This window comes from Paenibacillus sp. EB106-06-01-XG199 (assembly GCF_058791575.1).
In genome coordinates this window covers 57,672-115,342 of the sequence record NZ_JBYTDQ010000001.1, presented here as the reverse complement: position 1 = coordinate 115,342, position 57,671 = coordinate 57,672, and the positions used below count along the sequence as shown (strand labels likewise).

General features: G+C 43.3%; 57 protein-coding genes and 4 pseudogenes (2 of these 61 cut by a window edge). 11 read left to right on the top strand and 50 right to left on the bottom strand.

Translation table 11 applies throughout. The features are described 5' to 3' along the window. Positions 1 to 243: the 3' portion of a GreA/GreB family elongation factor gene (locus AC3WT9_RS00600; protein ID WP_341094102.1), read on the top strand. It extends 213 nt beyond the left edge of the window; the window shows 243 of its 456 coding nt (coding positions 214-456); the start codon falls outside the window, past its left edge; it ends in the stop codon at positions 241 to 243. A 45-nt stretch (positions 244 to 288) separates the two neighbouring features. Here the strand turns inward: AC3WT9_RS00600 and AC3WT9_RS00595 are convergent, their stop codons facing one another. The 3 genes from AC3WT9_RS00595 to AC3WT9_RS00585 all read right to left on the bottom strand — a co-directional run bounded on the left by AC3WT9_RS00595 (position 289) and on the right by AC3WT9_RS00585 (position 2,856). Then, positions 289 to 1,305 carry a S66 family peptidase gene (locus AC3WT9_RS00595; protein WP_341378966.1) on the bottom strand — a complete coding sequence of 339 codons (1,017 nt, stop codon included), beginning with the start codon at positions 1,303 to 1,305 and terminating at the stop codon, positions 289 to 291. Positions 1,306 to 1,477: 172 nt separating this feature from the next. Beyond that, entirely contained in the window at positions 1,478 to 1,837 is a 360-nt protein-coding gene (locus AC3WT9_RS00590) for an acetyl-CoA acetyltransferase (protein ID WP_341094105.1), read from the bottom strand. Positions 1,838 to 2,016: 179 nt separating this feature from the next. After that, entirely contained in the window at positions 2,017 to 2,856 is an 840-nt protein-coding gene (locus AC3WT9_RS00585) for a DegV family protein (RefSeq protein WP_341378967.1), read from the bottom strand. 238 nt (positions 2,857 to 3,094) lie between these two features. On the opposite strand from AC3WT9_RS00585, the gene AC3WT9_RS00580 reads away from it, so the two are divergent. Beyond that, entirely contained in the window at positions 3,095 to 3,307 is a 213-nt protein-coding gene (locus tag AC3WT9_RS00580) for a hypothetical protein (RefSeq protein ID WP_038593656.1), read from the top strand. Positions 3,308 to 3,410: 103 nt separating this feature from the next. Here the strand turns inward: AC3WT9_RS00580 and AC3WT9_RS00575 are convergent, their stop codons facing one another. Further along, positions 3,411 to 3,941, bottom strand: a complete 531-nt coding sequence (locus AC3WT9_RS00575; RefSeq protein WP_341378968.1) for a P-loop nucleotide/nucleoside kinase family protein — start codon at positions 3,939 to 3,941, stop codon at positions 3,411 to 3,413. Positions 3,942 to 4,117: 176 nt separating this feature from the next. On the opposite strand from AC3WT9_RS00575, the gene AC3WT9_RS00570 reads away from it, so the two are divergent. Together AC3WT9_RS00570 and AC3WT9_RS00565 are read left to right on the top strand one after the other, a co-directional pair. Next, positions 4,118 to 5,290, top strand: a complete 1,173-nt coding sequence (locus AC3WT9_RS00570) for a pectin acetylesterase-family hydrolase (RefSeq protein WP_341378969.1) — start codon at positions 4,118 to 4,120, stop codon at positions 5,288 to 5,290. Between the two features lie 75 nt (positions 5,291 to 5,365). Beyond that, positions 5,366 to 6,001, top strand: a complete 636-nt coding sequence (locus tag AC3WT9_RS00565; protein ID WP_341378970.1) for a TetR/AcrR family transcriptional regulator — start codon at positions 5,366 to 5,368, stop codon at positions 5,999 to 6,001. Positions 6,002 to 6,060: 59 nt separating this feature from the next. Here the strand turns inward: AC3WT9_RS00565 and AC3WT9_RS00560 are convergent, their stop codons facing one another. The 13 genes from AC3WT9_RS00560 to AC3WT9_RS00500 all read right to left on the bottom strand — a co-directional run bounded on the left by AC3WT9_RS00560 (position 6,061) and on the right by AC3WT9_RS00500 (position 22,307). Then, the gene (locus tag AC3WT9_RS00560; RefSeq protein WP_341378971.1) at positions 6,061 to 7,464 is read right to left on the bottom strand and encodes a HAMP domain-containing sensor histidine kinase; all 1,404 of its coding nucleotides are present in this window, start codon (positions 7,462 to 7,464) and stop codon (positions 6,061 to 6,063) included. Further along, positions 7,461 to 8,138 carry a response regulator transcription factor gene (locus AC3WT9_RS00555; protein WP_341094110.1) on the bottom strand — a complete coding sequence of 226 codons (678 nt, stop codon included), beginning with the start codon at positions 8,136 to 8,138 and terminating at the stop codon, positions 7,461 to 7,463. The genes AC3WT9_RS00560 and AC3WT9_RS00555 overlap by 4 nt, the downstream gene beginning before the upstream one ends. Before the next feature lie 59 nt (positions 8,139 to 8,197). After that, positions 8,198 to 10,159, bottom strand: coding sequence for a serine hydrolase domain-containing protein (locus AC3WT9_RS00550; RefSeq protein ID WP_341378972.1), 1,962 nt, complete (start codon positions 10,157 to 10,159; stop codon positions 8,198 to 8,200). Positions 10,160 to 10,391: 232 nt separating this feature from the next. Continuing rightward, a complete protein-coding gene (locus AC3WT9_RS00545) occupies positions 10,392 to 11,696 on the bottom strand; it encodes a 6-phospho-beta-glucosidase (protein WP_341094114.1) in 1,305 nt (434 codons plus the stop codon). After that, positions 11,681 to 12,667 carry an N-acetylglucosamine kinase gene (locus tag AC3WT9_RS00540; protein ID WP_341094115.1) on the bottom strand — a complete coding sequence of 329 codons (987 nt, stop codon included), beginning with the start codon at positions 12,665 to 12,667 and terminating at the stop codon, positions 11,681 to 11,683. The genes AC3WT9_RS00545 and AC3WT9_RS00540 overlap by 16 nt, the downstream gene beginning before the upstream one ends. A 7-nt stretch (positions 12,668 to 12,674) precedes the next feature. Continuing rightward, a complete protein-coding gene (locus AC3WT9_RS00535) occupies positions 12,675 to 13,694 on the bottom strand; it encodes a LacI family DNA-binding transcriptional regulator (protein WP_341094116.1) in 1,020 nt (339 codons plus the stop codon). 78 nt (positions 13,695 to 13,772) lie between these two features. Further along, positions 13,773 to 15,419: an extracellular solute-binding protein gene (locus tag AC3WT9_RS00530; RefSeq protein ID WP_341378975.1), complete on the bottom strand. Its 1,647-nt coding sequence runs from the start codon at positions 15,417 to 15,419 to the stop codon at positions 13,773 to 13,775. A gap of 89 nt (positions 15,420 to 15,508) precedes the next feature. Then, positions 15,509 to 16,405, bottom strand: a complete 897-nt coding sequence (locus AC3WT9_RS00525; protein WP_341094118.1) for a carbohydrate ABC transporter permease — start codon at positions 16,403 to 16,405, stop codon at positions 15,509 to 15,511. A gap of 34 nt (positions 16,406 to 16,439) precedes the next feature. Then, complete coding sequence (locus AC3WT9_RS00520; protein ID WP_341094119.1) at positions 16,440 to 17,390, bottom strand: ABC transporter permease; 951 nt, start codon at positions 17,388 to 17,390, stop codon at positions 16,440 to 16,442. Positions 17,391 to 18,049: 659 nt separating this feature from the next. Then, positions 18,050 to 18,841, bottom strand: coding sequence for a PHP domain-containing protein (locus tag AC3WT9_RS00515; RefSeq protein ID WP_341094120.1), 792 nt, complete (start codon positions 18,839 to 18,841; stop codon positions 18,050 to 18,052). Between the two features lie 35 nt (positions 18,842 to 18,876). Further along, positions 18,877 to 19,713: an energy-coupling factor transporter transmembrane component T family protein gene (locus AC3WT9_RS00510; protein ID WP_341378976.1), complete on the bottom strand. Its 837-nt coding sequence runs from the start codon at positions 19,711 to 19,713 to the stop codon at positions 18,877 to 18,879. Then, on the bottom strand, positions 19,685 to 21,436 hold the full coding sequence (locus tag AC3WT9_RS00505; protein ID WP_341378977.1) for an ABC transporter ATP-binding protein: 1,752 nt from the start codon (positions 21,434 to 21,436) through the stop codon (positions 19,685 to 19,687). Before AC3WT9_RS00505 ends, AC3WT9_RS00510 begins: the two co-directional genes overlap by 29 nt. After that, positions 21,429 to 22,307, bottom strand: coding sequence for a DUF8171 family membrane protein (locus AC3WT9_RS00500; RefSeq protein WP_341378978.1), 879 nt, complete (start codon positions 22,305 to 22,307; stop codon positions 21,429 to 21,431). The genes AC3WT9_RS00505 and AC3WT9_RS00500 overlap by 8 nt, the downstream gene beginning before the upstream one ends. A 181-nt stretch (positions 22,308 to 22,488) precedes the next feature. Between AC3WT9_RS00500 and AC3WT9_RS00495 the strand changes: the two genes are divergently transcribed. Continuing rightward, positions 22,489 to 23,322 carry a MurR/RpiR family transcriptional regulator gene (locus AC3WT9_RS00495; protein ID WP_341094125.1) on the top strand — a complete coding sequence of 278 codons (834 nt, stop codon included), beginning with the start codon at positions 22,489 to 22,491 and terminating at the stop codon, positions 23,320 to 23,322. Between the two features lie 468 nt (positions 23,323 to 23,790). Here AC3WT9_RS00495 and AC3WT9_RS00490 read toward each other — a convergent pair whose 3' ends face one another. Then, on the bottom strand, positions 23,791 to 25,713 hold the full coding sequence (locus AC3WT9_RS00490; protein ID WP_341378979.1) for a thioredoxin domain-containing protein: 1,923 nt from the start codon (positions 25,711 to 25,713) through the stop codon (positions 23,791 to 23,793). 37 nt (positions 25,714 to 25,750) lie between these two features. Further along, entirely contained in the window at positions 25,751 to 25,912 is a 162-nt protein-coding gene (locus AC3WT9_RS00485; RefSeq protein WP_020431545.1) for a DUF255 domain-containing protein, read from the bottom strand. Positions 25,913 to 26,772: 860 nt separating this feature from the next. Here AC3WT9_RS00485 and AC3WT9_RS00480 point away from each other — a divergent pair. Then, positions 26,773 to 27,732 (top strand): restriction endonuclease, encoded by a 960-nt coding sequence (locus tag AC3WT9_RS00480; RefSeq protein ID WP_341378980.1) that lies wholly within the window; start codon positions 26,773 to 26,775, stop codon positions 27,730 to 27,732. Between the two features lie 238 nt (positions 27,733 to 27,970). Here the strand turns inward: AC3WT9_RS00480 and AC3WT9_RS00475 are convergent, their stop codons facing one another. From AC3WT9_RS00475 to AC3WT9_RS00455, 5 genes are all read right to left on the bottom strand, one after another. Beyond that, positions 27,971 to 28,843 (bottom strand): hypothetical protein, encoded by an 873-nt coding sequence (locus AC3WT9_RS00475; protein ID WP_341378981.1) that lies wholly within the window; start codon positions 28,841 to 28,843, stop codon positions 27,971 to 27,973. 73 nt (positions 28,844 to 28,916) lie between these two features. After that, complete coding sequence (locus AC3WT9_RS00470; protein ID WP_341378982.1) at positions 28,917 to 29,840, bottom strand: hypothetical protein; 924 nt, start codon at positions 29,838 to 29,840, stop codon at positions 28,917 to 28,919. Between the two features lie 145 nt (positions 29,841 to 29,985). Then, a complete protein-coding gene (locus tag AC3WT9_RS00465) occupies positions 29,986 to 31,470 on the bottom strand; it encodes a DUF8370 family protein (protein WP_341378984.1) in 1,485 nt (494 codons plus the stop codon). 385 nt (positions 31,471 to 31,855) lie between these two features. Then, positions 31,856 to 32,071, bottom strand: a complete 216-nt coding sequence (locus AC3WT9_RS00460) for a hypothetical protein (protein ID WP_492407153.1) — start codon at positions 32,069 to 32,071, stop codon at positions 31,856 to 31,858. Between the two features lie 156 nt (positions 32,072 to 32,227). Continuing rightward, a complete protein-coding gene (locus AC3WT9_RS00455) occupies positions 32,228 to 33,364 on the bottom strand; it encodes a recombinase family protein (RefSeq protein ID WP_341378987.1) in 1,137 nt (378 codons plus the stop codon). A gap of 108 nt (positions 33,365 to 33,472) precedes the next feature. Here AC3WT9_RS00455 and AC3WT9_RS00450 point away from each other — a divergent pair, with 108 nt between their 5' ends. Further along, positions 33,473 to 33,649, top strand: a complete 177-nt coding sequence (locus AC3WT9_RS00450) for a hypothetical protein (protein ID WP_341378988.1) — start codon at positions 33,473 to 33,475, stop codon at positions 33,647 to 33,649. Between the two features lie 313 nt (positions 33,650 to 33,962). On the opposite strand, the gene AC3WT9_RS00445 is transcribed toward AC3WT9_RS00450, so the two are convergent. The 16 genes and pseudogenes from AC3WT9_RS00445 to AC3WT9_RS00370 all read right to left on the bottom strand — a co-directional run. After that, positions 33,963 to 34,124 (bottom strand): hypothetical protein, encoded by a 162-nt coding sequence (locus AC3WT9_RS00445; RefSeq protein ID WP_341378989.1) that lies wholly within the window; start codon positions 34,122 to 34,124, stop codon positions 33,963 to 33,965. 305 nt (positions 34,125 to 34,429) lie between these two features. Further along, positions 34,430 to 35,233: a hypothetical protein gene (locus AC3WT9_RS00440; protein ID WP_341378991.1), complete on the bottom strand. Its 804-nt coding sequence runs from the start codon at positions 35,231 to 35,233 to the stop codon at positions 34,430 to 34,432. A gap of 157 nt (positions 35,234 to 35,390) precedes the next feature. Next, positions 35,391 to 37,172, bottom strand: a complete 1,782-nt coding sequence (locus AC3WT9_RS00435; RefSeq protein WP_341378992.1) for an ATP-dependent nuclease — start codon at positions 37,170 to 37,172, stop codon at positions 35,391 to 35,393. Between the two features lie 230 nt (positions 37,173 to 37,402). Then, positions 37,403 to 37,594 (bottom strand): annotated as a pseudogene (locus AC3WT9_RS00430) (DUF255 domain-containing protein); the annotation flags it as partial. A 190-nt stretch (positions 37,595 to 37,784) separates the two neighbouring features. Continuing rightward, the gene (locus AC3WT9_RS00425) at positions 37,785 to 38,432 is read right to left on the bottom strand and encodes a hypothetical protein (RefSeq protein ID WP_341378993.1); all 648 of its coding nucleotides are present in this window, start codon (positions 38,430 to 38,432) and stop codon (positions 37,785 to 37,787) included. 634 nt (positions 38,433 to 39,066) lie between these two features. Continuing rightward, positions 39,067 to 39,183 (bottom strand): annotated as a pseudogene (locus tag AC3WT9_RS00420) (winged helix-turn-helix domain-containing protein); the annotation flags it as partial. A gap of 109 nt (positions 39,184 to 39,292) precedes the next feature. Next, the gene (locus tag AC3WT9_RS00415) at positions 39,293 to 40,360 is read right to left on the bottom strand and encodes an alpha/beta hydrolase family protein (RefSeq protein WP_341094138.1); all 1,068 of its coding nucleotides are present in this window, start codon (positions 40,358 to 40,360) and stop codon (positions 39,293 to 39,295) included. A 48-nt stretch (positions 40,361 to 40,408) separates the two neighbouring features. After that, a complete protein-coding gene (locus AC3WT9_RS00410) occupies positions 40,409 to 41,530 on the bottom strand; it encodes an alpha/beta hydrolase family protein (RefSeq protein WP_341378994.1) in 1,122 nt (373 codons plus the stop codon). A gap of 68 nt (positions 41,531 to 41,598) precedes the next feature. Next, positions 41,599 to 42,036 (bottom strand): MarR family winged helix-turn-helix transcriptional regulator, encoded by a 438-nt coding sequence (locus AC3WT9_RS00405; protein WP_341094140.1) that lies wholly within the window; start codon positions 42,034 to 42,036, stop codon positions 41,599 to 41,601. 496 nt (positions 42,037 to 42,532) lie between these two features. Beyond that, on the bottom strand, positions 42,533 to 42,970 hold the full coding sequence (locus AC3WT9_RS00400; protein WP_341094141.1) for a DUF1259 domain-containing protein: 438 nt from the start codon (positions 42,968 to 42,970) through the stop codon (positions 42,533 to 42,535). Positions 42,971 to 43,542: 572 nt separating this feature from the next. Next, complete coding sequence (locus AC3WT9_RS00395; protein ID WP_341378995.1) at positions 43,543 to 43,662, bottom strand: DUF6809 family protein; 120 nt, start codon at positions 43,660 to 43,662, stop codon at positions 43,543 to 43,545. A 152-nt stretch (positions 43,663 to 43,814) separates the two neighbouring features. After that, positions 43,815 to 43,955: a hypothetical protein gene (locus AC3WT9_RS00390; RefSeq protein WP_341378996.1), complete on the bottom strand. Its 141-nt coding sequence runs from the start codon at positions 43,953 to 43,955 to the stop codon at positions 43,815 to 43,817. A gap of 110 nt (positions 43,956 to 44,065) precedes the next feature. After that, positions 44,066 to 44,175, bottom strand: a pseudogene (locus AC3WT9_RS00385) (DUF255 domain-containing protein); the annotation flags it as partial. 303 nt (positions 44,176 to 44,478) lie between these two features. Beyond that, the gene (locus AC3WT9_RS00380) at positions 44,479 to 45,441 is read right to left on the bottom strand and encodes an alpha/beta hydrolase (RefSeq protein ID WP_341378997.1); all 963 of its coding nucleotides are present in this window, start codon (positions 45,439 to 45,441) and stop codon (positions 44,479 to 44,481) included. Beyond that, positions 45,438 to 46,067 carry a TetR/AcrR family transcriptional regulator gene (locus tag AC3WT9_RS00375; RefSeq protein ID WP_341094146.1) on the bottom strand — a complete coding sequence of 210 codons (630 nt, stop codon included), beginning with the start codon at positions 46,065 to 46,067 and terminating at the stop codon, positions 45,438 to 45,440. Before AC3WT9_RS00375 ends, AC3WT9_RS00380 begins: the two co-directional genes overlap by 4 nt. A gap of 282 nt (positions 46,068 to 46,349) precedes the next feature. Next, positions 46,350 to 46,497, bottom strand: a pseudogene (locus tag AC3WT9_RS00370) (DUF255 domain-containing protein); the annotation flags it as partial. Positions 46,498 to 46,733: 236 nt separating this feature from the next. On the opposite strand from AC3WT9_RS00370, the gene AC3WT9_RS00365 reads away from it, so the two are divergent. Next, entirely contained in the window at positions 46,734 to 46,958 is a 225-nt protein-coding gene (locus AC3WT9_RS00365; protein ID WP_341097714.1) for a helix-turn-helix domain-containing protein, read from the top strand. Positions 46,959 to 47,065: 107 nt separating this feature from the next. On the opposite strand, the gene AC3WT9_RS00360 is transcribed toward AC3WT9_RS00365, so the two are convergent. From AC3WT9_RS00360 to AC3WT9_RS00340, 5 genes are all read right to left on the bottom strand, one after another. Beyond that, positions 47,066 to 47,710, bottom strand: coding sequence for a hypothetical protein (locus tag AC3WT9_RS00360; RefSeq protein WP_341378998.1), 645 nt, complete (start codon positions 47,708 to 47,710; stop codon positions 47,066 to 47,068). Positions 47,711 to 48,198: 488 nt separating this feature from the next. Next, positions 48,199 to 48,756, bottom strand: coding sequence for a DUF4240 domain-containing protein (locus tag AC3WT9_RS00355; protein ID WP_341379000.1), 558 nt, complete (start codon positions 48,754 to 48,756; stop codon positions 48,199 to 48,201). Between the two features lie 36 nt (positions 48,757 to 48,792). Then, entirely contained in the window at positions 48,793 to 49,689 is an 897-nt protein-coding gene (locus AC3WT9_RS00350; protein ID WP_341379002.1) for a P-loop NTPase family protein, read from the bottom strand. 355 nt (positions 49,690 to 50,044) lie between these two features. Further along, on the bottom strand, positions 50,045 to 51,253 hold the full coding sequence (locus AC3WT9_RS00345) for an MFS transporter (RefSeq protein WP_341379003.1): 1,209 nt from the start codon (positions 51,251 to 51,253) through the stop codon (positions 50,045 to 50,047). Positions 51,254 to 51,381: 128 nt separating this feature from the next. Further along, complete coding sequence (locus AC3WT9_RS00340; RefSeq protein WP_341379004.1) at positions 51,382 to 51,936, bottom strand: MarR family winged helix-turn-helix transcriptional regulator; 555 nt, start codon at positions 51,934 to 51,936, stop codon at positions 51,382 to 51,384. Between the two features lie 292 nt (positions 51,937 to 52,228). On the opposite strand from AC3WT9_RS00340, the gene AC3WT9_RS00335 reads away from it, so the two are divergent. The 3 genes from AC3WT9_RS00335 (at position 52,229) to AC3WT9_RS00325 (ending at position 53,703) form a co-directional block, all read left to right on the top strand. Continuing rightward, complete coding sequence (locus tag AC3WT9_RS00335; RefSeq protein ID WP_341094153.1) at positions 52,229 to 52,600, top strand: hypothetical protein; 372 nt, start codon at positions 52,229 to 52,231, stop codon at positions 52,598 to 52,600. A gap of 25 nt (positions 52,601 to 52,625) precedes the next feature. After that, entirely contained in the window at positions 52,626 to 53,165 is a 540-nt protein-coding gene (locus AC3WT9_RS00330; RefSeq protein ID WP_492407472.1) for a carcinine hydrolase/isopenicillin-N N-acyltransferase family protein, read from the top strand. Positions 53,166 to 53,262: 97 nt separating this feature from the next. Further along, complete coding sequence (locus AC3WT9_RS00325; protein WP_341379007.1) at positions 53,263 to 53,703, top strand: DUF6376 family protein; 441 nt, start codon at positions 53,263 to 53,265, stop codon at positions 53,701 to 53,703. Between the two features lie 124 nt (positions 53,704 to 53,827). Here the strand turns inward: AC3WT9_RS00325 and AC3WT9_RS00320 are convergent, their stop codons facing one another. The 5 genes from AC3WT9_RS00320 to AC3WT9_RS00300 all read right to left on the bottom strand — a co-directional run. Next, positions 53,828 to 54,733 (bottom strand): hypothetical protein, encoded by a 906-nt coding sequence (locus AC3WT9_RS00320; protein ID WP_341379008.1) that lies wholly within the window; start codon positions 54,731 to 54,733, stop codon positions 53,828 to 53,830. Between the two features lie 291 nt (positions 54,734 to 55,024). Then, entirely contained in the window at positions 55,025 to 55,792 is a 768-nt protein-coding gene (locus tag AC3WT9_RS00315) for a VOC family protein (RefSeq protein ID WP_341379009.1), read from the bottom strand. Continuing rightward, entirely contained in the window at positions 55,792 to 56,601 is an 810-nt protein-coding gene (gene proC / locus AC3WT9_RS00310) for a pyrroline-5-carboxylate reductase (RefSeq protein ID WP_341379010.1), read from the bottom strand. The genes AC3WT9_RS00315 and proC overlap by 1 nt, the downstream gene beginning before the upstream one ends. Before the next feature lie 17 nt (positions 56,602 to 56,618). After that, on the bottom strand, positions 56,619 to 57,449 hold the full coding sequence (locus AC3WT9_RS00305; protein WP_341094160.1) for a MetQ/NlpA family ABC transporter substrate-binding protein: 831 nt from the start codon (positions 57,447 to 57,449) through the stop codon (positions 56,619 to 56,621). 12 nt (positions 57,450 to 57,461) lie between these two features. Further along, a protein-coding gene (locus AC3WT9_RS00300; RefSeq protein ID WP_341379011.1) for a uroporphyrinogen decarboxylase family protein crosses the window boundary here: on the bottom strand, positions 57,462 to 57,671 show its 3' end. 810 nt of this gene lie beyond the right edge of the window; the window shows 210 of its 1,020 coding nt (coding positions 811-1,020); its start codon lies beyond the right edge, outside the window — the gene reads right to left on this strand; it ends in the stop codon at positions 57,462 to 57,464.

Genomic DNA, 57,671 nt, shown 5'->3' with positions numbered 1-57,671 from the left:
ATTGGAAGCCGGCTGGACCTCCGCTATTTGGAGGATGGTTATATAGACACCTACACCATTGTGTTCCCTGCATACACCGACCCGGCCGAAGGGAAGATTTCCTGGCTGTCGCCACTGGGTATGCAGCTGCTGATGGCCCAGCGCAATCATGAGTATGAGCTTGAAGTCCCTTCAGGGAAAATCTCTGTCATGATTGACAACATCAGCTTTGAGAATAGCGGCGAAGTGGATTCAGCAGTCTGAACAAAGAAAGGGGCAGCCGCCGGGCTGTCCCTTAATCATTTTCCGCTAATCCTTAAAATACTGGGTAATTGTCCCCGCACCGTTCTGCATCTTCACTTCCGCATACGCCCCGTTGATTAAAGTAAGCTGCGGCGGAACATGGCCGAAGTCAACATCATAGATTACCGGCAATTGAAGCTCCCCGGACAATTCTTTGTAACAATCCTCCACCGTATAGTTGTCCACCGGACGATTGGCACCGCTTCTCCCGAACATAATACCGGAGCAATGCTCGAACCAGCCAGCCAGTTTCATCTGTACCAAAGACCGGCGCAAGTCCACAGTATTCAATTCACAATTCTCCAAATACCACATGATCGGTTCGTTGTGAATCATGTTCTGCTGGAAATACTGCACATTTCCGAAAGGTGTCCCGATGATATGCCGGATCACATCTATGCAGCCGCCAAGCAAACGCCCGGACAACGTTACTTCACCAGCAGTCACCGATTTCCAAACCGTCGGCTCATCCAAATGAAAGATAAAGGGGGAATCAACGTCCACTCCCCCCTCCTGCTGATACTTTGCCGAAGAATTCTGCATAATCGAACCTCCACGGGGCGTGGACATTACCTTTTGCCACATGGCTGTAGTGTTATCGGTTTGCTTCCCCCGCAGATCTGCCAGGCTTGGACCGTGCGCTGTTGCCAGACCCGTCTGCAGCGTAACGGCAAGCAGCAGCAGACTGATATCGGAAAAACCCAATATCCATTTCTCCTGCACCAGGCTGAAATCTATATATTCCAGCATTTCAATCAATAATTCCCCGCCCCATGGCGGAATGATAAGGTCGATGGCATCCTCCTGCATCATGGCGTTAAATTCCTCGGCACGTGTTTTGCCTGAAGCTGATTTGGCTTTATTCTGTTTAAATACCGTCTCGCCGCAATACACCCGGTATCCTTTTTCTTTCATCCGCTCACAGGCTTGCTCGAACAGCTTACGGTCTAGTGGACTTACGCCATATGAAGAAGCTGTCACACCGATCGCCGCCCCGTCGTTTAATAAAGGGTATGTAATCATTTTCCACCTCCTGAAAAATCCCGCAATCCACCTTTGATTCTACATCGAATAGCAAGTCTTCGGAAGCCCGGATTGATCTTATACAGATACAAACGGCAAAAGACATGACCAGAACATACGGCAGAGCTGCCGATGATCCAGATCATGTCTTCTATTCCTGATAGGGCCGGGATTAGATCAAAGAGATGGCAAGCAGCTCGAATAGCACAAGCGGTAAGATCACATTATTGTTAATCGGCGCGGGATATGGATAGTAGCCCGGACCCGGCGGGAATGGTTTGTAGTACGGATTATAGTATCCGCGTACAGATTGTGTGGTAGCAGTTACTGTCAGATACAGATTTTTGCTGTCCATCCCCGCAATGATTCCCTCATGCATGAGTCCGTCAATCGTCTGTACTTTCACTTTATGGTTTAAGTAGGGCTTGCAGGAGTGATGCAGAGATTCACGGACTCCGTGCAGGTGCTGGACTACAGCAGGGTCGGCTTGATAGATAACCGTCGCTTGCTGGCTGGAATTATATGTCGACATGTTGGTTGACCTCCGTAATTGGTTTTGCTTCAGTCTATGCTGATGCCTATAGTAAGGTGTCTTCCCTCCCATATCTTATAGAATACCGCCCCAGACAGGTCTCCCGGAAAACAAAATAGCCGCACGCGGGGCTAGTTCCCATGTACGGCTTGTTTATCTTTTTTAGGGCTACATTCCCTTTAAAAAGCCACTCCGATTCCGCCTTCGCCGGCATAGGTGCCCATAACCGGTCCCATGCTGGAGAATACGACCTCTTTAAAGGGGTGTTTTTCGAGAATGCGTTCTTTAATCTCCAGGGCCAGCTTCTCGCAGTTGCTGTGCACAATGGCAATTACCGCCTTCTCGTAATCATGCTGCTTCTCCTCGAGCTTGGCCAGCAGATGGTTGAGCGCCTTGGGCAGCCCGCGGGTTTTCTCCACCACCTCAACTGTACCTTCCTCGCTGATTTTGAGCAGCAGTTTGATGTTCAGCACCGAAGCCACCGCGCCCGACAAACGGTTCAGCCGTCCGCCCTTGATTACATTTTCCAACGTATCCAGCGTGAAGAATGCTTCCACTTCCCGGGATTTGAGAAGAATCATTTCTTTCAATTCCGCAAGGCTTGAACAGGTCACCGACCATTTCGCCGCAAAGGCGACAATCAGGGATAGTCCACCGGAAAATCTCTTCGTATCTATAACTTCAATCGCATTCGGAAATCCTTCTTCTTCATACATTTCCTTGGCGATCATCGCGGCCTGATAGGTGCTGCTAATATTGGAGGACATGCAGACGACCATAATGTCAGTGCCTGCTTCCACTTCTTTGAACTTATCCAGGAAGACTTGCGGACTGGGACTTGCTGTGGTCGGCAGATCCTTCGATTCGCGCATTTTAGCATAAAAAGCCTTCGTGTCAGTATCTTCCGGCATCAGCTCATGTCCGAAATGAACCGGCAGCTGGACTACAGTAATATCATATTGGTTAACGTACTCAAGGGGGATGTCGGAACCGCTATCCGTAATTATCTTGATGGGCATCAGAGTGCTCTCCTTTCAATTCTATATTATTATAGTCACCAACAGCACGAATCAATAGTACATTTTATAACTTGTCAAAACATTTCTTTTATGCTTAGGGGTATATTAACTCACTTTCCGGACTATTTTTGCTGTATGAAGAATCCCGGTAACTGAAATAGCAGTCGCCAGTGTACTTTCTTACCTTTCCATGTTGTGATATGGTAAATAAATCAGCGTATAGAAATGGAGTGTAACCATGGGCAAGAACAGAGTGTGGAACAAAGGTAAGCATAACGGAGGCGGACTGGCGAAGAAAAATGTAACGGACAAAGAATCCGCAGAATCGGCAACCCCAGCCGAGAGCGCTCCTGAGATTCCGAATCCGCGGATTGATACAGTAAAACCGATGAACCGCAGCAATTGGGTCGTTCGTCCGGCTAGGGTAACGCCTAAAGAAACGAAAGAATAACAAGTTGCAACAAGCAAATACCCAGTCAGAACACGATAATTCAGTGTTGGACTGGGTATATTTTATAAACTTAGCATTTTGGGGATGTGAAAATAATCTATGCTCAGACCACTGTTTCCCCTTCCCCTGAAGGGGTCTCAAAACCGTTTAAAAACCGTGTGAGCGTGTCCTCGGTGATTGGAAACGCCGCATTGGCATCAAATCGTTCACTGCGGATTAGCAGCCTCTGCCGTAATTCCTCAGGCTCAACCTTCAAATGAATCAGTTCCCACACGCCGCCATACTGTTCAATCAGCTGCTTGTAATCGTTCCGTCTTTGACGCTGCCAAAAGCTGAAATCGATGACGACATGCTGCTTCGCCTGGATCAGGCGGACCAGCTCCCCGCGCAGCTTCATCTCGGATTGTTCTTTATACTGCTCATAATTCTCTTCAGGGTAATCCACTCCATAACGTCCGTGAGAAGCCCAAATGTCTTCATCTATTGAAAGACGGACGAATCCCTCTTTCTCCAGCTTTTGAGCAAAGGTTGTTTTACCCGACCCTGCCACACCACACATCATCACAACGACAGGAGCTGTGTTCATCGCCTTGTACTGCACCAGCTGTCCGATCACTGACTTTTCACTCCGCATAATATGTCATCTCCTTCCCGGTCAACCGAATGTGCAGATCGTTTCTATGTATTTCTCTGTCTGGCAAGCGAAATCCTGTTCGGTAGAAAACTGGACTAAGGTCGGTTGTTACGATAAGTATACACCTTGTGTAACGAGTTAACTTGACGTATACTCCCATTAAGGGGGAGATGGATATGAGAAGAATAGGGAAAATCACGATGTTCACAGGAATTGGATTGTTGAGCCTTATTTTGATTGCCGTTCTTGTGATCAGCACTTTTGTAATCAAGAGGCCGGCGACCACAGCCTCCGAACTGGCAGAAGTGAAGCCTTACAAGTGGAATAAAGTTAAGCTGGACGGAAATGTCATCTCTAGTGACGGATCAGAGTATTTTCTGTGGAATAAAAAAGGGGAAAACAATAACTGGATCATCTTCTTTTCCGGAGGCGGGGCCAGCTGGGATGCCAAAAGCGCCGAGCATCCGATCAAGATCATGAATTTCATTAAGGGCGGGGATACAGGCAATTATTTTGCCAACATCCCCTTCTATATGCTCACCTTGCTGAGAGGCATGATGGACACGGATAACCCTGACAACCCCTTCAACGGCTGGAATGTTGTATATCTGCCTTATTCGACCGGTGACTTCCACATCGGCAAGCATAATGCGGAATATAAGAAGGAAGACGGCACCCCCTTCACTATGCGCTATAACGGCAGCAATAACGTGCGGAGCAGCCTCGACTGGATTTATGCTAATGCGGATAAGCCCGACAAGCTGCTCATTGCTGGCGAAAGTGCCGGCGGGTTCGGCTCCGCCTTGTGGGCGGAGGAGATTGCCAGTCATTATAAGGACTCCGAAATTTATCAATATTCCGACAGCTCCTTCCTGAAATCGGACAAATGGCCGAAGGTTGTGGATCAGGAATGGCACGCTGATTTTACCAAGACATTTGGGTATCCCGCCGAAGCGGATATCATCGGTGCAGCCTTTAAGGCCAACGGGCATCTCCTGCCGCCCAATGCCGTACTATTACAATCCAACTCGTTATTTGACGAGATCCTGATTCACTTTCAGAACAACATCAACGATTATAAAGGGCCACAGGACCAGAAGATGATCAACGAATGGTCACAGCAATTGCGGGCATCCGTGCGTTCTTTGGACGCCGCGTTACCGAATTATTATTATTATCTGACTGACTATGGACTCGATGCTGAGAAGGGCACAACCCCGCATACATTTGCAACGCGAGAGACTTTTTTTCAGGCAGAGCAGGATGGGGTTACACTGCTGAAATGGCTGGGGGATGCGGTTAACCATCAGAAGCCCTATTCGGTGGGCAGCAAGTTCCTTGAGAAGTAAGAGTAAGCTCAGCCACAATTAAATTTAACGACCTTTAGCACAAGGAAAAATGGCAATAGGCAGGAGAGAAGCTACATGAAGCTGCGTGAAAAGCAGATGCAAATGACACGGGAGATGATTAAGGATACAGCGCTGAGCCTATTCTGTTCGCAAGGCATTGAGCGCACCGATATGGCTCAGATTGCAGAAGAAGCCGGCATCTCCCGGCGTACTTTGTATCATCATTTTAAGGATAAGGAAGAATTAGCCGCCCGGATCTATGTTGAGAATCTGGAGCGGATGTTCGGACAGCTGCTGTTTGACTTTAGTTTCGAGCAGCCCGAAGATTCCCTGGAGTTTATTCTGGACAAGTATTTGGCGCTAAGGGAGCATCAGGAGTCGTTGATCTATTACGATGCCATTTTTGGCGTCTACTATAGCACTCTATCCAAGAATCCCGCTGAACTGCCTGATTTCAAGCAAGCGATGCAGGGCTGGTACACGCGCCTAGTGCAATTGGACACCGTACCGGTAGCTCCAGAGGAAAAAACAAGATGGATGGACATTCTGCTGAAGTCCACCCACCTGTATTTCATGTATTTACAAAAAGCCGTTATTATTGCCCACCAACGCGGCGGAGAAGTTACAGAAGAAGACATGGCTAACGATCGCCAGTTCAAAGATTTCATCATGCAGAGCGTACGGCATACCAACCATCACAAAACCCCTTAAGTGTGCTTCATGAGTACTTAAGGGGCAATGCAATCCACAGAAGTCAGCTTACTTCCCTTTCACCAGGTCATCATCAGAGGGCTTATGGACCTTCCGCTGGCCCTAACAGATGGAGAGAAAGGAAGTCTGACGATAATCGTCGTGCCCTCTCCTACTGCACCATCCACCTCGATACTCCCCTGATGCAGAGAGACAATTTTCTTCACAATCGCCAGTCCAAGGCCGTTGCCGTTATTGTTCCCGTTCCGTGACTTGTCGACTTTATAGAACCTTTGGAATATCGCGCTGAACTCTTCCGGGGAAATACCGGTCCCGTTATCGCTAATGGTAACGGATACTTCTGCTGCTCCTACGTCTATCCCGATACGGATGTTCCCGCCCTGCGGTGTAAACTTGATGCTGTTGCTAAGCAGATTCATCCAGACTTGCTTAAGCTGATCTTCATCTCCCTTGATTTTGACAGCCACCGGCAGCTCAAGATCAATGACGATGCCTTTGGCCGACCACTGCGGCTCGCAGGTTACAACGACGGTTCGAATTTGCTCATCAAGATTAAAGTCGCCTGCTTCGAAGGGATGGTGCTCGGAATCCAGGGAAGCAAGCTTCAGCAGATTATCGCTGAGTCTGGACAGACGGTCACTCTCCGCAATAATGATATCTAGGTATTCGCCGCGTTCTTCCTCCACTACCAGATCATCACTCCGCAAAGCCTTGGCAAACCCGGAAATAGACGTCAGCGGTGTCTGAATTTCGTGAGAGACATTGGATACAAAATCCTGCCTCATCTGCTCCAGCTGCTTGAGCTCCCCGGCCATCTCCACATAGCTTTGCGTCAGATCCCCTATTTCGTCCACCCGGTTCACCTTTAACTCTACTTCGAAATCACCCTTTGCCAGCCTCTTCGTCGCATTTGTCAGTGCTTTGATTGGCTCCACCAGATACCTGGCGGCAATGAGAATACATATACTGCCGAGCAATAGCACAAGTAGAAGCACGAAGAGCATCATCCGGTTAACGATATTTTCGTTCTCGGCGGAATACTGCAGGAACATCGCATGCCACTCCCCTTTTAGCAGAAACGGCATTCCGACGAATGTATCCTTATCATCAGCGCTGGAACGATAGAACTTTCCTTGCAGCACTTGTTTGACAGCTTCGGGGGTGATGATGACAGCCGGATTATCTTTGAGCCCATAGAAGGTATGTTCCCCGGAAGGATTGTACAGGTGGATCGGGTATGCGGATACCTTAACCATACTGTTCAGGAACTCATCCTTATCCTTAGGTTTGGCGTCATCATAGCGATTAATGATTTCCTTGCCCACTGCGATCATTTCGTTCTGACCCTCATAGCTTATTTGCTTCTGAAAGACATATAGACCAATGAGAAAAGAGCATATTAGGCTAAAAATAATGATGCCGAGAAACGTGAGAATGACACGAACATACAAGGTCTTGATCATGACTCAGGAATCAGCCGGTAGCCCAGACCGCGTGCCGTTTCGATTTGAAATTGCCCGTCGTTGCCAGTGAACTTATCCCTCAGCCGGCTGATATGGACATCGACGGTCCGGCCATCCCCTTCATAGTTCAAACCCCAGATCTGCATAATCAGCTGCTCCCTGGTGAAGATTTGTCCGGGGTGGCTGGCCAGCAGAAACAGAAGCTCGAACTCCTTCAAAGGAATAGTGACCGGCTCATTTCCACGGGTGACCTGAAAGGTACGGCGATTGAGCTCAACATTACCCACCTGTACAGTCTGGGAAGAAACGACCAGCGAGCGTTTAAGCAGCGCTTTTACCCGCATCACCAGCTCAATGGGATCAAACGGCTTGGTCAGGTAATCATCCGTTCCCAGTCGGAATCCTTTCACCTTGTGTGCCGACTCTGCTTTGGCTGTTACCATCAGAAGGGCGAGGTTGGCATCCCAGCGCCTGATTTCTCTGCACAGATCCCAACCGTCCAATCCTGGCATCATAATATCGAGAATAACGAGATCCACCCGCGAGTTCTCCACGATGGACAGCGCTTTGACGCCATCGCTGGCCTCTTTGATTTCAAAGCCTTCTTTTCGCAGGTACAAAGACATCAGCTTTCGGATGTTCGCATCATCATCCGCGATAAGTATAATAGCCACGATCATCCTCCTCTCTTAGGCTTATATTATATATGATTTGTTCCTGGCAAGAAATGGCCTTAGCCGAACTGCCAGCCCAGCAGATTCCAATGGTAGAAGAACAGGCACAGTGCCACAGCGGAAAGTGCCACAAAAGTGTAATGCACGCGTGTGAAATCCGTCCAGTACTTGTTCTTCCAAGCCAGCACAGCCGAGACAAGCAAAGCCAGAGTCATTCCAACGAATATCACAGGCATGGCTAAAACGAGATAAAATGAGGTACTGACGCTGCTGAGTCTCTCCAGCGTGTCCAACGACATAAGCACTGCAAATGTTGTGATAAAGCTTATTAGTCCCCAACCCGCTGTCGCTGCGGAGAGTCGAATCGCCCATTTTTCAGGATTCGTCATTACCTTGAGCTTGCGTCTGGAGAACAGTAGTCCCAGCAGAGCAGTGAGGAAAATCAGGCCCGAGACGCCGAGCAGGACAAGCCAGAACTTGTTCTTATCTATGAGCGGTGTGCGTTCCAGCGGCATATCCGGAATAGCGCCCAAGAGCATATGTGTGACTTTCCCGGAGTCGTCGGTGCGGAATCCGATTTGTTCCGTGCCTCCCTCATGCTGGAACAGATTAGTGTCCACAGGGACATACAATTGTTGTTCACTGCCACTTCCCAAGGACAGTTTATTGTCTGAGACGGTTACATTAATCTGGGCGAAAAAACTGAAAAATTTATCAATGTCGCTGAAATTGCGGCGTGTAAATTGATAGGAGCCCGCATACTTTTCTAGAGATTCCGCAGAAGCGGAAATCACTGGCTGCTGAGGTACAGGAGCAGGATAATATTTGTTAAAAAAAGCTTGAACCAGACCTTCTGCGGACTCACTGCCCTGACCGCCATTGTAGGAGACGAAGATGCCGACATTCTTGGCAGGCACAAGATACAATTCCGTGTTGAACATCGGGTCCGCACCGCCATGGGCAATAACATTCAGGCCGTTATACCGTTTCTCGGCGAATCCAAGATCCACTCCAGGCATACGTTTGTCGAATTGAAATGCCGTCGAATGCATTAATTTTGCCGTACCCGCTCTCAGAATCTCCTTGTCACCATACTTCCCATTCTGCAGATGGGCGATCATGAAGTGAGCCATGTCTTCTGCAGATACTGTACCTGAGCCGGCGGGACGAAAGCCGCCTTCGAATGTAGGTGTACCGGGAACAAAACTGCCGTTCTTGCTTGTGTAACCCAGAACTTCGTATGGCTTAAACTGCTCCGGCAAAGGCTCCACTACGGTTGCATGTTCCATATCCAGCGGATCGAAAATGTACTTTTTAATGTAATCATTGTAAGGAATTCCGCTTACTTCCTCCACAATCAGGCCCGCGAGTGTGGCGCCATAGTTGGAATAGGAACTGAGCTCGCCTGGCGGTCTTACCCGTGCCGGCATATGCTTGTCGAGCGTTTCGGAGATCGACCCCGGCAGTTTGGCAGGGTCCGTAGTGATTTGATAGCCAACGCCACCTTCTTCGAACCCGGCTGTATGTGTCATCAAATGACGCATCGTGATAGGCTCAGGATAGGTAGCTGGTATCTTCACTGATTTCAGGTAGGTATTAATATCGGTATCCAGATCAATCTTGCCCTGCTCCATCAATTGCATCACCGCCGTCCAGGTGAACAGCTTAGTGGTTGAAGCGATCCGGAACATGCTGGTTGCGGGATCAACCGGTACAGCTTTTTCCAGGTTGGAACTGCCGTATCCCTTCGCCAGAATAATCTTTCCGTCTCTCACAATGGAGATGACCGCTCCCGGAATGTGCAGCCTGTTCATATCTTCTTCCATTATTCCATCCACGAAGGTAGTCAGACCCGCACTGTCATCAAGATTCCCTGGTGCTTCAATCTGATGCACCTCTGGCTTGGCTTGAGCCGTTTCAGCCGAGGCCAGTTTCCCGGATAACATCAGGGTTCCCCCTAACCCGGCACCTAGAACAGCCAAGAGGGCCAGACCAGCGATTAGCCTTTTTTTCATCATCATAAACATCATTTATCCTCCGTATCATCATTTATTGGGATTGGATAAGCATCCGCCCTAACACTTATAGAGATTATCAAAGTATTATGAATGGAACGTTAACAAGCTATAAAAAAACAAACAAGACTGCTTTGCCGCCGCCAAGAGCGACAGAAAGCAGTCTATTTACAGTTACCGGGATTCAATTTATATGGCTAGCTATTTCAATACCGATGCGCTAAACATCTGTTACGGCTCAATCTTTAAAGAATAACGGTAAATAGTCCTTGTTCTTGAGCAGCATTTCTTCAAGCATCTGCTCCGCTACATTGACGGAATCTACCAAGGGATGGTTCGCCAAAGCCTGCAGAGCCAGCCCTCTGTCTCCAGTAACAGCAGCTTCAATCGTAAGCTGCTCATAGGTTTTCACCGCATGAATCAGCCCTTTGGCAGCCACAGGCACCCGGGATACAGGCAGTGGAATAGGCCCTTGGCTAGTGACGACGCAGTTCACTTCAATAGATGCATCCGCCGGGAGGAAATCCAATACTCCCTGATTGCGCACGTTGAGGGTCTGAATATCGCGAGTATCATTGTAAATGGATTTCATCAATAGTACTGCGGCTTCAGAGTAGTAAGCCCCGCCCCTTTTCTCCAGCTGCTTAGGTTTCTCCGACAGATTGGGGTCCAGATATAGCTCGAACAATTCATCCTCCAGCCGCTTAACCACCTCGGCCCGGGTTCCTTCATGCTCCAGGGCATGCTGCTGCTCCTCCAGCAGTTCCCTGGTCAGATAGAAATATTTTAAGTAATAGGATGGAATGGCCCGGAGCGATGAGATAAAGCTGGCGTTCCATTGGAATTGAGGCACGTTCTTGGCTGAATAACCGTCACGGTTATCCAGTAGCTCCTGCAGCTTATCCTCTCCTTTAATGTGTACCTGAGTAATCCAGTGCAGGTGGTTGAGGCCTACAAATTCGCAGTAAATGTCTCTGGCTGGCGTCTCATACAACTGCGACAGCCACTTATAAGCAGCAATCGGTGAATTGCATAGCCCGATGGATTTGACCTTGGTATGCTTCAGAATGGCTTCGGTAACCATCCCTGCCGGATTCGTAAAATTCAACATCCAGGCCTCCGGGCAAATCTCCTCAATATCCCGGCAAATGTCCAGCAGCACCGGAATTGTCCGCAGCGCCTTCATCATGCCACCCGGTCCGGTTGTCTCCTGGCCGATGATCCCGTACTTCAGCGGGATGGTCTCATCCCAGATCCGTGCTTTGAGCAGACCTACCCGCATCTGGGTGGTCACAAAGTCCGCTCCCACCAAAGCTTCGCGTCTGTTCAGCGTCTGCTCCACCGTAATGGGCAGACCCGACTTCTCAATCATCCGCTTCGCCAGATTGCCAACGATTTTTAACTTCCCCTCTCCTTCGGGGATATCCACCAGCACAATTTCGCGGACAGGAAAGCTCTCAAAATTGAGAATAAACCCTTCGATAATCTCCGGCGTATAGGAAGAACCGCCGCCAATCACAACGACCTTTAAGCTTTTATCCATGCTGTATTCGCTCCTTCTATGGAAAGCTGCTGTTCAAGCGCTTCATATACTTTATCCGCTATGGTCAATCCCGATTTCTCCATCGCGCGCAGGATCGCACCGCCCACAGGCTCCATCCTTAATACACGTATCGTGCAGCCTTCTGTCAGCTGCCCCGTGATGGCCGGTGCCATGTATTTCCCGCCGTTGCGGGTCAGCACACTGCCGACCAATACTACATCAAGTGTAGCTTCCTCCATTCCAAGCTTCTCAATGACGGCTCTCGCCGAAAGACCCAACTCAAGCCCTTGCTGCTGAAGGATCCGAAGCGCCACGCGGTCACCTTGATCCGCCGCTGGAAAGAGAAGCTTGGTCAGATCCACAGGAATATGTCTGCCATGATCGAGATAATCATGAAAGAGGCTTTCTACAGAGTCATATCCGAGCGTACCCAGCACCGCTTCCGTCAGCAGTGTCCGTTCCTCTCTGCCTTCCCAGGAGCGGATCACTGAACGGAATACCTCGACAGCCAGCTCGCTTCCGCCGCCAAAATCTCCGAATGCATAACCAAAGCCACCGCACTGCAGTTCTTGTCCCTCAGGACTAATTCCGAGGCAGTTGGTTCCCGTTCCGCAGATCAACACCACACCATACGGCTGTCTTGTACCCGCCCGCAGGCCGATAACGGTATCGCAGACAATCTCATAATTGGTGAAGCCCAGCGCTTTAATCATCGGGCGCAAAATAACATAATCTGCTTCCCGGTCCGCTCCGGCCAGTCCAAATGACGCGAACGCAATATCGCTGCGGCTTAGCCGCGCGCCTTGCAGCGCCTGATCGACCGATTCGGTAATGCTGGTCCGGGCCAGCTCCACATTGACTTGATGATTACCGCATCCACTCATTCCACTGCTTACAATCGTTCCTGACTCATCTGTAATTACAGCAATGGTCTTGCTTCCACCTGCATCTATCCCCAGATAATAGTTCAATCCCTAGTCACCCCTGACTAATGTCGCCTTTATATTTTGATGTAGATTTCCTGTAAACCAGTTCAGGCTTTAGCTGCACCCTGGTATGGCTGACCTCGCTGCCATTGATCATGTCCAGCAGGATCTTCACTGCATGCTGTCCCATCAGATCCGCCGGTTGACGGATGGTCGTGAGTGCAGGATGAACTTCCTGGGCAAAAGACTGGTCGTCATACCCGATGACCGATACATCATCCGGCACGTTGTAGCCCGCTTCCTTCAATGCCCGGATGACGCCAAGTGCAATGACATCATCGGCGGCGAAAATGGCAGACGGGATGTTGCCGCGGGCAATCATGTCCTGCATGAGGCCATAGCCACAATTGGTGCCGAACCCCCCTTCAATAATCATGAACGGAGACAGTCCGGCTTCGTTCATTGCATCTATGAAGCCCTCTTTCCGCTGACGGGCGCTGAGGAACACGCTTTGTCCGGTAATATGGGCAATACGCGTATGTCCAAGCGCAATCAGATGTTTGGTCGCTTCATACCCGCCCAAATAGTTGTCAACGTTGATCGTCGTAACATTACTGTGCTCCCCATGACTGTCAATCATCACAAAGGGGATTCGCTTGCGCTCCAGCTCAGTGACATAGGCCTCTTCTTCTAATGAAGAAAGTACGATGATTCCGTCTACACGATCTTCCTGGAACAAGAAATTACTTGCTTCTGAGAAGCCATTCACAGGCTCGGAATCAATGGATAGCGCCAGAAAGTAGCCGCTTAGCTTGAGACTTTCAAAGACCGATTTCACGACACTGTCGAACACCGTATCATTCAGGGCCGTCAGCGTTAATCCGATCACCCCCGTCTTCCCTCTGACCAGGGTTCGCGCTGCTGAGTTCGGGCTATAGTTCAATTCTTTAATGGCTTCGAGCACCTTTTGTCTGTTTTTCTCCCGCACCGATGAGACATTGTTAAGCACACGGGAGACTGTCACGACAGACAATCCGGACTTTCTGGCTACATCGAATATATTAACTTTCATAGGTAAACTCCTAATCTGATTTGGTTCTTTTTAGTATATCATGAGTGTTGCCGGACTCGATGTAGGAGTTTGCTTGCATTATTTGTTCAAATTCTTCAGGTTTTCCTGCCATCTTTCTGTCTTGTACTTCAGCAGCTTGGCATATCCATTCTTCTGGGCATCCACTTCAGCCTGATCGAGAATTGCCAGCACTTCTTCATCATTCTTGGCACTCAGGATGGCTTTGGATTTGGCCTTGTCGAATACATCCTTCACACTCTGAGCAATGATTCCCTCTTCACTGTCGCCTGGCGGGTCCAGATTAACGAATTCCGTCGTATTAAACTGTGTCTTCCAGGTGATTTCGAGCTGCCAGCGTGTCTCCCAGCTACGTTTGTCCTCCGGTAGCGTCTGTTCAAATTTACTCTTCGACTTATCCACATAGACTGTGTTTCCTGTCCATTGGAAGTCCACGGTGGAGTTCATCAATTTGCTTAGGCCTTCAACATCACTTAAATATTTATCTGTGAAAATCGGAGAGTCCTCATCATCCGTTCCGTCCCAATACAAACCTTCCGGACCCCACATCGTTACACGCTGTCCTTCTGGTCCTGTCATCCAATCCAGGAAGGCAAAAACCGCCTCGGGATCTTTTGCAGCTTGTGTAATGACATTTACGTTCCAGCCCAGCTGATTGTAATCGCCCGGGAAGATTTTGTTACGATCCAGACCCGCTTTATGTATAGGCCAGACCATAATATACCCTGCCTTCGGATCTGCCGCCTTCAGCAGAGCATCCCCAGCAGCCCCGAATTCGGTTGGACTCGATGATGCGAACACGGCAATACGTCCGGTGGTCACCTTCTCCGATACCTGCTCCCGCTTCTGTGTGAACGCATCTTGCGTCATCAGCCTTTCACGCATTAATTTACTCGAATATTGCATGGATTCACGGTATACCGGATCTTTAAAGATGGACGTCAGCTCATTGCCTTGCGGTACGGCCATAATCGAATTAAAGCGATAAGGACGGTTCTCCGCAAATGCCGAGGTTAAAATCTCAATTCCATCCGCCTGCCCGACTTCCAGCGGGATGACGTTCGGATACTTTTCCTTCACTTGCTTCAAATATTGATATAGATCCTCGGTAGTCTCTAATGAAGGCGAGCCCAACTCCTCATAGATTTTCTTGTTGACCATATATCCGGCATTGCCGTTAGGCTGCGAGGTATACCAGTTCGGGAATTGATACAGCTTGCCATCCGAGGAGCGCAGCATATTGAGCGTCGATTCTCCGGCCCATTTTTTCAAGTTAGGGTATTTGTCCAGATAATCGTCCAAGGGCACCAGCAAGCCGTTCGCACGCAGCTTCTCAATATCGGAGCCTCGTTCCATCCACATCACATCCGGTAAATCGCCTGAGGCAATCATGGTGTTTAGCTTCTGCTTGGCATTCCCCCCGGAGTTGATAGGAACGACATTGACTTTCTTAGTATTCTTTATCCATTTCGTAGCCGGATCTTCTCCCCAGGCTGGCATGGAGTACCAATCGTAATGCCCATAGAATGAGAACTCCAGAGGCTTATCGCCAAGGGCAAATCCCCCTTCCTTGTTGTTCCCGGTTGACGTTTCTCCTGAAGGCTTGTGGGTTGAGTTCGTGTTGTTGCTGCTACAGGCGGCCAGCATCGGCATGACCATCAGTGCAGTGGTCAGAAGCATAAACATGGATCTCCTCAGTTTTACCATCTTAAAAACTCCCTTCAATATTCTATCTATTGGTCAAGCATGACGCTTTGAACCCGGAAGCAAAGACCAGAGGGCCACTGGGCAACAGACTACTCTTTTAACGAGCCTACCAGCACACCCTTCACAAAATACTTCTGAACGAAGGGATACACACACATGATCGGGACGGTTGCAACCATCATCGTCGCCATGGACAAGGATTTGCTCGTGACGGTCTTCATTTGTTCCATGTGGCTTTTGGCCGCTGAATCCATCTGGCTCATCTGCTCGCTCATAATATTGGAATTGAGGATTTGCTGGAGCTTGGTTTGAATCGGCAGCAAATCAACATTGTTAATATAAATGCTAGGCATGAACCAGTCATTCCAATGATAAATGGCTGTGAACAGTGACAATGTCGCGAGCACGGGACCGGATAACGGAAACACGATGCGGAACAATACTCCCCAGTTACTGCATCCGTCTATTTTCGCGGATTCTTCCAGGCCCCCGGGAAGCCCCAGGAAAAAGGTTCGGAAGATAATCATGTTCCACACGCTGATGATCCCGGGAATGACCAGAACCCAGAACGTATTCATTAGTCCCAGTTCCCGAACCAGCAGGAACGAAGGAATCAGACCGCCGCTGAAATACATCGTAACGATGCACATAATCATGTAATACTTGCGCCCTATCAACTCTTGCTTCGTCATGCCGTATGCCAGAATAGCCGTAGCCAGTATAGATAGCAACGTTCCGACTCCTGTCCGAAGCAGCGTGATCACAAAGCCGTTCACAAGCCTTGAATCCTCGAACACAATTTTATAATTGTCCAGTGTGAAGTCGCGGGGCCAGAAGGTAACCCCTCCCATAACCGTATCCATTCCGTTGTTAAATGAAATAACTGCCGCATTCCAGAAGGGATAAAGAGTCACAAACGCCAATACCGATAGCAGAAAATAGATACTCCAGCTCAATATCTTATCTCCAAAACTCATCCTGTGCATGATGCAGCCGCCTCCTTCAAGTCATATCCCCGGATTACCATAAGCTGTTTCCCGATCTTCGTGCGAAGAGATTGGCCATAGTCAGCATGCCTACGCTTATGATCGCCTTGAACAGTCCAGCCGCCGTCGCATAGGAGAATCTTGAATTCTCTATCCCTATCCGGTACACATACGTGTCCAGAACTTCGGAGACATCACGCAATACCGGGTTGGAGCCCAAGAGCAAAATGTCCTCAAATCCCGCACTTAGCAAGTTGCCGATAGCCAGGATCATAAATATGGTAATGACAGGTAGAATGGAAGGAATGGTAATGTGGAAAATCTGCTTAAATCTGCTAGCTCCGTCAATGGAGGCTGCCTCGTAGATATGAGGGTCCACACCCGCAATCGCAGCCAGATACACGATGGACGCAAAGCCGATTTCTTTCCAGACATCTGTCGTTACGAGAATCGTCCAGAAATATTCTGGTATTGATAGGAAGTTAATAGGCTCATCGATCAGATGCACACTTTGCAGAAGAATGTTAATGCTGCCGTTATCGGTCGACAGGAGGGAAATGACAAACCCCGAGACAATGACCCAGGACAGAAAATGCGGCAAATAACTGATTGTCTGAACGACCCGCTTGAATGCAGCCTTTTTGACTTCATTTAGCATGAGCGCCAGAAGGATCGGAGCCGGAAAACCAACGAAAAACTTGAGCAGGCTGATCACCAGCGTATTACGCATCACGGTCCAGAATTCAGGAGCATTGAAGAACATCTCAAAATGCTTGAATCCGACCCAGGGACTATGTAGAAAACCTTTATAAATGCTGTAATCCTGAAATGCCATCAGCACCCCATACATCGGAATGTAACTGAAAACAAAAACGAACAACAATGCGGGAATCACCATCAGTTGAATATCCCATTGCTTGAAAAACCTTCGTGCCAGTGAATCCTGCTTTATCTTATGTTCTTTAGTAACTGAGACTGGAATCATTAACATCCCTCGCTCCCATGTGCTGTAAAATTAAAACCTTTTAACTTTAGTCCTAAAAAAATATCCACATAATTAAAACCTTTTAACTTTTGTCCTAAAAATAAAAGCCTCCTTCCATGCCCGTGAACATTTCATACAGTGAGAGGACCTTTCCTTAAGGGGATTGTAAGCGCTTTTATCATGTGTGTCAATACCATAAATTTGTATCTGCTATAAATATTAAAACTTCCTCCCCTCTTTAATAATGTTAGTTTATATCACACAATAGACGACTTGTTAGTAGGATTATAAAACATTGATATGAGATTGTCGATACTTTTTGATGTTTTTAATTAAATTCTAGGAAAAAGTGAGTGTTAAACCAATGAAACCAGAACATTCGCCTAACTGACGTTATGTATTATTACATATAACTTATAACTGAGGAGTATAGCAAATATCCATTGACGTTTCGAATTTCCGCGTAGAGCTTTCTGCCGCTGTCATTGCAGGATATTGGTTAGATAATTGATATAATATTATATTTGTCCAAAATGCGTGTAATCAACCTTTGAACATGCCAAGCTTAAGATGATGAACGCATCCTAAGCTTGCTTCAGTTACCGGCAGCCCAGCACCTTCCCGGTGCGGGATCGTGCTGGGCTTCAGAGCATCGCACGCTAAGCCGAGTATTCCTCAGCCTCATCCCTGGACGGGGCTTCGCCCGACATTTGCTTCAGCAGCTTTTTCATCATGACCGAGGCCTTGACCTTGGTGTGCAGGCAGGGAGAAACTTCTATGGAATAATAGCCCTTGCGCACTGCTTCTCTCAATTCCTTCACCGTGGAGCAGGTGCACTCGAGCTTGTTCACTACGCTGCCATATTGCAGGCATTGATGGCTGTCGCTTCCGGCAATGACCGGAACACCCAGCTTGGCAGCAAAAGGAGTAATCAATGCACGGTATACCTCCGCTCCCTGCATGTAAATATCCTTGGCATTGAAATCAAAAGCATCCAGCCGGGCCAGCTGCTCCGGGTCCAGATGATGCAGCGGAGTGGAGCTCCGGAACGGGTGGCCTCCGATTTTCCACAAGTCCCGGGAATCAGCCAGATCCAGCAGCTGACGGAACGGTATGAAATGCCCCTCTTTGGTGTAGCCCTCAAGACTGAAACGGACATCCAGAATATGCTCCTTAAGCCCGATCAGCAGAATATGGCCCGTCTCGGCAATATCCACTTCCATTCCCGGGAAAATCTTTAGGCCGTCCGCCTCGTAATAATGGCCGTTATAAGGATACATACGGTCCAGCGTCTCATACATAGCGAAGAAATTCGAAGTGTTAAAATGTTCAGTCAGGGCGATGGCATCCAGACCGTTCGCTATAGCTTCCCTGACCATCTCCCGGAAGTAATCCGGGGAGAAGCTTGATTTCTTGGACAGCTTGCCATGGGTATGCAGATCTATATTCATAAATGGATTTCTCTCCTTTGTGCTTGAGGGTGAGATTAATAGAGCAAATTCGGATAGGCAGAACCCGCGAGAAACAGCAAACCTATATACACGGCAGAGCCTGCAAAAAAAGCCCAGTCGGTTCGTTTCATAGCCAGATATGATAGCTTCATCTTTCGCACCTGCGGATTCTTCACTGCATAAGTATACCCTCTGGTCTCCAGCGCTTCGACGGTTGTCCGGGAACGCTTAGCTGTATTCAGCATCAATGGATAGAAGACCAGCACGATAATCCGCAAATAATAAGCGGCAGTGTGCCAGTACAGGATTCCATGCTTCAGCGGCCTTTGGCCTCTTAATCTGAACGAGAGCAGGATCTGGTGAAACTCTTCCAGCAGTGTGGGCAGAATCCGGTAACCGTAAGACAAGCTGAAGGCAAAAGCATCCGGTACCCCTAGAGAGGACAGTCCGTCACTCAACCGCTCCGGGTCCAGACTGGAGAAGACAGTAATGCTCGCCAGTGAAATGACGGAGAGCTTGAGCGTCAGCGTCAGCATGGGCAGCAGCGATTCCGCCCCGCCCCCGAAAAACAGTGACACCAGGAACATCCAGCCGATCTGGCTGATCAGCCCCAGGCAGAGAATAAATATGATATAGGGACTCACCCGGGACAGGATCGTCGTGATGACCATCAGCACAAACATACCGAGCAAAATCGTCCGGTTGTACACAAACCAGGGCGCAATCGCGAAGAATACATACCAGATCAGCAGCGTGCGCGGGTCCAGCCTTCCGAGGAAAGTACTGCTGCTGTTGTAAGCATTGCCAAGCAGCTCCAGCTTGATCTGCTCGACTGAAATCCGGTTAAGTGCCCGTTTGACTGTTTCCACCATGCGTAACCGCCTCCTTTCTCCATTCCACATTCCGGGTAAATTCTTCCAGGCTGCAGCAGCTGCGGGGCAGCCCCAGGATCCGGCTCAGCTCCATGAGCTGGGTTTCAGCCAGCCCGGCGCGGCGCAGCAACGCGCCGTCGGAGAATATTTCATCCTTGCTGCCGTCGGCAATTATCATCCCGTCGTTCATTACGATCACCCGGCTGGCCCATTCCGCTACCAGCGCCATGTCATGGGTGGCGATGACCACAGTCTCCACGTGACTGCGCAGCGTCTCCAGCACCTCTACCATCTCCTGCTTCGTTGAAATATCCAGGTTGGCAGTAGGTTCATCCAGCAGCATCACTGCCGGACGGACAGCCGCGCCAATCGCCAGCGAAACCCGGCGCTGCTGCCCGCCGCTGAGCAGGCGGGCGTCACGCTCGGCCAGCTCCTGCAGACGGAAGGCCTCCATCATCGCTTCTACCGTTTCATCCGTATCCACGAGCCGTCTTGCCTTCAAGTAGTAGGCGATCTCTCCACGCACAGAGTCGTCGATGAACATATCCTCCGGGTTCTGGAACACATAGGAGGCAATACCGGAGAGGCGCTCCGGCGGCAAGCCGTTCACCTTCATTCCCTTGACATGAACGGTTCCTCCGGTTGGTGTGGTGATGCCGGCAATCAGCTTCATCAGCGAAGACTTCCCTGCGCCGTTGTTGCCGATCAGTGCAACCGATTCCCCGGAGCGCAGCTCCAGGTTAATTCCTTTCAGCACCGGATGAACCGTTTTGTGGATGGTCCGGTAGGAGAGCAGGACCTTATCCATCTTGACAATGGCCTCTCCCTTCCGCCCAACGGGTGCGGGAAGCTGCTCTGCGGCAATGGCGGACCATTCGCTGCCGCGGCGGCGCATGAAGCAGCCGCCGCTCTCCCCGGTGTTCAGCGGATAAAGCATTCCGCTCCGGGGTCCGGGCTGCAGCATCCAGGCTGCCCGGGTCACATCGGGCGGATAGATGCCCAGCGCCAGCAGTTCCTCCACCGAAGACAACGCTTCGCGCACCGGCTTGTGCCAGCGCAGCCTGCCGCCGTCCATCAGCACAACCGAATGGCAGTATTCCGCAATGAACTCGGCATGATGCTCGATAACGATGATGGTTTTGCCGTGCTGTTCATTCAGGCGGCGCAGGATGTCGTAGATTTGACGGGCATGCTGCGGATCAAGCTGAGCAACCGGCTCGTCAATGACCAGAATATCCGGGTCCATAGCCAGCGCTCCGGCCAGTGCAAGCAAATGCTTCTGCCCGCCGCTGAGCTGCCAGATGGATTCGCTGCCCATGCCGCTGAGTCCGGTCAGCGCAAGGGCCCGTTCTCCCCGCTCCCGGTAATCGGCCAGGCCGTAATTCAGCGGGGTGAAGCATACATCATCCAGCACAGTCGGACGGACCAGCTGATTCTCAAAATCCTGGTAGACATAGCCCATATGTCTGGAGAGCTGGCTTACGCTTTTCCCGGCTGCAGATTCTCCACGCAGCAGAACCTCACCTTCAAAATCACCAGTGTAATAATGCGGGATCAGACCGTTGAAGCATTTGCAGAGCGTTGATTTCCCCGAACCGTTGCTGCCCATCACCGCAATGAAGTCACCTTCCTCAAGCTTGAGCGATACCTCCTGCAGCACCGGCTGCTCGGCACCCGGATACGTAAACGTTACTTCCTTCAGTTCAAGTACCGGCTTACGCATCAAATTGGCCTCCCCCCTGCCGCCTGCGGGCAGCGCGGCGCAGCATCACAATAATCACAGCTGCAGCAACAACCGCAGCGGCCAGCATACTCAGCCAGATCAGACTTCCCTCATGAGATTCGGCCCCAGGCAGCTCGAACTCACCGATGCTCCAGCCGGATTCAGACAGCAGCTCCGCACCAAGCGCCAGCAGTGACAGGATAATTCCGCCAATGATGAGCTTCGGTGACAGCCAGGCACCGCTGGCGTATTTCATATTCCGTTCGCGGGGTTTCATTCCAAGCAAGGGTTCGATTTTTCCGTATAAACGCGGCACCAGGTATAACGTCGGCAGCAGCGCAAACAGGATGCCGGAGAACAGCACATCATTCAGAAAACCCACACCCTCAATGATTACAATACTTTCGGCCAGTCCTTTAACGGCTTCCAGCTCCTCGACCCCGACCCATACCTTGACGATGTCGATGACCGAGCTGAAGAACTGGTGGATGGCCACCCCGCTGATTGCCGCCACCCCAACCTGCCTGCGGTTCTTGGGATCGGAGACCATGCGGCCTGCCGTGTACATCGCCAGTGAGAAGGTAATGAATTTCTCCAGCTCTCCCAGCCCGCCGAATTGGCCGAGCATCAGTTCGCCGAAGATTACTTCACCAACAGCGGCACCCACGGCGGCATACAGCGGATGAAACAGCATGCAGAGCGTGAGCGGGATGAAGGCGAAATACTCGACAGACAGCTCAATCGGCCCAAGCTGCAGGCTTGGAATCAGCTCCGTGAACATGTTGGACAACCCGTACAAGGACATGGACAGCACAAAAATCATCATTTTTTGCGATTGGGTCAGCGTATAACGGTTTTTTAACGTACTCATGAACAATCGGCCCCCTCCAGGAAATTACCTTAAGTATAGAAAGTGCGTGTCAGCACAGCTTTTCCCGATTGTTAATGCAATGTAATGTTATTTTCAGTTTTTTTAACGGTGTAAAAATATTTACAACACACTGGGACCGTATAGTGGAAGCAGAATCTTCTAATCAGGAGGCCTTACCGCTATGTACAAAGACTGGAACCGCCGCCCCTTTTCACCGAATCAAAGGCTCCTTGCCGATTTCATCCCCAAAAATGAGCAGCGCGTCCTCTACATGACCGAGCAGGAGATCGCTAACGAGCTGGGCTTAAGCATCGCTTCGGTCTCCCGGTTCTGGAAAGCCGCCGGGTTCAAGCACGCCAAGGACTTCAAAAATCGGCTCCGTTTCCGTTTTGAATCCACTCCATCCGAGAAAATGCGCGATGTGATGCAGCGGACCGGAAGCGGCTCCCTCCCGCAAAAACTGCTGGAAATCAGCTCGCATCATCTCGAGGAGACCAGCCGGTATTTGAATGACGCGCTGCTGCAGCGTGCGGTAGAAGCCCTGTCTGCGGCAAGGCAGATCTATGTTTACAGCCCCGGTCCCTGTGCGGGCCTCGCTGAGTTGATGGCTTACCGTATGGCCCGCTTTGGAATTACGATCAAACGGATGGCCCCGAGCGGTCACGAGCTGCTGGAAACGCTGATGCATGCCGGCAAAAAGGATGTTGTGCTGGTGTTCGGATTTGTCCAGCTTTTGCCTGAAACGGAAGTGATTCTCGATTACGCGCGCGAAGCGGGGTATGTGGTCATCCTGATTACCGACAGACTGGTCTTCCCCCGTTCCTATGATGCCGATATCGTGCTGTACGCGGGACGCGGCGAAGTATGGGAGTTTCACTCCATGGTTGGCCCGACCTACATTATCGAGAATCTGATCCTCGGCGTGGGGCTACTGAGCAAGGAGCACAGTCTGCGCAAGCTGGATAAGCTTCAGCTGCTGCGTGCCCGGTACGGCAGTAAGCTTCCCCGGAGCTGAGCCGGTTGAGCCGGAACTGAGGGTTGATATACAAGTTAGGTTAGTCTCGTTAGTCTTGTTAGTAGTACTAGTCACGCCATCACGCTGGTATCGCCACATTAAGAAAGTCTAAAGTTACAAAAAACCGTCTAGTCAGAGGTGTGAAGTGCCCCATTAGAGTAGACATTGGAAATGACATTGAAATAGACATTGGTATAGACAGTGGAATAAACCTTGGTCTATCTGGTGCCTCTGCTTCGGTTTTTTCAAGGTACCGCATATAGATTGTCAGGTGTTTAGAGGGACCCAATAAATCCGCATTAAGAGTTCAGTAGTTGGAGTAGATGTTCAGTCCAGCCGCTGCCAGCGCACAAAAAAATCTTTGGCGCTTAATGTAGTAGGCCAAGCCGTTTCACGACAAAAGAGGAGCGCAGTTCTTCCTGCGCTCCTCTTGATTTACATAACGGGTTTATTGCAATTTCATTCTGCCTATTGCCGTGCCGCCAGCAGTTCCTTGACCGCCTCAGGATTATTAACCGGCTGGCGGCAGGCAAAGTTCCGGCATTCATACGCCGTCGCCTGTCCACCCACCGTCGGCTTGTCCGCCAGATGCGGCAGCAGCTTCCGCAGCGTATCCTCTCCGCTGCCTTCCCAGTTAACAATCAGTGCAGCATCCGGCAAGTAAGCTTGCTGCACCTGGGCGAGCATGCCTTGAAGCGCCGGGTCCTCCCGCTTGCCGGAGAGCACCCATTCCCTGCCGCCGGAAGCCATCGCCAGATGGGCCTGCAAATACATTGCATAACCCGGCGGGTACTCCGATGCAGCGGAAGACAACACCGCTGCGGTCCGCTCGGCAATTGCCTTCAGCTCCACATCCTGCGAGATTACTGACAGCTTCCATAGCAGCTTCGCCGCCACGGAATTCCCGGATGGTATCGCTCCGTCATACAATTCCTTGGAGCGGATCGGCAGCTCTTCACCATCGTGACCTGTGAAGAAGAACCCGCCTCCTGCCTCATCAATGAACAGCTCCAACAGTCCGTCCTTGAGCGTTAACGCACGCTCCAGGTAGAGAGCCTGGCCCGTAGCTTCATACAGCTCGGTCAGCCCCCAGAGCATAAAAGCATAATCATCCACATAGGCAGGGATTGCCGACTCCCCGTCACGGTAGCGGGCCAGCAGCCTGCCATCTTCACGCCACAGCTTCTTCCAGATGAAATCCGCCGCCGCTGCCGCGGCTTTGGCATACTCCGGCTTCTGCAGCGCCTTCGCTCCCTTCGCCAGCGCCGTGATCATCAGCCCGTTCCAGGAGGTGAGGACCTTGTCATCCTTGGACGGATGAATACGCTGCTCCCGGTACGCGAACAGCTTCTCGCGCCATTCGTCCGTGCGGGTCCGCAGTCCAAGCGGATTCATCCCCATCCGCTCAGCCATCTGATCCGGTAAGCCCTGCAGCAAATTCGGAATATTCGCACCTTCGAAATTCCCTTCGGGTGTAATCCCGTATACATGGCAATAGGAATGCATATCCTCAAGCCCTAGCGCTTCCTCAATCTGCTCACGGGTGAAGACATAGAACTTTCCTTCCACGCCTTCCGAATCCGCATCCTCCGCTGAGTAGAAGGCCCCTTCAGGCGAGGTCATATCACGCAGCACATACGTGAAGATCTGCTCCGCAATCTCCGCATACAGCGGCTTCTTCGTGATCTGGTACGCCTCCAGATAGGCAATGGCCAGCAGCGCATTGTCGTAGAGCATTTTCTCGAAATGCGGCACCAGCCATTCCCGGTCTGTAGAATAACGGGAGAACCCGAATCCCACATGGTCGTACATCCCGCCCCGGTACATGGCATCCAGTGTCTTCTCTACCATCCGTAGCGCTTCCGGCTGATCATAGTTCTGACTGTAGGCCAGCAAAAAAGATAAATTATGCGGCGAAGGAAACTTCGGCGCATTGCCGAACCCGCCGTATTCCTCATCGAATTGGCGGCGGTACAGTTCATAAGCTTCGTGCAGCAGTTCTTCGCCGGGAATTGCTCCTACGCTACCTTCGATGATACTTTGCGAGTTCTTCCGGTCCAGCGACTGAAGGTCCGCCAGCAGCTCATCTCCAAGCTTGTCCAGCGCTTCACCGTCCTGCTCCCATTTGCGGTGAATTTGCTCCAGCACATCCATCAGCCCAATACGCCCGAACATCTGCCGCTTCGGAAAATACGTCCCCGCATAAAACGGCTTCTTCTCCGGCGTCAGCAGCACCGTCAGCGGCCAACCCCCGCTCCCGGTCAGTGCCTGACACACCGACATATACAGTGCATCAATATCCGGCCGCTCCTCGCGGTCAACTTTGATGGCGACAAAATTGTTGTTAAGAAGCTGGGCGACTTCTTCGTCTTCGAAGGATTCGCGTTCCATTACATGGCACCAATGACAGGTACGTGTGAATCAACAACTAGCTATACCCAATAGATAAGAAGACAGGTTTGTTGTCGCGCTTGGCGATTTCAAAAGCCTCTTCCGACCAAGGGAACCAGTTCACCGGGTTATGGGCGTGTTGCAGCAAATACGGCGACTTTTCCTTGGCTAATCTATTGGGTACTTTGTGAGTTGTCATGGGGCATCACCTCTTTTCGTGTTGGATTTGGGTAAAGTATTGCTTAGGGTTAGTTTACCCAAAAAGGTGGGGGAGGGCGCAGGGGGATAAAAAACCAACTTAAAATTAATTAATTTATCTTTAATTTTGGATAACTTTCATCCCACTCCCTTTTAGAAAGGAAAGGATGTAGCTCTTTGCACCGTGCTAAAGCTCCTTCATCCACTGGCTCCAGTCAGACGCGGGTATTCAGAGAACATACACATGAAGAACTCAGCGCTCCACGTACCATGAATGGCTTCACTACTTCTCTTTGCCGCACTCTCTCTTGCCAGATATTCTATTGTCATTGTTCCTCATACGAATACCTCACTTTCTCTTTCACTTTAGCCATATTAGTTTCTAGCATCCCAGACTACAGCTATGGCCCTATGTAGACTCCTGACGATTCAGCTACAAACTCTCGACAGCAGTTACGATTTTCCCTTGTTTATTCAACAGGTCTCCTAAGAATAAGAACGTTCTCATTCCACCTTCGACCATAATTAAGAATATAAATTCCAATTACACCTTCTTTTCACATAATATTCAACACAGTTCTCTTCCCACCAAATGTACTGAATTTTGTCTATGAAAAATAACCTCTAAATTTCAGAAGAATTTCACATTTAACACTATAACTTCATGCACCTTTATAACACACCTTTAATCTAAACTAATCACTTCTCGCAATTAAAATAAAAGCAACCATATATTTAGCCATTCCAATAGTGTTGAGACATAAGGTAATATAGTACCTGTAAGTTATAAGATTATATAAATTGTAATTCGCTTGATTACCCATGCTTCTATATTGATATATCTAACAAGGAGAGACTTTTTTGAAAACACACGATAAGAATTCAATAATAAAGAAAATCATGGAAATAGAAGCCTCGAAAGGTGCAAAAAGTTGGGAATTCGAAAAAAAAATCAGTGAAATTCTAATACCGCTTTTAGAATATGAGGATTATAGAGCTGATTTTATACATGGTCCTAATGATAGGGGTACTGATATCATTGCTCTCAAAGAACTTAAGGAGCAGAATTCAACACTAAAACTAGGGGTCGTGTGCAAAACCACATTTGTAAGTGTAAAAGACATACATGCAACTTATGGTATGTCAATGTTGAATAATTTTGATAGGTTTATGATAATTACGAACAACAAAATCAGTAAAGATGCTCAAGCTACCATTCAACAGATTAAACCTTCCATCGAAATAATGGATCTAGAAAGACTTAAAGAATGGATAGGGAAAATTGAAACAGAAAGTGATATCAATAAACTTGAAATTCAAGACATTTTAAAAGCGGTTAGTAAGAGATTTGCTGCTATGGTGGCAGAAGATCCAACAAATCTTTATAAACTTGAGTGGAGAGATTTGGAAAGAATGATTGCCGAAATTTTCGATGGTATTGGTTTCAAGGTACAATTAACGCCATCCAGTAAAGATGGAGGCAAGGATATTATATTAGAATGTATTGTTGATGGAAAAGAATTCTCATATATCATTGAAATTAAACACTGGCGTTCTGGTCAGAAAGTAGGAAAGGATGCCATAAAAGATTTCCTCAACATTATAGTAACTGAGAAAAGAAAATCCGGACTATATTTATCAACTTTTGGATATTGTAATAATGCTTTTCAAAGTTTATCAGAGATAGAGAGGAAAAAAATAAAATTTGGAGATCAAGAAAAAATTGTATCCCTGTGCCAGACTTATTTAAAAATAACGTCTGGTATATGGTCCCCTCCAATTGCTTTGCCTGAAATTATTAATGAAAGAACAATTAATTAACTGTTAAAACAAACCAGGTCACCGAATTCCACATGTAGCAATAGATACGGTGATTTCCCCTTGGCTAATCTATCGGTTACTTTGTACGTTGTCAAAGGGGCATCACCTCGTTTCGTGTTGGATTTGGGTAAAGTGTTGCTTAGGGTTAGTTTACCCAAAATGGTGGGAAGGGGCTCAGAGAGTGAAAAAAAGGTAACTTCTTATTATTTAAAAGTCACCTTGTATTTGAAAATAATCCTTATTCTCTTTTAAAATTAACCAAAAAAATACTCAGGTAAAGATCCTCTACACGAAAGTCAGAATGTTTGTTTACCAGCATAGAAATTGCATCATCCCTTTTTAATACTTCCCCCACGCAACTAAATGACAACCTTTTATTGTTTTTTACAATATTACTCAATTCAACAAATCTATTGATAAAGTTAACTGGTGAAGATGTGAAGAAAAACTCCTCAAAGTAAATATCAGAATTCTTAGAACCATTGTAAGCATTAATAACCACCCGATTTGGGGCAACTTCAACAGAATTAATATATACATCTGATAAGGCTCGTGTAAAACCCACATCATCTTCATTTAAAAGTAACAAAGTTCTTCTTCTGACAGAGGGTGCCTTTGTTTTTGAATCGCCCTCTTTCATATCCGCCTCACCACCAGTAGTCGGATTAATATTTACAACTGAAGCTTCAGGAAGTTCAGAGTCTACACGTGGGTTCTTTTTCTCTCTTTTTGTTTTACCTGTTACGCCTGTCTTATTGCTATCAGTATTCTGTCGTTTTCTTTTGATATCATTAAGAATATCAGCTATATGCTTATCCGAGAGGGCCATAGTAGAGGTTGCTGAGTTTCTCGTACTTCTTGCAATTTTTTCTCTTTCAAAAAAGTCGGAACATTCAGTTGTATGGTCTTGTTTCGGCCAAGTTTTAAAATAAGCTTTTTTCTTGCCTTTTGGTACGTACTCCAACTTTGCAAAACATTCTTCATATGTGCAATATATATTATTTTTGACTTTATTAAACTCCGGATGATTTTCTATTGTACTAATTGAAATAGGCTCTTCAGTCTCTTCTCCATCTACTTTTATTCTATAAATAGCATCATATATTGGCATTATCAAAGCCTCCCTGTATAGTGACGTTTATAAATAATAATACAGCCAACAATTGAGTGAACTCATTCCCATTTTAATCATCAATAAGTATTTCATTAATTTTTAGATAAATGTTCCCAGTCTGTGCTGCATACTTACGTTTTCTAACTATCAAAGATACAAAATCAATTTGGTTTTCTAGCACAGCCATTAAATCTGTTCCGTCCATTAAGAGGATTGTACTTCTTCCTACTGAATGAATTCTTACTGCATCTTCAGAAAAGCCGTTTATTGACAAAAATAATCCTAGAGTGTTATCTAACTTTCTTTTAATTTTCCCTGTAAAGCTATCTAAATCAGATGCATCAGATAAATGAGTTCTCCATTTTGCTTCAAACAAATAATCAGTACCCTCAAGAGTAAAAGCACCGTCTATTTGTTCACCAGTGTTTCTAAAAGATGCTTTTGGATCTAAATCAAATAGCTCAAAAAGATCATACAGAACTTTTTCTAGTTCAAATCCCCGCTTTTGGTAGTCTTTTGAGGTAACTAAACTAAAATAGTTGCTTTTTATATCATCTAAGCGACTTAAAACAGCTTGGCTAGAACGGATTCGATGTAAGTTATCTAATCTCTTTTTCTTTATTTCCTCTTCTTCTTTAAACTTCTGTGCCTGATCTTCCACTACTCGTCTTAGATCAGAAACTGCTTGTTTTGCTCTTTCTACCTTTTTCTTACCATCTTCTAATTGTTCAAGATGGCGGAAACTTTCCATTCTTGTTACTTCAAATATTAGACGTCTTATATCACCTAGATATTTTTCCTGATTACTACATAAATCATCAACAATATCCGAAACTATTTGTCTTTTGTATCCATTCCAATCTGGCCTGTTAATTATAGAGTTATCATTAATGCAATTATTCAGAAAACTTTTGAGATTATTCTTGTACCAATATATGTTACATAACGCTTCTTTTAATAATTCAATAGCAACAGCCGATATTTTCTTTTCCATAATATCGTCTCTTTCTTCTTAGTAATTTTGGTTGACCTAGTTTCATGCTGCTTCCTATAAAATCAATTCCCTCATCACTGGAATATTTTATCACCTTAAAATGTGAGATTGGTTTATTTTGAGAAGTTCAGATTTCAAGTTTTGTCTAATTATTTAAAATTATGTTCTTTTTAATTCTTTCTAACAGATTTTCTACTTTATCCTCTTCGCTTTTTAAAGATTCCAACATAAAAATGATATCATTATCATCTAAAGGAATTATTAAACCATTATCGTTTTTATACGTATCAGAGCATCTTTGATATAAAAGTTCCTTATTATCAATATTTCTGCACATCAATATCCCAAATTTTCCTTTATTAAAAGAAAACCTTCCAGATAATTGATCGATTTCAGGGTTAGCAACATCTTTGCTATAATTTTTACATTCTATAAATATATAGCCACAGGGGATTTTGTTGATATTGTGTAGACGATGAAAAAAGCCACCTAGAGCGATATTACTCATGACAATATCTACTCTTTTCCTTCCTTGATGGATCTTCTCTTCTATTATGGGATTATTCAAATGAGGATAGAACAATATTTCGAGAATTGATTTTATGAACTTTTGATACTCAGAAGCATTTTTCGTACCAATAGGTATACTTTTCAAGCTAACTACTAATGCATCTACTAGTTTTTCAATAGATACTGATCCCGTATGTTCCATAAATTCATCGTTTGTTAATGATTTTACTTCTTTTGATTTCGAATTCCGAAATCGATCAAATATTTCAGGTTTTTTTTGAGTATATTGTCGCAAATAATCTTTTCTACTCTCAAAATCCCCATTACTAATTTGATTAGTAATTTGATTATTAACGTCTTTTTTTGGCAAATAATATACTCCTTTTCCATTCTTATATTTCTTAAATTTCACTAGAGACGACCTTCTCGCTAGTTGCTCGTCACGTTCATTGGTAACCACAAAATGCCATCCGTATTTCTGAGCATTATATTCTGATATATATGACACTATGGCTTTAGGAACCAAGAGTAACTCTCTTCCTTGATAAAATAACAAATCTTCTCTTGAAATTTCCCAATCTTCAGTATATCTATTCCAATATGGAAGTGAATCCTGATTAGTTAAAGGAATCCCCCAGATTTTACATTGCTCCTTGGTATAATCAATTAAATGCTTTCTTATTATATTTGTAGTCATATCAGATAATTTATCTTTGTCTATATCATCAACAAATACAACAATGTCTTCAATATTCTGTACAACTCCAGATTCTATCGCTTTGCTCTTAATTATTTCATTAATAATATCGGTAGCATTGCCTTGTCCCACTCCTCGGCCATTTTTTGTGCCCGTCTTACTAATCCCAAGACACGTTTCTTTAGGTTCAGACATAAACCGAAATAGTTCAATGGCCTTCGAATGTTCAGAATTTCTAATATACTCAACAACTTTGGAAAAAAAACTTTTTATCGTTCCATCTACTTCCACAGACCATGGATCACTTCTAGTGGAAATAAGATAAGGATCGATATATAATGGGTAGTCTCTATTTATTTCAATATTTACAAAATCCAGCTGAACTTGATCTGCTTTCAGGTCATATATATCACTAATTTTCAAGAACTCTACCCCCTTTATAATTGGGCATTCCTTCCTAGTAATGATAACATATATCCATTCATAAGTGGAATATATTGTACTTTATTGTCATCTTATGTTTTAGAGACTGTTTCAAAAGTCCTATTTTTTAAAAATACTGATTAGAAGTGGTCTAGACTACTATTAAAGTGAATATAGCAACTTCTTTTCTCTTCCTTATTAATTTCACTCATATTAGTCCAACTATTGCTAATCTAAACAACTTGGACATTGCAAATAGTTAACTTAGTAATAAGAGTGTTTCCAATGATCATTATATTGGCAATTTAGGTAATGCACCTCTGGAAAAAATACCAGAGGTGCATTAATTATTGTTGCATCTTGATTATTGTTGTGCCATGTAATTTCACCTATAACATACCGTCAACTCCACCCGATTCCCTTCCCGGTTATACACAATCCGCTCCACCAGCTTCTTCAACGCCCTATTCTTCTCTTCACTCGTAACCGCTACATCCCACAACTCCCTAAACTGCCCAATTCGCTCAACGATCTGCTCTACCGTAGGATAATTACTTTCATCTACTACCAGCTTTCGCAAATCCTCCAATTCTTTCTCCAAATGCTGAATCTGCCTTGTCCTAACAGCCTTTCGTTCTAAAAATACTTGCTTCGTAATAATATCCTCTTCATAAGATTCATGTAGCTTAACAAATGCCCGACTCTCTTTATGCAATTCCGCTTCTTTCATTTCAATTATAGCTTTCGTGTCGGAAAATCAATTATTATGCATTTCAATATCCCTAATAATGTTCGAGTCTAATTGAATTATTCGATCATACAATGCATTAAAGAATTCCTCATCCAATGCCTTTCCTTTCTGCTCGCACTTGCTCCCATCTTTATAATGGTGATAGCAAAGCGTATTCCAATATTGTCCTTTACTTTTGCTGTAAGCTACTCTGAACTGCATTTTACAACCGCATTTTTCACAATATAATAAACCTGACAAAGGAAATAGATTTCTGCGTCCATTTGGATTCATTAACCGGTTTTTGACCAACCGCTCTTTAATGGCATCATGCTCTTCTTGTGATTTTAGTTTTTCATGTACACCTATAGCTTTTATTTGTTCTTCTTCCGGTACAAATTCTACTTGTCCTCGCTTGGTTCGCGTCTTCCCATAGGTAATATAACCAAGATGAATTTCGCTTAGCAATAAACGCTGTACCGTCACGTTAGACCATCCCTTGTCTATACCATTTGGTTTTATATTATAAGGAGTCGGTATTCGGTTATCTGTCAACCAAATCGCAATTTGCCCCAGATTATTTCCATTTAAATATTTTTCTACAATGGTTCGATAAATTGGACGTTTAGCTTCATCCACAAGTACCGCTCTTGTATTCTTATCGTAATAATACGGAAACGGTGGTTTTCCATTCGTCCACATGCCTTTTTTAGCTCCTGCTTCTTTCCCCTGTTTCATTCTTCGCTTGATTGTCTTGTATTCCATCCTCGCAAAGATCGACATGAAATCAAATGAAACATCATCATTATCCACGTCTAAATCGTATACCTTATTGGGTGTAATAATTAATGTGTCTGAATTTAAAAACGTATCTTTAATCAGTGCCCAATCCTTGTTCTCCCCACGCCCTAATCTGTCAATATCCATGACCACTACGCCGTCATATAACTGTTCTTCCACATGTCTCAATAACCGCTGCATTTCCTTCCGTGATTCTATCTTTTCTCCAGAGGCCACTTCTTCATATAGTTTATAGGTCCAATTCTTATTCGATACCAAGGCCAGAAGGGTATCCCTATGCTTCGAAAGAACATCTTCAAATTCACCATCGTCTCTGGATTTCCTTAAATACACTGCTACATGTCTTATCATTTTATCTTTCATAAATCCCTTCTCCTAAAAGTTAATTTTGAGTTGCCTTTAGATTAGAATGTTGAACTTTTTTGATCGAGTTGATCAAAAAGAACAATTCAATTATTTGGAGGCAATGTAATGAAGAATAAATACACTTACGTAATAACTGAAAAGAATAATTGCTCTAAACAGGCTGCATATCAATTTCATAAGCATGTTGCAGAAATATTAAATCGTACGATCATAACTCCAATTGAATCCCCCTTACCTCATTTAAAAGTTCCCGATTCTACACAAGAAACATCTGAAAATTAACTAAATAAAACAAAAAAAATCCTGAGCGCTTGTACAAGCGCTCAGGATTTTTTCTACAAATTCGTTTGTATGAATTCTCGTTCCGCTTTCTTTAAATATCTACGCGAATTCTCAAATGTATGAAGATAGTTTTGTCGTAACAGCTTTAGTTTATCGAGAGAAGAATCCCCCGCTATAGCCTGTTTAATTGCTGGAATCATTTGGCTGTTCGTTACCCCGAATTTTCCCGGCTTAATTATATCCTCAATGTTTATTTGTTCTCCCTTTGTTTCTAGTGGTTCTATTTCCTTTTGAGTATCTGTCTCTTGAGCTACTAGCTCAATCTGAGTTGTTCCTTCTTGTAGCTTAACTTCTTCTGGAAATATTGATTGATTGTCTTACTGTCCCCTTCTATCGAATGATTTATATCAACGAGTACAGTAGTCCCCGTGAGACACGGCAGGGGGTGCAGCATTACATCCACTTGCACAATCATTACTTGCCTCATCAATCGCTGCAAAACTTCACGCCCGCAGCGGTGTATAACCGTCAGGCATTGCTCTTATCCATAAGCGAGTAATGGAAGGAACTTCGTTCCCCTCCCGCGCCTTCGCTTGGGCTTTGCCCTCCACCTGTTCCCCGGGTGGCGTAATAACTTTGTAATTATTTTCACAACTTGAAGATATCAAATTCTCTGTCTTGACATCGTGTAGCACCATAATGTTTCTGAAGCATCCTCATAAACATTTAGCTTACACATCATCATGATATTAGGCTTTATATAGCATTCTTGAATTACAATTAAGTTTCTAAAGCCATTAGGTTGATATCATTTAATCGGATATAAGGTTTATCATTCTTATTAAAAAATAACGTTCCTATGAAAATACAATAAATACCTTTATCCCATTGTGTCTTTTTCAATTTCGAATTATTAGAAACACTGTCACTTAATAAAATAGAAAATTCATATCCTTTCCCATCCCATACACCACAATTTAAAAATTGTTTATTAGATGAGATTGAGTTAACTTCACCCCAAAATATTTTTTTCTTTCCTCTGAGTGAATGATCTGCATTTCTGAAATGCACAATTAAATCAAAAGGATCTTTGTAGGTTTTACCTTCAAAAATGATCGGGATATCGATATCATCCAATAGATTATTAATCGCATATCTTAATAGTTTTTTTATTGTGATTTTGCAGGATTTATTACTTGAAGGATCAATTACATATGATCGAGATTTCTTTGTTTGCTCAACTTCAGTTAAAATTGAACCTTTATTTCTTTTTTCATGTAGCTCACCATTTTGTTCTAGGCTTAGTAACAATTCATTATATGTGACATTAATTTTGTTAACTTCTTCTTTAGTAGTATTATCGATATTGCTAGTATTACTCATTCCCTGGCCACAACCACCTATGTGTCTAGCAAAGAAGCATGATTGCTTACCATCTCTAGTTTTTCTTCTATAAAATGCTTGAACTCCGCACTCTACACATTTTAAATTACTCTTCGCAATCTCCTTTTCTATACTTGAGAGACTTTCAAATTTTAAAATAGATAATTTTTCTTTGCTAACTGAATTTATTACCAATTCCATCTTATATCACCTTGACCTTTTGCAATACTTTCCTCTAACGTTCTTGTTTTCACGACGTCCGACGAAGTCGGATGTGTCCGGCAGTTTCTACTTCCCTGAAATTCTTCTGCCGGACCGAGGGGATATGCCCGATGCGTGAATATTATGTTAGACGAAGTTATCTTTGTCTTTGGATATTATTCAATTCAAGGAATTTCTTAAGATTTTCAGGGAAGATAAGCTCTCCAAACTCAGATGTTTCTTTAATTATTCTCCAGATCTTCGCGCTATTTTTATCATTTGAGTCATACCCTAAAACAGACTCTAACTTAGGAATGTTAAAATGTATCTTCTCAAAAGAGGCTTCTTTAATCAGATTCCAATTTGTAGTTATCATCCCCTTTTTAGTTCTTTCACTCAATGGTTCACCTTTTGAATTAAAAACTTTAATATTTTCTAGTTCAGTATTATAGATATCACTTTCTTTAAGTTCTCCGATTGTTTCAAAAGAGAGCTTTGCCACAAAATTTTCTTCGAAGTCAAAATCATTGATAGCAAAATAATTTATGCCTAAGTGCTTACATAACTTAATTAAAATTAAAGCAGTTATTTTCCCATGATGAGGAACTATAGCGATGTTATTAAAATTCAAATAGGTTTCTGAGTATTTATTATCCTCAGTGAGTTCCAATACTTTTCTTCTGATAATTTCTTTGTAAGTCATCAGATCATTAGGGCCTTCTACAAGTAAAACTTTTTTGCTGAATAATATTTTATTTAGGTTTGGCTCAATTAGCTTGATGTAATTATTATAATCATCAATTTCAGAAAGCAACTCATCAAAAATTTCTTCGTTCTCTTCGACTTCGAGAAACTCACTATTATGTTTGTTGTATTTAAGTACTGTTTGCTTAGTATCTTCATCAAATTCAAAACGAATCAATCCTCTAGTATCAAAGACATCCAACATTTTGTCAGAATGAGTAGTATAAATTACTTGGTGTCCTTTCTCAGCTAAGCCACAAAGAACAGTTTTGTAGAAATATTCTTGATGGTTCTCATGTAAAAAGCTTTCAGGTTCTTCGAATAAGAAAAGACACTTATCTGTCTCATTGCTCTCTGCAATCGCTTGAATAATAGCCATGACAAACATAGAAATATAACCATCACCAAAATGGCTGATCGGTACAAGGTTTTCCATGTCACCATTAAGACCAACTTTGAACATCATCTCTAAGAATATATCCTCATACTCAGGCAATCCAAATTCAATATGACACTGATTTTGTCTCAGGTTAGTCGAATAATTAATTTGTATCCTATTTAAAAAATCATTCAAACTGGAGTCAGCCATTACCTTATCAGTAGAGGACTTTACCTCTGCTTTGAATTGATCTTTTTTATCTGCCATAATACCATCTCTATCAACTATACTTTTGATATGTTTTGCTAAAAATGAAGATAAATTCCCCCAACTTGTTTTCTTTGTTGATATTTCTTTTTTAATTTCATGAAAATTTATGTAGAATATTTTAAAGTATTTAGCTGCACCAAATGAGGTATAGAGTTGTCTCTCTCGCTTCCCATCTTCGTAAGAGTTGATTCTGGCACTTTCTATTTCAATTCCATCGAGTTCGATATCCAAATAATGATATCCAGTAAGATTTGCTATCTTACCTTCTACTTTATGTTCACTACTACTACTCATTTTTGTTGCAATTAGAGGTATATTATCATAGCTACGATTATGAAAGTCATTAATTGTAAAGCTATCTTTAGTAACATACTTTTCTGTTATTCCATATAAAATTGAATTCAAAAAATTCGTCTTTCCTGCGTTGTTGTACCCCACTATAGCTACTGGTTTTTTATAATCTTCTTTAGGAAAGTGAACTACAACTTTATCTCCAAAAGATCTATAATTTTTAATCATTATATCTTCTATACGAATATAACTCATATGACTACACTCCTTTAGTTCTTAAATAGATAATTTTGTCTAACATTATATTCACGAACTTTGTGAAACTACAAACTTTATCTCAATATTCAAATATTATCCGGTAGAAAGTCTCGATGAATTATAATCTTATTATACTTCAAAATGGAAAAATATGACGAACATTCCCCTTCCCCTGTATCCAATAGAAAAACTCCCACTAATACTATTAGCAGGAGTTTCTATGGAAATTGATTTTCACGAACATCCCACCAATGACAGGTCGAATAGCCGACGGATAAAAAGATCGGCTTATTTTCAGACTGTGCTTTAGCAAAAGCCTCGTCTCCCCAAGGATACCAATCCACGGGTTTGTGGGCGTGTTGTAGAAGATAGAGTGATTTTTCGTTTGCTAATCTATTGGGTACTTTTTGAGCTGTGATGTTTCAGGTTACTGTCCCACATACATACGAACTCTTGAGCTACCGGCAGGTAGAGTATTTTTTCCCGGTTAAGATTCGGGAGGGGTAGCGGATCTCAGTCTGGTACCCCTCCTCCGTCATGTAACAATAGTTTGAATACGCGCCTCAATTTTATTGCATAGTCTTATGTGATTCCGTATGCTGAAATTGCTTATAAAATAAATATAATTACCATCATCATATATGAATATCGGATATTCTTTTTTAACAATATGTATACAATGCCATATAGAATGGACATGAAGAAAGCATAAACACCTGTTAGACTTCCTTGGAGCAAAATGTGTATGAGTCCCCATGTGAGAGCAAGAAAAATCCCTCCATAAGGCAGACTGCCTCTTTTTATGAGCGTTTCACCGAATTTTTGTCCAAAAGCAATCGTTAGCAGAATCAAGGCAGCTTCAAACAAATAATAGATATTTTGAAAAATGAATTTAACGATACCATTGTATTCTTGAACTGGCTTAAAACCACCCCATACAAGAGTGGTAACTGTAATTGCTATAACAGAAATCACAACCGCAAGTAACCCTCCCTTGGAGTCGGGTGCTTCGTTTAACTTCATAATATCAAAGGAGTATTTTTTCTTTGAAAGCCTTATCAAAAATAGTGCCATACTCCCCCACAAAATGCATGTAAGCACCCAGTGTATACAATGATGGATGAGGGTATATTCAGAACCTCCAACACCGAATATAAAAGGCAATAGCATTGACAGTACAATTTCAAGACCGAATCCTGCAAAAGCATATAAACCTAATGCAAGATAATCGCTTGCTCCAATTTTGTTTTCTCCCATAACCTGAATCCTCCTGCTAACATAAATTTGCCACTTCGCAGAATACTCCAAGATAGTCGATAAAAGCATTTTTCTTCCGTTGTAGAAGTTTCGACACCAGATTTTTTCGATGCTGTTTTTATTATACAATGAAATGGAAGAATATTACGATTGCTAATTCTATACTTTCCGAACAAAAAAGCTCCCACCAATTCCATCAGCAGAAGCATCTATATTAATTGATTCACATGAACATCCCACTATTGACAAGTCGGTTAAAGCCACACTACGAATACCCAACAGATAAGAAGATAGGCTAGTTGTCGCGTTTAGCGATTTCAAAAGCTTCCTCCGACCAAGGCGTTTAGAGGGACCCAATTCTGCAGTTGGGGTAGTGGTTCACTCCAGCCGCTGTCAGCACGAAAAAATCTTTGGCTCTTAATAGAGTAGGGCCAAGCCGTTACACAACAAAAAGAGGCGCAGTTCTTCCTGCGCTCCTCTTGATGTACATAACGGTTTATTGCAATTTCATTCTGCCTATTGTCGTACTACCAGCAGCTCCTTGACCGCCTCAGGGTTAACCGGCTGGCGGCAGACAAAGTTCCGAGGTGTTTTTTTACGCTTGCAAGTGTTTTTTGAATTCCGCCTATTTTTATGCTTTAGCCAGCGTGAAGGTTGGCTTCGTAAAGCTAAGCTTCAAACGGTACAGCAGGTCTAGTGCTCCCCGATCCGAATACCGGATATCCCACTTTTGTTCGATCCATTTTCCGAATGTGTGGAGGTGAGCGACCCATGCTTCAACTGACTATTTTATACGAATAAAAAAGTTATATAATTGCAGGTCATACCTAGCAAACAATGTAACAACCAAGTCTTTGACTTTAACACAACACTTCTGTAAACCAGTCCGTTATCATTGTAATAACTTCAGTTGCATGGTTGGTTACGCAGTGGTTTCCATCATCCCATAGTTTAATTGTTTTATTCATAGAAAGAGACTCATCATAAATTCTTTGAATACCGGATGCTGAAAATAAGGGGTCAAGTTTTCCATGATTCAAAAAAAGCGGACATTTGATCTGGTTAGCATATCCTTCCATAGTCATGCCATTAATAAACCGTTCCAAGTCTTGATCCTTTTTATTAGTCAAAGCAGAGAATACATTTGTAAAGTGTGGCAAGAAGGACAGTATTTCTTTGGGAGAGTATGAGCCCCCATTAACAACACAAGCATCCAGCTTGTCACTAATTGCTGCCGTTCTGGCAACCAAGTAGCCTCCAAAACTGTAGCCAATCATCCCGATTTTCTCAAAACGTTGATCTTTGGATACATACTCAATTATTTCATTTAGAGCTTCTTCATTGTTCAATTCCATATACAGTTTATTGAATAATCTTGTTTCACCTTGGCCGGGCCCATCAATCATCAAATAGGCTATTCCTCTTTCGGAATAAAAATGGCTATAATTGTGATGCTCTTCACGCCATCCATCAGCACCACCGATAGAAATAACAACGGGTACCCGAACGTTTGCTTTTTCAGGCATTCTCAACCAACCTACCATTTGGCATCCCTTGTATGGAATTTTAACTATCTCGATTTGTGGAGTATATAATTTTGCCGCTTCGCTGTAGCAGGTGATTAATTTACGATACATATCCAGCTTTTTTTCCGTGTCATGAATTATTGTGTATTGTCCGACTCTATATGCTGCCGTTGCATTTAAGAAAAATGTTCTTGCAGTAAAAATACGGCCATCTTTTAAAGCCTTCTCCGCAAGCGATTGAGCAGTCTCTGCGATCTCTAAACATGTGTCAACATAGTCTCTACCCTTCCGGTGTTCTTCCATAAGCTTCAAATAATCAATTAAATCAAATCCATTGGGAATTGCCCTGTCTATGGGTACAGTTCGAATCGTGTCATGAAGCATCTGCTGATTTTTATCCATATCATTAACCACCTCTTCAATTGATTAGATATTCCCGATTCTATTTGTTCAGTTCATTGCAAGGTTGTGTTTAAGCCAGTCAATCATTTCCGGGAACACTTCATCCAAATAATTCATGGTGCAATGTTCCCCCTCTTCGTAATATTTAAGCTGCTTGTCTCCCTGTGCCCATTTCATTATCTTTTCTGAATGAATTTTTGGCGAGGGCATCACTTCATCCTTCCCTGCATGATAAAACAATAGAGGGACTTGCAGATTCGGAGCCATTTCAATGTCCCAATCAAATTGATGAACAGCTTCTTCCAGTGTCAAACATCCAGTCATATAAGTGACACCACGCTGCCAGATCGGATTTAATTGCTTTAAACCTTGGAGACCCCCGATATAAACCAGCCCGCTGTTACCTACCACGCATTTTACTCGTTTGTCATACGCAGCAGACACCGGAGCTAAATATCCTCCTAAGCTAAAGCCTGTCAAGGCGATTTTTTGAGTATCCATTTGATAGTCCTGTTGCTTCTCCACCCAGTCGATAATTGCTGAAACTGCTTTGTGATATTCTTTGACATCAAATTTCATGTCCTTCCACAGTTCTCCCTGCCCGGGGCCATCAAAAGTAATAAAATTGAATCCATGATGTTTATAAAGAGTGCCCTGGGAATGGCCTTCAGCTTCCTTAATGTTATCCATTCCATTCACAAAAATGACCAATGGTTTGTTCGGAATTCCTGAAAGCCGTAAATAAGCAGGAATTTTCACACCTTTAAACGGAATCTCAATCCGGATTGGTTTTTCTTTGTCTTCATATAAACTGATAGCCTGTTTGTAGCTTCTTCTTGCCTTCTCTTGAGATCCTTCTTTCTGGCTGCAATCAATAAAGAAGATGTGTTGACCAACATGATAGCAACCTACTGCCTCATGAAACAATGCTTTGGCCTTAGTACGATAACCTTCAGTTAGAGCCTGTTCTGCTTTTCTATGTAGTTCATCTCCTTCTTTCGTCCATTCTTCACACCACTGCATCCAATTTGGAATTCTAACGACGACTCTTTTCAATCTTCCGAAATCAATTCCGAAAGACAAGAATCTTCCGTACCATCTGTGATACACCTTCTTTTCATTAAAGATAAACTGAAATGCAAACTTCTCTTGCAGGGACAGCTTCACCATATAAATTCCTCCTCCAATATTTTATTAGCTTAATCTATTATAGCTATAGCAACTATTTAACAAAAAAATCATTCGGCATTACCGCTTATTTTATCAAGCACGTTCATAAACACTTCGAAATCTTCGTCTGATATGCCTTTTCGAAATTGTTCATTAATAGACTTCACACAAGGAATCAGATCGTGAAACATCTTTTTTCCTGCATCAGTCAAGTAAATTCGGGTGCTTCTTCTGTCTTTATCATGGGTCTCGCGTACAATATAACCTTTTTTAGAAAGAACATCCAGAATTCTGGTCAAATTTGTTTTGTCTTTGTAAGTTTTGATTGCAATTTCAGTTTGAATCAGACCCGATTCTGTATAAAGTACATTAAGAACTGTCCATTGCTCAAAAGTGATATCATATCCTTTATCTAAGAAGGCGCTTAGAAGCTTTCTCTTTATGAGAACTTCGCCCTTAATAATTTTGAATCCGATCAATTGTGTGTAGTCATATTGAATGCTCATTTGTATAACCCGCCTTATTTTCATTGTCATAACTATAGTAGCTTTAACAACTAATCTTGTCAAGATTTGTCTCTATCAAAAAATTCCTGCAACCCATCTGCAAGAACTTCTTTAAATAATGACTCACACGAACCTCCTATCAATGACAAGCCGGTTAAAGGCACACTACGAAATAGATAGGAAGACAGGTTTATTCACGACCACGGAACCAGTTCACCGGAATATGTTCATGCTGTAGCAGATACGGTGACTTTTCCTTGGCTAATCTATTGGGTACTTTTTGAGTTGTCATAGGCATCACCTCTTTTCGTGTGGACCCAAAATAGACGGGGAGAGCCGCAGAAGTGTAGAAGGAATACCAATACAATAATAGATTAAACTAATAACATGCTACATTCTTTTGTATATCTTTGCGGTATACGCATTGATTTTTTATTATTTTCGGATCGTGTATGTAAGACACTAGCAGGGGGCTAGTGCCTTTTATTTTATACCCTTATTTTTTAGCAGGCTTACAAATAAATGGACCAACCGGTTTGTTCGTCAATACTCTAGATGCTTCACGCACGTTCTTAGCAAAAACTAGCGGACGCTGAATTGCCTCCCAATGGATATACCATATATTTGGATTTGTGAATAACCAATGATTATGAAGAGCCGTTACTTTAATTCCTGATTTTCGAAGTCTAGAGATAAACGGATTTATTTCCTTAGTGAGTATCACTGACTCTCCAAGACATAACCCCCTGCCATCTGCACCCACACTCTCGAAGGAAATACCAAAAGGAAGTGTGAATAGGCCCTTAGAACGTCTGCCCAAAATTTTCACCTTAATATTTGTACGCAACTTAGTGGCTACACATACTCCGTTTATGACTTGTGCTTCACCGCCAAAAATCTCGGCAAACCTTTTACACTGTGGATTTATACTCATATCTTATCACTCCCCATCATTAGATAAGTTATAGTATTTTGAAGTGAAAACTTTTGTAACGGTGTTTATCATTTAGTAGTAAAAATTTAGTGGATTAACCAGTTGAATTCAGTTACTTTGATGTTGTATTAGTCAGGTCCATCACTGTAGATACATCGGATGCCTTGCTGTTAATCTGATACCAGCGGGCGAATCCACTCGCCTGTATGGTAGTTGACGGAATCTCAGCTTTAATTGTTTGTTGATCACTTGTGCAGTTGCAGCTTCTACGACTGAATAAATCCATTTTCTTTTGAAGCAGCGTTAACTTATTCTTTTGATCAGCTTCAGCATTACTTTAAATTCTTTGTATAGCCATACTAGTTGAGGTGAATGCAATAGTAATTACTAATGACCAACCAGGCTGGGTCTTATTTCTTTCCTGAAATTAATGTAACTTGGCTTAGACAAAAAAACCGAAACGAATCTATCTCGCCCCGGTTCTCTAAAAAAAGTATTCATCTCTAACTGTCACTTTGATTCATTACCTAAGCTCCGATAGCTTCCCAACTGCTCCCATAGCGATAGCTTCCTTAATTGCGGGTACCCAGCTCAGAGATTTGCTTGGAGTACAGTGCATATTTGGGATCGCTAGAATAGCTTCGTTCACTTGGGCTGATTTTTCCATAATACAAATCCTCCAATAGACTCACCTGCCTTCCCTTCCTTAATGTTCTTTTTAACCATATTAGCGGATTTATAATTGGAAATTTTCATGTTGTTTAATTATATCGAGATGCTCCCGTGCCTATGGTTACGAGAGTAGATTTCATCATTTAAAATAATAAAGGCGTACTATCCATTCCTAATAAATTTTAAAACTCCTTTGTGCAATTCCACCTCTGATTTCAAACAGCGCCTCATTAATTGCGCCGCCTGCAATTGGAATCATTGAAATACCCGCTTTTGTCAAACCTATCAAAGATTCATATACAATTTTATCCACACAATGCACTTTATTGCACTATACATTTTTCCCAAAAGTAATAATCCTTTATAGTCTACTTGAGGATGCTGCTATAAACAATTTATTCACACGAACATCTCATCAATGGAGGCTTCTTCACCCCACGGATACCAGTCACTGGATTATGGACGTGCTGTAGTAAGTATGGTGATTTTTCTTGTAGTAATCGGTTAGAATTTTCCCCTTCTCTGTTCTCCAATATATACCTCCTTTGACTCAAATGTATATAAATTTATATTGCTCAATGGGAATGAAAAAGACACTACAGTAGTGTTAGTGTCTTTTGGGGTGAAACAATATTAAGATAAATGGATACGAAATGCTTATCTCATATACGTTCGTGAATATAATGCTGAAGGTCAGGGCATAGAGGTCAAATCCCCCCTCTTTGCAACGACAGCTTGAGTCGATCTTATCACCATGCTCTACACTACAGGCTAAAAATGCTTGATATTATTGGGTAGTTTTACTTCGTACACTAGTTGGCTCTCTTGGACTGAAATTATTTTCCTACATACTCATCCATAAAGCGGTCTACTCTTTGGAAATATTCAGTCGGGTAGTGGTTGAGAGCATCGATATGTTCCGTATTTTGCGGGTACCATACTTCTGCACTTGGGTTATCTGTTAAGGACTCGTAGATAATTTCTGTATTTTTATAACTAATTTGCTGATCTCCAGTACCATGAATGAGCATAACTGGCTTGTCTTGCATCTTTTTCACCGCATCCATAGGAGATATGGAATCAAGATCAACCTTAAAGGCCCAATTTGCCATCCAAGTCGATGTATAACTGAAGGGAAACGCAGGTAAACCTGAAAAGAAGGGCAAACCCTCTCTCAGAAATAGACCGGCATTACGAAAAGGACTATCTGCAATTACGGCCTTGATATCATCACTCTCACTTGCGGCTAGCAAAGAAGTAGCAGCACCCATTGAAAAGCCGATCACTCCAATGTTATCACCTGTATGGTCTCTGGATTTTAAATAGCTCACCGCTCCCAGCAAATCGTACTTTTCATTGCGGCCCAGGGTAATCAAATCACCATCGGATTTACCTTGCGAGCTGAGGTCAAATGCCAATACATTGTAGCCTTTCGGGACGAAATGCTCTACTAACTTTCGAGTCCGTCCTTTGACTAAACGATTACTAGTGTATCCATGGACGACAATAATCGTCTGATCACTTGCTTTACCGGAAGGAAAAAAGGTCCCTCTAATCGTATTATCATTTTTCAGACTCTTGAACTCGACCTCTTCGTAGGGAGTTTTAGTGATATTCAATTCGTAGCTGACATTAGTGTCTTTAGGATGATGCAGCAAGGTGTCTACTACTTTATAAGATATATAAAACACAAGAGCTATCACAAGCAAAAGCACGATCCCCAGACTCCATAAAATTTTCTTCCGTCTTTTCACACGAACGTTAAATGTCAGATCGGGTTGTAATGATGTTTGACTCATTTAGACTCCCCCAGTTTTTCTTTAGATTGTATGGGTGCGAACAAATAAAAGGCATGCCCCTTCAGATTTTCCCACTCGGGATGATTAAGAATATTTTCTCCAAGAGTTAAAGCCACTCCATTTAAGAAAGAGATATAAGCACGGGAGATCATTGCCGGAGAAAAGCTTTTGTTGAATTCTCCCATGGACTGTCCCTTGGCATAAACAGATTCGATCTTATCTGTCATTACCTTTATACTTTCAAGGACCTTCTCTGTAAGTTCAGGGAATCTTATTCGTTGTCCTAAAACAGATTGAGTAAGCCGTAATTCATTTGTATAGAAGTAGATATGGTCAAATTGTTCTTTTACCATGTTCATGATCAATACCCCCGGCGTCCCCTCTTGTTGTAGACAAGCAAGTGATTTCACCTGAATATCAGCAAGCGGCTCCATGACAGCGGCGTAGAATAAAGCTTCTTTACTAGGGAAATATTGAAAAATGGTTCCGGGAGTCACTCCCACACTCTGGGCAATGCTAGCCGTTGTGGTATTTGAATATCCACTTTCTGCAAACAGGACTACAGCCTCTTTTAGGATACGTTTACGCCGCTCCTGTCTTTTTTCTTCATTAACGGGTCTGGCCAAATATATTCTCCTCTCTTTAAACAAAACCCCAATTAATTAAATGATCATTCATTTAATTAATAATATATCTTTAATTACAACTAATAGCAAGAGTGAATTTATCTTACTTACGAGCAGGATGAACCTCAACAAATAAAAACAAGCTGGAGTGCCGCCCAACATGCGCCTCCAGCTTGTTTACATTAGATTCCATCAGCAAATGCTGCAAAAGATTCAACAATAATTGATTCACACGAATATCTCGTCAATGACAGGTACGTGTGAATCAACAACTAGCTTATAAAGGAAGATGGGCTTGTAGTCGCGCTTGGCGATTTTAAAAGCCTCCTCCGACCAAGGGAACCAGCACCGGGTTATGCGCATGTTGCAGCAGATACGGTGACTTTTCCTTGGCTAATCTATTACTATCCCCATTAAACACTTCAACCATCATTAATGGCCCTATTTTATATCCTTGAATAAACGATTAAGATGATTGCAAGGAGTTGGAATCAATCAATAAATCGAACAGCGTTTCGACTTGCTTAAAATGAAAATCCTCTAAAATGATTCATTAGGCCTCCTTTCGCAGACTATCAATCTTTCTATGTATAAATTTTATGCGAAAACCGCATAAATATCAATATGCATTTTTCGCATAAAGTAAACTTGGCTTGGGTGATCACATTGTACAAAAGAATCCGCAACTTACGCGAAGACAAAGATCTAACACAGCAACAAATGGCTGAGCTATTACATATTACACAAGCCACTTATTCCCGCTATGAGAACGGAAATTTGGATGTCCCGAGTACCGTTTTAATTACTCTGGCCAATTTCCATAAAGTAAGCATCGACTATATTCTGGGTCAGACAGACAACCCCAAGCGTTATCCCGGCAAAATAGAATAGTCCGCAGCAAAAACAAGCTCCTGTGACGAACCACGGGAGCTTGTTTATCCGTTTACCAATAAGTATGTCAGCTTGATAGGACAATCCGAAAATGGTAATTAAATAGCCTATCCCACTGCTTCCTCCATCCTCCCCAGCATCCTCATGCCGATAAAAACAAACCATGCAGCGAAAGCCAACTGAGAAACAAATACCATAGTAGTTCCAACTATCCACGGATAGGCTCCGATAAGATCCAATACCCCTACCACAAATCCAAAATAAGCTGCAGACTTGCCGAGCACACTTTTTCTTATCACGAGACACAATATGATGGTTGCCATGCTCAGTATGATCGCTACAGAGTGCATACCTCCATAGTATATGCTGATTACCAGCTTGTAGATATCAGGTGAGAGTTCAATATTATAGACGGGATAGACCAAACGCCCCAAGATAATGACCAGTAAGATATTAACCGATATGATAACAGCCAAAAGACTGCATCCCAGCGATGTTTTAATCTTGTCTACCTTCACCAATATCTGGTACAATGCCACGATTGAGGGTATCAATAATAATGTAGCAAAGAACAAAAGTTCGTCTGCCATCGAGAGATTGAACCGCCATTCCTGCAGCCATGTCACCAGATCCGCATCCGAGAGCGGAGAACTGGGCATTGGTAACAAAAATAGATATTGTACAAAAAAGAGAATCCCCGAAAGGATCAATGTAATTCCACCAAACTTAATAAGGGCGAATTTGGGTTCCATCGTAATCCTCCTATTCTAATAATCTATCAACAGGATCATTACATGCTCAAAAGTTCGGTTTCATATTTTCTAAGCTTCTCCATTACACCTTCAACCCATACCCGATCATCCCATGATTTAGGATTATCAAGTTTTCTTCCCGCTGGGTGACCTGTTGCCAACGTATCTACAACCAACTTTGTTTCCAAAGTACACATTCGCTATTGTTAATGACTTGTTAACAGATTGAATTAACAGCTTGCAGCTCATCCCAGACCCCTGGTTTGAAAAGGGTAACTCTAAATAGTAACCGAATATTATACCATTACCACCCTTCAAATCCTGCAGTTGTTCTAACACCAACATTTTATTAGTGAACTGACGGAGATTTTCATTAGCGATGTAGTTTTCAAACGATACGGTTTCCTCCGAAACCCGCAAGGACCACCTCGTCGGTCCGCGAAGTTCAAGACCTTTACATTCCGGTTTGTCCGCCATCAAAGCATTCCTTAGGTCAGCGGGTTCTCTCCAAATCTATTCCATAACAATGGGTACATTTCTTCCAGGTCTTCTTCTTCCCAATCATTTTCAATCTCTATTACTTCAAAATTGTAGCCCCGAGCTTCTAACTCATTATAAAATTCAGTGTTTATGTCATCGTTATACTCAAACGTACCGGTTTTTAGATAAATGTACGCGTCTGAAGCAACTGATAGCATCTCTTCCAATTGGGGGGCAAAAACATCCTCTTGCAAATTTTCTTCAGATAAATATTCTGCCAGAAATTCAGGATTCTTTATTACCTGATGGAATACTTCTTCTCCTCGGGAGATTAACCAACCTCTAAAGTAATCAAATCCATCATCTGAACATCCTCCCATTACTACAAAAGCTGCCGCCCATAATGAAGATGTATAGGATTGTTCCATCTTATTCCTAAATTCTATTTCAAATTGAAGGATCTCTTCTTTACTAGACTTTGTTAATTCTTTGGTTAACCATTCAACTTGTTCTTCACCATACTTTTTTGAGTTGTTTATCATTTCCCAGAATAAATCAGTCGTCATTGCATAGAACCTCCGTTATTATGTTTTTTATTGGTATTACTTAATTTTAAATTCATTTGTTTTATTACTTTCATCTCTTAGGATACTGTAAACCATAGAATTCAGTGTCTCTTTACTTATCGGATCGATGTTAATTATATGTTTCTCTATATCCAATAAACTAAATACCTTCTCTTCAATATCAGCCCTTTTATAAAAGAACTCCATTAAATCTTCCCTATTTTGGACATTATTCTTCTCCCCATAGCTAGAATTCTTTACATATTCAATCATCCAATCAATCCAATCAGGATATAAATCATAATTATCTGACAACCGTTCAGATGCAACTTTATCTATAATCCCTTTAGTATTATCAGTGCGCAAATGAAACAATATGGGGTTCAGTGGTTTTAAAATATTTGTCAATTTCGTTATACATTCAGAAATATATGTTTCTGATAAGTTACTGAAACGCAATAATTCATTTATAATGTGTTGAAATAAAACACTTTCAAAAATATAAACAATATCATCCTGCACTGCGTTCTCAACAAAATCATTAAACTTCATAAACATTATTCTTACAAAAGTATCACTATTCAATCTTCCTTCATATGCCTGATAAGACTTTAGTTTGTCTAATAATTCATTACAATCATCACTAATGTCCGGATAATAAATTTGATAGTATTCATCATCAATTTTCTCAACTAAACTTTCAATTAAGCTGGATTGTTCAGGATACTGAATAGTCAGATTCTTATATTCTTCTTCATTTAATAAAGCTAAAAATCTAAGGTCACAGGGATTTCTTTGAGCATAGTCCATGTCCACTTCAAGATAGACTCTCGAGTTGAAGCCTTGCTCCCTCAATTTTTCATTTAGCTTCCATGCAGTTGTTGATTTCCCACAGCCATGTAATCCTTCAATGTTAATGAACTTTGTTTTCATTTCATACCTCTTTCGTTAAAAAATAGTCCCCAACTTCATACCAGTGGTTAACTCGCACAAAACCTGATTCATTGACATTGTGTGGAGCAGAAATTTAGCGTAGCCTCCATAACCTTGTGCCTTGGAAGTCCTCAATAGTTAAAGATTCAATAAACTTGTTTTAATTATACTATCAAATGGAAGAATATTACGATTTCAAAATACACTTAGAAGCTAAAAAGCTCCCACCCAACTCTGGAGGAAGCTTCCTAGAATAATTTAATCTTTCGAATTCCAGAACGGATTCGTTAAAATGAAATCAAATGAGTAATCGTTATGATGTCATTTCATCGTTTTTTGTTTATTGATAACACATTTACTGGCTGTTTAACTCTCCTGCCTCATCATGATGAATAAGACATGCTGCTAGCAACCCAATGCACAGAATACATGCCAATAGAAGAAACGTAATTAAATAACTTGCATTATTCATCAATTGAAGCGAGATAATCGGACCGAAGCTTGTGCCTGTAAACAATATAAAAGTATATACGGATACAGCTATCCCGCGCATCTTGCCGCCCACTTGCCCAACAAGCGAAACAAGTGAAGGAACGGCTAGTGCGATTCCCCCCACAAAAAGGATGCTCATCACAATAAGAAGTGGCAGATTAGAAATCATCCCCATAGACGCCAAACCAATGATCGCTAGCAACAATCCACCGCGAAGCGTTCTACCTAAGCCGACATGCTTAGATATTCTTCCCGCGAATGGAGAAACGAGCATGCCTACTATGCCGATAATACGGACAGAAAGAATTTCTTGCTTGCTTAGCTCATATGGAGCTGTACTTAGATAGTTACCCAGCACTGTATACATGCTTACAAAAGACATAAGCAGAACGAATGCCACTAGATAACATAACACCAATTGTTTTTGAACAAACACTTTGCCAATTTGCTTAATAGGCTCCCAGATATTAGCGTGTGCCTGCTGGATACCTCCTTTGGGAAGGAAGAAGAACACTAATATGGCGGTCACCGCATAAACAACGGCAAGACTATAAAAAACAGCGTTCCAGCCATAATGCTCACTGAGTATACTACTAACCACTTGACCAACAATACCAGCAATCAGAAATCCTGTACTGATAAAACCAATGGTAGTTACCCGTTTTTCCGCTGGATACATCTCAACCGCATAGGCAAGTGCTACTGGAGAGAAGGTTGCTGCTGCTGCTCCCTGTAGTCCTCTTAATCCCAAAATCAATGCAAAGCTGTGAACGGTTCCCAGAATTAATGATATCAATGTCAGGAAAAGGAGCCCTGCAAATATAACGGTCTTACGTCCGTATTTATCGGATAGCGCGCCATAGATTAAGCAACCAATGGCAAAGCCTATCGAAAAAGTACTTCCCGCAGCGGCAGCATTCGTCGTGGAAATTTCAAAAAGCTGTGCAAACAATGTAATTAGCGGAATCGTTGCGTATAGACTGGACATGACAACAAGGCCGGTCCAGCAAAGTATAATGGTCATAAGCGTATAATTTCTAGTTGCACCCGTAGCATTGATTGAATTGTTCATATTACACCTCAATTATAAAATTTGTTCGAAGTTAGATTTCGTTGCGAAATGGGAGTTACATGGAAGCCGCAATTGAAAGTTTCATCTCTTTAATGTAATTAGATTATCTAACTATATGACCAAAAAAATCATCTGCCTGATCCAAGTCGTTTTTCTAAGCTTGCATTTAGTTTAACCAACACTTTTTGGAACACCGCTTGCTCCTCTTTATCTAATTCATCAACTAGGGATGCGCAAGTAGACCAGAACGTAGGTAATATTTGATTCACAAGCGTACTGCCTTCAGCGCTAATACGAACGTGAGTCATGCGACCATCCTTGGCATACGGTTCACGAACAATCAAGTTTTTTTTCTCCAGCCATATTAACAAGGCCGTTACAGACGATCGGCGAATCCCCAACCGGTCTGCTATGGATGAAGGTGTCACCAACTCCTGATCTGCGTGAAGGGATAATAGGAGTAATAGATCCAGCTTGCTCTCCGTGATGTCAAAAGCAGCTAAATCAATATCCACCATGTCTAAAATGTTATCTCCCAGCCAGAGCATAATTAGTCCCAGATGCGCTGAATTTAGATTGGTATCGGATGAGGCTGTTCGCTCCATCAACTTCAAATAAGGTGATGTTCCAAGTCTCGGCAATTGTTGCTCAGTTGTATATTCCTTGGCAGGCTTTCTTTTCAATTTGTATACCTCCTTACTCCTATAGTTAGATTATCTAATTACTTTGAATATAACTGATTTCTTTTATTTTTGCAAACCAGATTAGAAACCAAAGGTAATCCTAAAGGCAGAGTTACCTAACATCATGTATTCGAGAGTTGTACAGAATTCCGAAAATTCGAAGCTTGCTCTTCAGCTCGTGCCCCTCTTCGACCTGTCAACTATGCGCAGGTAATGACAGGACAATATGAAAGAAAAACAATATCATAGTACTTATAAAATTTCCGAAAAAATCTGAAAGAAGGCGCATAACATGTCAAACCAGTTTGTTAGCTTTTCAAAATTCGTCTCAGAGGGCAGCCATTACGAGATTGGCACTAAGCTGGCTCATACAGTCAGAAACAACCCGGAGCTTAGGAGTATCAATATACAAGGTGATTGTATGGATAGTTTTTTATTAAGAAAGAAACAAACCCTTTTAGATGAATTTTGTCCCGGAGTAAACGAGGAAATCCTTGGACTTTCAGACAGCTTAAAGATCCCACTGGGAAAATTGGCTGTATTTGCGGATCATGTAATAGAAGCTGGAGCATGCAGTCAATTCTCAGCTTTGCCAAGTATTACATCTGATGGGCACACTTTAATTGGCAGAAGTTATGAATTTTCTACTGAAGATGAGATGTGAGGATGCCATATATCTTTTGAAGAATATGCCTATACGAAGCAATGTAAACCTGCTAATTGCTGATACTTACGGAAATGCCACAATAGCTGAAACTGCCTGTTTCGGAGACGATAGGAAAATATCTTTTAGAAACAGTGAAGATTTCCTTGTTGCAACAAATCATTATGAGAGCAACGAAATGTTGCCTTATGATAATAACCGGAGAAGGCATTCTGTTATTCGATATAACACTATAAAAGATTACTTCTCAAAAAAGAAAGGATCTATTTCTGTAGAATCAATAAAGACAATACTGGAGGAAAAAGTGCCAAAGGGCGTATGTTGCCCATTTTATGAAGATGGTTTAGGAACCTTGCATTCAATGGTTTTTGACACGACGGAGATTAGCGTACAGGTGTGTTTTGGGGCAGCATCCCCGCAAAAATGGGAAACAATTTCCTTTAATAGTCCATGTGAAAATTCTAAAATACAAGTCCCCATAAATAACGAGTTCCCCCAAAACCCAAAAACCTTTTGGGAGCACTTAAATCCTGGAAGTATGGAGCAAAATCGTCTTCATCGGTAATCGTAGCCGCATATCACTTTCATGCAACCTGATGCCCTTCTGGCCGTATGAACTACAGTAAACTTGGCACATACGATACTCTAAAGGAGTGAAGCAAATGAAGAAATATGGCTTAAGTCTGCTGCTACTCATCTTGCTGGTTGTACCGGGTTGCGGGATTGCGGAAAAGGTAGGAGACAGCGTCAACTTCACAGCCGAGACAGCTTCTTATATGCAAACTTTGACGGAGTTCGGACAAGAGATGGGGACCTGGGCAACGGATGCTGCCACCGACCCGCAGGCCAGGGATGAATTAAAGGATAGGCTGGTTGCCCTCAAGGAGCAGATCGTCCAATATGCCGGGCTTCAGGTTCCGGAATATGCGGCAGACCTGCATCAATCTATTGTCGGATACAATGAAACACTGCAGCAAGGACTGGATCAGGCCATAACTAACCTGGAAGAAGGAAAAGCCGCCTTCGAATCGACAGGTATTCCCGAGACTATAAATCAAGTCAACGAGCTATTGAACCAGATCACCCAGGTTATCCCGCAGTAACAGCCTAAATAAGCGCTCGAGGTATGGGAAAAGATACCTCGAGCGCTTTTTCTTTTGTCCGCCGCATCTAAGGATGCACGTGAAAAAGAAGTGGCAGGTTTCTCCACTTCTCTCAAATTTTCATTTATGATGCTATTTCTGCTTTTTGTACGCTAGTTACAATCTCTTGGCTGATAGGAATGACTGCCTTTTTATCTTCTTGCTCTTCAAAATTCCCATGTTTATCTAGCGTATAACAACTCTTTATCAGGTAACCCTGTTGACAATTGGGACAATGACCAAACTTAAATCCATATTTAACATTAGTATCTGAAGCCACATCCTCACAAAGCGTCTTTTGTTCTGTGATATAATTTGTTAATCCTTCACCGTTGTTATTTTGTATGTATTGATTGATTTCACTTAATACCGGTTCTATCATTTCATCATTTACGTCCAAAAGTTTATGTTCCTGTAGATACGCTTTGTTACATGAAGAACAATGTGTCTTACCACTTGTCACCAGTAATCCGGCACTTAGACCACCTATTAATAAACCAACACATTGTATGAGGAATTTGCTGATGTTCACCCACTTATTGGGTTCAATATCTATGGCATTGCTCACATGCCCTCTTGAAAATATGCTTAAACTGCTATTATTAAATTTATAATCATAATAATTCAATAGAGTTATAGGTTCATCTGATTCTCCAAACACAAAATTGCTTATATGCTCCCCCTCAAACTTATAATTAATTTCATTGGATGATGAGACATATGCCATTTGATATTCTCCATACATAAACCCGCTAAATGAAAGTAATATGAAAATAAGCGAAATTAAGTAGCTGTTTTTATTCGGCTTTAATCCCTGTCTCACAGTTTTAGAAAAATATCCGAAGGTGGCTATACCTCCGAGAATAATCCCCCCTACCGGAATAATGAATAACACAGAAAAGCTGAAAAAGTTAAAACCTAAGAGACTCAAGATAAGCAATTGCACAATTACTGATACTGCCGCTGTTATTACTCCCCAAACCCATTTCATAAATAGTACTTCCTCCTCTTTCTGAATAAGATATATTTTAACATCTGATGCAAAATGCCCCAATAATAAAAATTACATCATTTTTCGACAGTTCAATCTTGTATTCCTGCCTGTTCAGCTGGCTTGGGCTGCGAGAAGATTTTGAGAATACGGCTGCCAGTGCTAATCCGCTTTATCGGCAGGGAAATGGGGATAAACACATTCTCTCTGCAAAACGCAGATAGGGTTGTTACCGCGCTACGCGATAACAACCCATTTTCAAACCAAGGAAATCAGTTGATGCAGTTACTTTTAAACAAACACATATTCACCAGCACCAACTTGAATCGTCTTCCCTTTTAACCCGATGGAATCTGTTTCAAAAATGACCTGTTTGAATTGGTTCTCATCCCCTTGCATAAAAGCAAAAGAATTATCTCCAATCTTAAGGGTGAAGGTGTCATTAACCTCTGACTGTTCAATTGGCAGTCCAAATAACTCTCCCCAATGTTCAGCGGCGGCTGCAGGATCTGAGACACGGAATACCGCCCTCACGATTTCCGCATGTCCCGCAGGATGGGATTGAATGACTCCGGATGCCGTTAACCGTTCCAATCGCTCTTCATCCGTCCCGTTCCATTGAATGATAAACGGATAGACCAGTCCTTGAAAGTCTCCATCAATGGTCATCATCCGCCACTCTATTAATCTTCCTTCATTATCCAGACGTTTACCATCGATTATAGGAGATAATGATAAGCCTGCCGCCTTCAAGGAGGCAGCGATTTCTTCAATATCATTCGTCCGGATCACAACTCTGCTTAAGACTTCCTGCTCTGGAAGAAGGTTAACCGCATCCCTCACTACAACATTGTGTTCGGTTGCCTTTGCTAATTCCAGATTCTCAATGCCGAGAAACTCAAGATACGTTAGCCCAAAATAACTTAAGGCATTATAGGTTCCCCAATCCTTATGAGAACCTCCCTTGAAAGCAACCAAACCATAACCGCCGAAGATTTCAACCGGTTTATCCAGATCATTCACATAGTGTACTAAATGATCCCATTTCAAGGTTGCCATTATCCCTTCACTCCCAGCTCAGTAGTGCGCTTCACGGCTGCCAGAACACTTCTTTGCAGTCCGGCCGCGAAATCACTGTTGTTCAGCTCGTACAAGCCGTGAATACCAACACCGCCAGGCGAATTATTAATATCAAGCAATTGTCTTGGATGTAGACCTGTCTGCTGCAGCATCACAACCGCTCCCATAACATTCTCCAGCGCTACCTTCCAAGCTTGCTCCCGTGGCAGTCCGGCGAGGACACCCGCATCCGCAAGAGATTCAATGAAATAATAGATATAATTAGGTCCAGCCACACCGAACCCAGTGAAGATATCTATATATGACTCCTCCAGATATTGTACTTTGCCGAACCCGAGCAGGAACTTCTCAACTTGATCACGAGTGGCGTAGGCATTTAAGGCTACACCACTATATCCGTAACCCGTATCAGTCAACGTATTGGGAATGACCCGAATGATTGGGCGTTCAGCTCCAAAATATTGTCCTAACTGCACAATCGTTACCCCCGCCACAATCGATACGACTGCAGCAGCAGGTGAAGCGAATTGTTGCACAATTTGTCCGAGTGCAGTCAAATCATCCTGTGGGCGAACTGCAACTACAATCAACTCTGCTGTTGAGAGGCCATGCTCCTGCGAACTATCCGTATTTACGCTGTATTTTGTATTCAACAACTGAAGACGGGCTTCATTAATATCGGATACACTGATTTGATCTGCAGACAGGCTATCATTGGCAATACTTGCGCGGATGATAGCTTCCGCCATCTGTCCTCCGCCAATAAAATGAATCTTTTGCTTGGTCACGTACGTTCACTCCTTACTTAATTATTTTTCCATGCTTCAGGCAAAATGAAACCATCATATTTCTCGATTCCAAGGATATATTCTTCAAACTCTTTGGATTCATAGGCAGCCTTCAAGTCCTTGGCCCACTGGGAATCTTCATCCTTTTTGTTAACCGATACGATGATTCTGTGCTGCATTGGCGTGTTTTCAATCTTGAGTGCATCCGTAATCTTTCTGTCAGGTGAATTCGCAATATAATTACCGTTCACAACACCATAATCCACATCTTGAAGGGAAACCAGAATTTGCGCCGGGTCCAAAATTTTAATATCAATATTATACTTATCCGGCTCCATGCTGTTAATGTTGAAGTCCGCTACACCTGCTCCTTCTTTAATTTTGATCCAGCCCAATTCCTCCAGAATACGAAGTGCACGCTCCTGGTTAACCGGATCGTTGGGAACCGCCACCGTTGTACCATCTTTAACATCGTCAAGAGTAGTATGATTTACGGAATAAAGACCTTGTGGAGCACCTGGTACATAAGCAATTCCTGTCATGTCTGCGTTAATTTCTTTATTAATGGCTTCCATGTAAGCTGTACTTTGGAATATGCTCGCGTCAATGGAGCCTTCCTTCATCGCCGGATTAACCTGCATGTTTTGCGAGAAGGTTTTAATGTCAACTTTATAGCCTTGTTTCTCCAGGATCGGCAGAATCGACTGACGGAATTGTTCCTCATAGGTTCCGACACCGAATCCAACGGTAAGCTTCTTCTTATCTCCAGAACTTTCTGCTTCCTTATTGCCGCAGGCCGTTAACACCGCCAGAACACCTATCAACATTACTAACATTAACTTTTTCATTACCTTCATCTCCTATTCAAATACTGAGTTTTTTAGTTGTTCTAACGCCTCATCTGTAACATTTAGCGGGATCGCACAATTTGGCGAGAGAATAAAAGGCTGGTTTTTCATTAACGTCAAAGCTTCCTTCGCCTGCTTTTGAATTTGATCTGTATTGTTTACTGCAAACAATCCATGATCAACGCCGCCTACTTTAGTAGCTTTAAGATTCGCTTCTAAACC

What these genes read in the sequence shown, in the direction of transcription:
- AC3WT9_RS00595 (WP_341378966.1), bottom strand. Translation starts at nt 1,305, where the DNA reads ATGATTACATACCCTTTATTAAACGACGGGGCGGCGATCGGTGTGACA.
- AC3WT9_RS00590 (WP_341094105.1), bottom strand. Translation starts at nt 1,837, where the DNA reads ATGTCGACATATAATTCCAGCCAGCAAGCGACGGTTATCTATCAAGCC.
- AC3WT9_RS00585 (WP_341378967.1), bottom strand. Translation starts at nt 2,856, where the DNA reads ATGCCCATCAAGATAATTACGGATAGCGGTTCCGACATCCCCCTTGAG.
- AC3WT9_RS00580 (WP_038593656.1), top strand. Translation starts at nt 3,095, where the DNA reads ATGGGCAAGAACAGAGTGTGGAACAAAGGTAAGCATAACGGAGGCGGA.
- AC3WT9_RS00575 (WP_341378968.1), bottom strand. Translation starts at nt 3,941, where the DNA reads ATGCGGAGTGAAAAGTCAGTGATCGGACAGCTGGTGCAGTACAAGGCG.
- AC3WT9_RS00570 (WP_341378969.1), top strand. Translation starts at nt 4,118, where the DNA reads ATGAGAAGAATAGGGAAAATCACGATGTTCACAGGAATTGGATTGTTG.
- AC3WT9_RS00565 (WP_341378970.1), top strand. Translation starts at nt 5,366, where the DNA reads ATGAAGCTGCGTGAAAAGCAGATGCAAATGACACGGGAGATGATTAAG.
- AC3WT9_RS00560 (WP_341378971.1), bottom strand. Translation starts at nt 7,464, where the DNA reads ATGATCAAGACCTTGTATGTTCGTGTCATTCTCACGTTTCTCGGCATC.
- AC3WT9_RS00550 (WP_341378972.1), bottom strand. Translation starts at nt 10,159, where the DNA reads ATGATGATGAAAAAAAGGCTAATCGCTGGTCTGGCCCTCTTGGCTGTT.
- AC3WT9_RS00545 (WP_341094114.1), bottom strand. Translation starts at nt 11,696, where the DNA reads ATGGATAAAAGCTTAAAGGTCGTTGTGATTGGCGGCGGTTCTTCCTAT.
- AC3WT9_RS00535 (WP_341094116.1), bottom strand. Translation starts at nt 13,694, where the DNA reads ATGAAAGTTAATATATTCGATGTAGCCAGAAAGTCCGGATTGTCTGTC.
- AC3WT9_RS00530 (WP_341378975.1), bottom strand. Translation starts at nt 15,419, where the DNA reads ATGGTAAAACTGAGGAGATCCATGTTTATGCTTCTGACCACTGCACTG.
- AC3WT9_RS00525 (WP_341094118.1), bottom strand. Translation starts at nt 16,405, where the DNA reads ATGCACAGGATGAGTTTTGGAGATAAGATATTGAGCTGGAGTATCTAT.
- AC3WT9_RS00520 (WP_341094119.1), bottom strand. Translation starts at nt 17,390, where the DNA reads ATGATTCCAGTCTCAGTTACTAAAGAACATAAGATAAAGCAGGATTCA.
- AC3WT9_RS00515 (WP_341094120.1), bottom strand. Translation starts at nt 18,841, where the DNA reads ATGAATATAGATCTGCATACCCATGGCAAGCTGTCCAAGAAATCAAGC.
- AC3WT9_RS00510 (WP_341378976.1), bottom strand. Translation starts at nt 19,713, where the DNA reads ATGGTGGAAACAGTCAAACGGGCACTTAACCGGATTTCAGTCGAGCAG.
- AC3WT9_RS00505 (WP_341378977.1), bottom strand. Translation starts at nt 21,436, where the DNA reads ATGCGTAAGCCGGTACTTGAACTGAAGGAAGTAACGTTTACGTATCCG.
- AC3WT9_RS00500 (WP_341378978.1), bottom strand. Translation starts at nt 22,307, where the DNA reads ATGAGTACGTTAAAAAACCGTTATACGCTGACCCAATCGCAAAAAATG.
- AC3WT9_RS00495 (WP_341094125.1), top strand. Translation starts at nt 22,489, where the DNA reads ATGTACAAAGACTGGAACCGCCGCCCCTTTTCACCGAATCAAAGGCTC.
- AC3WT9_RS00490 (WP_341378979.1), bottom strand. Translation starts at nt 25,713, where the DNA reads ATGGAACGCGAATCCTTCGAAGACGAAGAAGTCGCCCAGCTTCTTAAC.
- AC3WT9_RS00485 (WP_020431545.1), bottom strand. Translation starts at nt 25,912, where the DNA reads ATGACAACTCACAAAGTACCCAATAGATTAGCCAAGGAAAAGTCGCCG.
- AC3WT9_RS00475 (WP_341378981.1), bottom strand. Translation starts at nt 28,843, where the DNA reads ATGCCAATATATGATGCTATTTATAGAATAAAAGTAGATGGAGAAGAG.
- AC3WT9_RS00470 (WP_341378982.1), bottom strand. Translation starts at nt 29,840, where the DNA reads ATGGAAAAGAAAATATCGGCTGTTGCTATTGAATTATTAAAAGAAGCG.
- AC3WT9_RS00455 (WP_341378987.1), bottom strand. Translation starts at nt 33,364, where the DNA reads ATGAAAGATAAAATGATAAGACATGTAGCAGTGTATTTAAGGAAATCC.
- AC3WT9_RS00450 (WP_341378988.1), top strand. Translation starts at nt 33,473, where the DNA reads ATGAAGAATAAATACACTTACGTAATAACTGAAAAGAATAATTGCTCT.
- AC3WT9_RS00445 (WP_341378989.1), bottom strand. Translation starts at nt 34,124, where the DNA reads ATGATTGTGCAAGTGGATGTAATGCTGCACCCCCTGCCGTGTCTCACG.
- AC3WT9_RS00440 (WP_341378991.1), bottom strand. Translation starts at nt 35,233, where the DNA reads ATGGAATTGGTAATAAATTCAGTTAGCAAAGAAAAATTATCTATTTTA.
- AC3WT9_RS00435 (WP_341378992.1), bottom strand. Translation starts at nt 37,172, where the DNA reads ATGAGTTATATTCGTATAGAAGATATAATGATTAAAAATTATAGATCT.
- AC3WT9_RS00425 (WP_341378993.1), bottom strand. Translation starts at nt 38,432, where the DNA reads ATGGGAGAAAACAAAATTGGAGCAAGCGATTATCTTGCATTAGGTTTA.
- AC3WT9_RS00415 (WP_341094138.1), bottom strand. Translation starts at nt 40,360, where the DNA reads ATGGATAAAAATCAGCAGATGCTTCATGACACGATTCGAACTGTACCC.
- AC3WT9_RS00410 (WP_341378994.1), bottom strand. Translation starts at nt 41,530, where the DNA reads ATGGTGAAGCTGTCCCTGCAAGAGAAGTTTGCATTTCAGTTTATCTTT.
- AC3WT9_RS00405 (WP_341094140.1), bottom strand. Translation starts at nt 42,036, where the DNA reads ATGAGCATTCAATATGACTACACACAATTGATCGGATTCAAAATTATT.
- AC3WT9_RS00400 (WP_341094141.1), bottom strand. Translation starts at nt 42,970, where the DNA reads ATGAGTATAAATCCACAGTGTAAAAGGTTTGCCGAGATTTTTGGCGGT.
- AC3WT9_RS00380 (WP_341378997.1), bottom strand. Translation starts at nt 45,441, where the DNA reads ATGAGTCAAACATCATTACAACCCGATCTGACATTTAACGTTCGTGTG.
- AC3WT9_RS00360 (WP_341378998.1), bottom strand. Translation starts at nt 47,710, where the DNA reads ATGGAACCCAAATTCGCCCTTATTAAGTTTGGTGGAATTACATTGATC.
- AC3WT9_RS00355 (WP_341379000.1), bottom strand. Translation starts at nt 48,756, where the DNA reads ATGACGACTGATTTATTCTGGGAAATGATAAACAACTCAAAAAAGTAT.
- AC3WT9_RS00350 (WP_341379002.1), bottom strand. Translation starts at nt 49,689, where the DNA reads ATGAAAACAAAGTTCATTAACATTGAAGGATTACATGGCTGTGGGAAA.
- AC3WT9_RS00345 (WP_341379003.1), bottom strand. Translation starts at nt 51,253, where the DNA reads ATGAACAATTCAATCAATGCTACGGGTGCAACTAGAAATTATACGCTT.
- AC3WT9_RS00335 (WP_341094153.1), top strand. Translation starts at nt 52,229, where the DNA reads ATGTCAAACCAGTTTGTTAGCTTTTCAAAATTCGTCTCAGAGGGCAGC.
- AC3WT9_RS00330 (WP_492407472.1), top strand. Translation starts at nt 52,626, where the DNA reads ATGCCTATACGAAGCAATGTAAACCTGCTAATTGCTGATACTTACGGA.
- AC3WT9_RS00325 (WP_341379007.1), top strand. Translation starts at nt 53,263, where the DNA reads ATGAAGAAATATGGCTTAAGTCTGCTGCTACTCATCTTGCTGGTTGTA.
- AC3WT9_RS00320 (WP_341379008.1), bottom strand. Translation starts at nt 54,733, where the DNA reads ATGAAATGGGTTTGGGGAGTAATAACAGCGGCAGTATCAGTAATTGTG.
- AC3WT9_RS00315 (WP_341379009.1), bottom strand. Translation starts at nt 55,792, where the DNA reads ATGGCAACCTTGAAATGGGATCATTTAGTACACTATGTGAATGATCTG.
- AC3WT9_RS00305 (WP_341094160.1), bottom strand. Translation starts at nt 57,449, where the DNA reads ATGAAAAAGTTAATGTTAGTAATGTTGATAGGTGTTCTGGCGGTGTTA.